The organism is Xenorhabdus ishibashii (assembly GCF_002632755.1).
Classification (GTDB): Bacteria; Pseudomonadota; Gammaproteobacteria; order Enterobacterales; family Enterobacteriaceae; genus Xenorhabdus; species Xenorhabdus ishibashii.
In genome coordinates this window covers 146,542-204,212 of the sequence record NZ_NJAK01000002.1, presented here as the reverse complement: position 1 = coordinate 204,212, position 57,671 = coordinate 146,542, and the positions used below count along the sequence as shown (strand labels likewise).

Genomic DNA, 57,671 nt, shown 5'->3' with positions numbered 1-57,671 from the left:
ATATAATGGAACTGTAGCTTGGGCTGCTCAATATAAAGGTAACTAAAAATAACAAGTCAAGATTATTATGAAGGAATAAAAATAAATTAACCCTTTAGAAAAATCATTATCATAGTAATGTATCAGAATTGGAGAAATTATTTTTTTAGGAGAAATCATATAGTGTTTTGGTATATTTGAGGTATGTAGTTAATCCTCAAGATGCTTTTGTTAATATATGTAATATGCGCTACATTCAATATATGAATGTAGCGCATTACATTTCAATTCTTATAAAAAAACTCCATTCACAGAGTAACACCAGATACCCAAACGATTTTGATGGCCGAACAGAGATAATATTTTTTGGTCACACCAATTTTTTTGAACTGGGTCTAAGTAAAAGTTACATACCTATGACATCCTAGTTGATACTTTTGTAATATTGGATAAAAAATATTAAAAATCAATCAAATAAAATAAAACTTCGATCCACCCAGAATTTTGGGTAGTTAAGGAGACACATATATATGCAACGTCCTACTGTTTTGAAATTATCATTGCAACCGCACGAGAATGAAATTCATCATCAAGAAAGCTTCAGGATGAAGTGGTTTTATAATAATCAAGGTGTTTCTTTTGTTAGCTATAATAATGAACAAATGAAGTGGCTTAATGAGGCAATGGAAGAAATAGAATCATCGTTGACAGGCCGTCAGTTGCTTCAGCGTATCGACGCAGCATTAAGAAGTAAACAGCTCAAGTTATCTATTCATCTCAGTACCCAGGATACAGGCGTTAAAGCACATAAAGATCATTACGCTGACAGTTATCTGGGAACGGGATCTGATTTTTATTGCAATCTTAGACAAAATAATCAAATGCGAGAGAACGAAAGGATAAGAGAAAATGCATGTATTGTATTTCATGAGCTGCTTCATGCTCTTCATAATCTAGAAGGAAGACGTCTCAAAAACAACGAGTTAGATCAAGGTTTCCACCCTCTCCTGCTTGAGGAAGCAAAAACAGTTGGCTTAGGGAAATACTCTGCTGAAAACCTTTCAGAAAACGCATTCAGATATGAAAAGGGATATCCCCGCAGAACCTTTTATCAACATTATAATGATATTACTATAAATGACGATGGTACTGTAAGAAAAGGACCAAGCAATCATATATCCAAATTACCACCTCTTTACTTTAAAAAGTAGATATTTAATCTTTGAAAGGACTCATTATTATTTGGATATCCCGTTAATACGACAGAACTGCAATAAATACACCAACGCCTACATTTCAACTTCAATCAAGGAAAAGAGCTTCGAGTTATAACCCGAAGCTCTTAGGATTTTGAGGTGGTTTGAGTTATAAAGCCCGAAGGATGGATTCTACACTTTCTTTCGCATCACCAAACAACATTTGTGTATTGTCTTTAAAGAATAATGGATTTTGTACTCCGGCATATCCCGTATTCATCGAACGTTTAAATACGATGACATTTTGTGCTTTCCAAACCTCCAAAACAGGCATGCCAGCAATAGGGCTTGAAGGATCTTCCTGAGCGGCTGGGTTTACAGTGTCATTGGCTCCTATAACTAAAACCGTATCCGTTCCAGAAAAATCGTCATTAATTTCATCCATTTCCAAGACAATATCGTAAGGAACTTTAGCTTCAGCAAGTAATACGTTCATATGACCTGGCAACCGTCCCGCAACAGGGTGAATGCCAAAGCGAACATTTATGCCCTTCTCACGCAATTTCGCTGTAATGTCATGCACAGGATACTGCGCTTGAGCAACTGCCATACCGTAGCCTGGAGTAATGATAACGGAAGTGGAATTTTTCAACAGTTCAGCGACATCTTCCGCGATTGTTTCTCGGTATTCTCCCAGCTCTTGATCATCACTTGAAGAATGCCCATCTGTGCCGAAACCGCCAGCAATGACACTGATAAAGGAACGGTTCATCGCCTTACACATAATATAAGAAAGGATTGCCCCCGAAGAACCCACTAAAGCGCCTGTGACGATCAACAAGTCATTACTTAACATGAAACCGGCTGCCGCAGCCGCCCAGCCTGAATATGAGTTCAGCATGGAAATAACGACCGGCATATCTGCCCCGCCAATCGAGGCCACTAAATGCCAGCCAAAAGCGAGAGCGATAACTGTCATCACCAGTAAAGTGAAGACTTGCAAGCCAACACTTTCTGTTTTGATAAAGGTGAACATTAAGATCAAGGAGACAACCAATGCTGCCAGATTAAGTTTGTGCCGATGTGGCAGCATCAATGGCTTGGATGAGATTTTCCCACGTAATTTACCAAATGCGACAACCGAGCCAGTGAAAGTTACAGCACCAATAAATACCCCAAGGAAAACTTCTGTCAGATGAATGTTTTCCATAATGGAGCTGGCAAAATTATCATGGGTGATAAAACTATTGAACCCAACCAGAACCGCCGCCAATCCGACAAAACTGTGCAGGATAGCTACCAATTCTGGCATTTCAGTCATCTCCACTTTTTTGGCAAGACGAATACCAATAACTGCCCCGATGACCATTGCTAAAATAATCCAGCCAATTTTGCCAGTATCAGGCCCTAAGATTGTGGCAACCAGCGCAATCGCCATACCAACGATACCAAAAATGTTACCGCGTCTGGCGCTTTCATGACGGGAAAGTCCGGCAAGGCTGCAAATGAACAAAATGGCGGCAACAATATAGGCTGCTGTCACTATTCCGTGCGATATTACTCCGTTCGACATAAGTTTTACCCCTTATCCTTTACGAAACATTTTCAGCATACGTTGAGTGACAGTAAAGCCACCGAAAATATTAATGCTGGCAATTAACACGGCAATAAATGAGAAGAAACTTACCCATCCCCCTTCACCAATTTGCAGTACAGCACCAACTACAATTATCCCTGAAATAGCGTTGGTGACGGACATTAATGGCGTATGCAACGAATGGCTGACATTCCAGACAACGTAATATCCCACCACACAGGACAACGCAAAAACAGTAAAATGAGATAAGAATTCTTTCGGTGCAACATGTGCTAACCAGCCATACAAAATTATTACTAGCGCGAGCGCTCCATACTTCAGCCATGGAGATTTGGGCTTTTCTGCTGGTTTCTCCTCTTTTTTTACTGATGTCGGCTTGGTAGTTATTGATTGCGCTGAAACCTGGATAGGTGGAGCTGGCCATGTGATTTCACCTTGTTTAATGACTGTGACGCCACGTACAACAACATCATCAAAATCAATGATGATTTCTCCATTTTTTTCTTTGCACAGTAGTTTCAGCAAATTGACTAAGTTTGATCCATAGAGTTGTGATGATTGGGTGGGCAATCGGCTGGGCAGATCGGTATAGCCAATAATTTTCACCCCATTTGCTGTAACGACAAGCTTATCGGCTTGCGTATATTCACAGTTACCGCCATTTTGGGCAGCCAAATCGACAATCACGCTACCAGGTTTCATGGAATCAACCATCTCTTTTGTGATAAGTCGTGGTGCCGGCTTCCCCGGAATCAATGCTGTTGTAACGATAATGTCTACTTCTTTTGCTTGTGCAGCAAACAGTTCCATTTCTGCTTTGATAAAAGCTTCTGACATTACTTTTGCATAACCGTCACCACTGCCTGCTTCTTCTTTAAAATTCAATTCTAAGAATTCAGCTCCCATGCTTTGAACTTGTTCTTTGACTTCCGGTCGTGTATCAAAAGCACGGACAATCGCACCCAAGCTACCGGCAGCGCCAATTGCCGCTAATCCGGCAACCCCCGCGCCAATAATCATGACCTTAGCTGGTGGTATTTTGCCTGCCGCTGTAATTTGCCCTGTGAAAAAACGACCAAATTCATGGGCGGATTCGACAATAGCGCGATAACCAGCAATATTTGCCATTGAACTGAGAGCATCTAAAGATTGTGCGCGGGAAATTCGTGGAACTGCGTCCATAGCAAGAACAGTTACCTTGCGTTCTGCTAATTTTTCTATTAATGCCGGATTTTGTGCTGGCCAAATAAAACTAATTAGTGTGGCACCTTCTTTCATTAAAGCAATTTCATCATCTTCAGGGGCGTTTACCTTTAAAATGATATCTGATTGCCAGACTTGGTGGATTTCCGCTATATCAGCTCCTGCTTTTTGATAAGCAACATCATCAAAACTAGCAAGTTGCCCTGCTCCTGTTTCAACTGTGACGTCAAACCCCAATTTCTGCAATTGCTCCACCGTTGATGGTGTGGCAGCAACGCGAGCCTCATTGGAAAGTCGCTCTTTTGGTACACCAATACGCATAATGTTTCCTTCTTTAAGAATGAAATATTGCTGATTATTACCTTGTTGAAGCCTATTTAACGATTAGATTGACTTTATTGCTGCTATCAGCAAAACCTATCAATAGAATACCAAATAGTAACTTTATGAAAATAATGTCAACGAATTATCATAAAATCAGAAAAACAAAATGACCTTTTAAGGTAAATAATTAGTTAAATTGTATAAATTACTACAATTAGTGAAATTCTTAGTGTCATATATTAAAAGCTAGTAACTGTTTCTTTAGAAGGCATAATTTATTGCGACAATTAGCATTATTACATGTAATAATTACGTTCTATGTGATGCATAACAATGTTCAGCACGTTATAAATATTTTAGTGCGCAAGGCGAAAGGATTTTTTATGAAGCTGAAGACAACGATCATCGCTACCGCGATGTTCTCATTAACCACGATAACCACTGCACATGCAGCTAAAGAATTAACTCCAGAGCAAGCGGCTGAGCTTAAACCCTTTGAGCGAATTTCAGTTACTGGTCGTTTTAATGCAATTTATGAAGCTGCGGATGCGGTTTCTCGTCAGGCAGATAAAAAAGGCGCTGACAGTTTTTACATTCAGAGTCTTGATGATCTTAATGGACGTGGTAATTTGCGTGTTGTCGCCGATTTATACCACAAAGATGCGGAAAAAGCAGATAAAACTCCTAACTATCGCATCTATCATGGCATCAAAGAGTTACCTAAAACTGAAGCCACTACTTTAGAGCCTTTCGATACTGTAACTGTTAATGGTTATTTCCCGACTGACCCTGACCTGAAAGAAGCTATCGCCAAAGCGGCTAAAAAGAAAAATGCGGCATCATTCTTCATTGTCCGTGATATTGCACCGAATAATGGTGGAAACCAAATAGTCACTGCATATGTTTATAAAGAGGATGCGCCGAAACGTAAAGTTCAGTCTAACGAAGCTGTGATCCCAGCCGATTCTGAAGCAGGACGTCAGGCTCTGGCACAAGGTGGAGAGGAAGCTAAGAAAGTCGAAATTCCAGGTGTTGCTTCTTCAACTTCAACAAGCAATGTGGTTGGTCGATTTTTTGAAACCCAGTCATCAAAAAGCGGTCGTTACACTGTAACTTTACCTGATGGCACAAAAATTCAAGAGTTGAATAAAGCATCCGCCGCTCTGATGGCTCCATTCGATTCCGTCACCTTTTCAGGTTATTACACTACCGCCCCTGAAGTTTCTTATCAGGTTGCTAAGCGTGCAGCAGAGAAAGGCGCAAAATACTACCATATCACACGGGAATGGCAGTCTAATGGTGGTAACGTTACCATCAGTGCAGATTTATTCAAATAATCATACATTATAGTTCAGCTATTCTTGGAAAAGGCACAAAGAATACTTGTGCCTTTTATGCATAAAATTTATATTTTTTTGCATAATAAACCATTGCATACAATCCTTTCACTCCGTAGAATCGCCCTGTTTTTGGATTTATCGACTAAAACGGTTCTGCAATCCATCGCATGGATGCAATCAATATCCAATATTGTTCGATATTCAGAACTAATGTTCTGGCTAATCGTGTCGATTATATTTTTTTAGGAACGTATCTTTGGAAAAGAAATTAGGCCTTACGTCTCTGACCGCACTGGTACTCAGTTCTATGGTCGGTGCCGGCGTATTCAGTTTGCCGCAAAACATGGCGCAAGTAGGCAGTCCCGCTGCATTAATAATTGGTTGGGGAATAACAGGCATAGGTATTCTCTTTTTAGCCACTTCCTTACTTTTACTTTCACGATTGCGTCCTGATTTGGATAGCGGTATTTTTACTTACGCAAGAGAGGGTTTTGGGGAGTTAGTTGGATTTTGTTCTGCATGGGGATACTGGTTCTGTGCCATTATTGCCAATGTTTCTTACCTAGTTATTGTCTTTGCCGCGTTAAGTTTTTTCACTGATACCGAACACTCAATAATTTTTGGTGATGGCAATACTTGGCAATCGTTAATCGGTGAGTCTATTTTACTTTGGTTTGTTCATTGGCTGGTATTGCGTGGTGTGCAAACGGCTGCGGGAATTAATTTACTAGCGACAATGGCAAAATTATTACCATTGGCCCTATTTATTATCTTAGCTGTCATCGCTTTCAAAACGGATGTGTTTTCTTTTGATTTCAGCGGCATTGAGATGGGCGTTCCTGTTTGGCAGCAAGTTAAAGATACGATGCTAATTACACTGTGGGTTTTTATCGGTGTTGAAGGTGCAGTTGTTGTTTCAGCCAGAGCCAGAAGACGCAAGGATATTGGTATCGCAACTGTACTGGCTGTGATTTCAGCATTAGGGGTATATGTGATGGTCACCCTGCTTTCATTAGGGTTAGTCACCAGACCTGAATTAGCGGTTATGCGTAATCCTTCTATGGCAACTTTAATGGTCGGGTTAATGGGTTCAGCGGGTGAAATTGTGATTGTTGCTGGTTTGATCATCTCTGTTTGTGGTGCTTACCTAAGCTGGACAATCATGGCAGCAGAAGTGCCATTTATCGCTTCCTTACATGGTTCATTCCCTAAAGTCTTCAAAAAACAAAACAGTAAACAAGCACCTGAATCATCACTTTGGATCACAAATGGTGCTATTCAACTCTCTTTGGTCTTAATTTGGTTAAGCAGCAGTAATTACAACACGTTACTTTCTATTGCTTCTGAGATGATCCTTGTCCCCTACTTTCTTGTCGGTGCATTTTTAGTGAAAGTTGCCTTTCAACGTGGTAGCCGTGCTTTACTCTTTATTGCTCTGGGTTCTTGTACCTATGGGTTATGGCTACTTTATGCTTCGGGACTCATGAACCTTTTACTTTCGGTAGTACTATACGTTCCTGGATTGCTGGTTTTTTTGTACGCACGCAGACAAAATCAGGAAAGAACGCCATTAACTATTAGAGAAAAATCAACTATTGTGGTTTTGTTTTTAATAGCGCTCCCGTCTACATGGCAATTAATGCACTAATTAGCTGTATCTTAAAAAGTTAAACTATTCCAAAGAATCCGGCCTTTGTGCCGGTTTTTTAATGTTCCATTGTTTGTTGACCTTTGGTGTGAAGACAGTCATCGCTTTTCCGGCGAAAATCATGGCTTAAAAAATATTGATTTGATATTTTAATTGTGGGAGTATGAGGCCGCTAAGTATAGCTACATATCAAACCAAACTGTCCAACAGAGCATCAGAATCCACTCTTATCCTTTATAAACCACTAACTTAAAATATTTGCTATAACTACTCCCTATTGCCTGTTACCTATTTATAAAAACAGGGAATTTGAGATTGAGAGAAAATTTATATTCTTTTGGAAGGATAATATTATGAAAAGAATAATTTTAATCTTATCAATAACTTTAGCTATCTTTTCTAGTTTCAGTGTAGGTATTGCAAATGCACAAGAAGCAAACATTGGATTCTTAAATCCCAATATTATCTACGCTTACGCTTGTGAAGGTAATACAGATTGCATAAAAAATTGTACAGATAAATTATGGTGGTCGCTTTTCCTGTTAGGTATGTGTATTTAATAAAATAATTTCAATAAATCTAGAAAGCATATAAGGCCCTACATAGTTGTATCTATGTGGGGCTTTGTTTGAATGTGGTAATAGTTTGACCGTTTCTTTTGCGTGTTATTCATTCTTGGTGGAATTTATTTTAGTGTTTTGGTTGCGTTTTTCAGATTGTTTTTTTGTTTGCAATTAAGTATGTTGTAACTAAAAAAGGATAAAAACAGATCATTTAAAAGCCAATCCATAAGAATTAATTCTGTTTTTACATCGAAATATTCTTCAAACATATAGAATCCGAACTATGTCAGGGTATTAGTCATAAAGATTTTATCAATTAAAAGTTAACTTTACGCAAATGTAATTCATTTTCATTTACCTTAAAAATAGATATAACATCTTACATAATCACAATAATTAGGTATAAAAATTAAAAGATAGATTTTGCGTTACAAATAAATAATAAATACATAATGTTTGGTTAAATTTTTAACAAATAAGCAAAATTAAAACGTATTATGTGTTTTGCATCATTTTTATTTTTACAAAATGTCAGTAATTAATAATTAATTTTATAAAACAGAATAAAAGCTCATTGAAGTTCAGAAAAAAAACTATGTTATGCATAACAATTCTATTAATCTTTTTCTAATAGCTGAAAACTTCAAATTATGAGATTAGTTAAGTTATTATTTTGATCTTTGTTAATTAATCGCTACTATATTTTTCACCTTATCTATTGATGAGGGAATATGAAAAGTTGTGTTTCGTTGTTTATCAGAAGTAAACCGTTTCGTTGCCGTATTTATGTACGGCATTAACATTAACCCAACAATCTGTTTCTCTGTCGAATAAGTTCGTCAGAAGTAGGATGAATTAAGAAATGAAAACCAAGTTAATTATTTCAACTTTATTTGTTTCATCTGTATTTATGTCCGCTACCCATGCTAATGATGGGAAAATTAAATTTACAGGCAAGATTACTGCTACTGCGTGTAAAATTGATTCAAATTCGGCTAACCAAACCGTAAATATGGGCACTATCAATTCAAGTTCATTAAATGGGTTAAATAGTACTTCTGCTGCTATCAGTTTTAGTATTAAATTGACTGACTGCCCGAAAGATTATAAACAAGCTCAGGTCAGATTTGACGGCCAACCGGACAAAAACAACAGCGGACTTTTAGCGTTAAACGGTAATGGAGGAGAGGATGCTGCCAAAGGTGTCGCAATTGCACTTTATGAAGATGACAGTCATACCCCAATCGATCTAGCAAAAAATTCACGTCCTCAATATTTCTCACAGAGAAAAGCAGAAGAATTGAAATTCATTGCCAAATACATGGCAACGGCTGATTCTGTGACTCCAGGTGCAGGTGACGCAGTCGCTAATTTCACTATTATCTATAACTAAAGGAAATTATGGCAGGGAAGCCAAAACAATATCACTCTGGTCTAAATATTGTTTGGAGCAACCACTTTGAAATATTTTCGCATTTTAATTTTTATCTGTATTTTCAATACGAACATCTCTTTTGCTGGCGTCGTCATTGGCGGCACACGGGTTGTTTATATTAGTGACCAGAAAGAAGCCTCTATTTCCATAGACAATCCAGAAACCGACATTTCTTACCTTATTCAATCGTGGATTCAAGGTGAGAATGATGAAATGAAAGCACCTTTTATTATCACTCCCCCACTTTTCAAATTAACAGCCGAGAATGAAAATGTTTTACGGATTGTTAAAATTGGTAATGCATTACCTGATGATAAAGAATCTTTGTTCTGGCTCAATATCAAGTCTATTCCTGCTACAAGCAAATCAGAACAGAATCAATTGCAAATCACGGTAAAATCACGGTTCAAGCTATTCTATCGTCCTGCTAACTTAGCAGACAATGCCGGTATTGCTTATAAGTCTCTAAAATTCAAAACCGATGGAGATAAACTCATTGCGGAAAATCCAACGCCCTACTATATCTCTTTTTCTGAGTTGACCACTGGCAATAATGTAGAAAACTACGAGATTAAATCTGCGGGAATGCTCCCTCCTTTTCAACAAATGACTTGGAATATTCCTATAAAAAATATCAGCCAAGTGACTTGGAAAACAATTAATGATTTTGGTGGCGTAACACCAGAAGAAAGACGCAAGTTGTAATTAAAAACTGATTGTAATGAAAAACTATATACCCAATAAACTTCAAGGGACAACCTGGAGAATAGCGGGTATATCAAAATAGAAATTTATTATGGATAACCATCGTCATTATCTTCAAAAAAATAATCCTGATAATTGGCCGTTATTTATCAGGCCAGGCTTGCATTGCCTATATTTTAGGGTGCCCCTCTGTGCATTGTTAACCACATCTCTTTTGATGTATAACAATAAGGCTCATTCGGAAGAGTATTTCAACATCAATGCGTTGGAAATCCATTCCGGTTTTGAAGATATTGATCTGTCTATCTTTACTCAAGATGATCAGCAACCTCCCGGACGCTATTGGGTCGATATCTATCTGAATCGGGAAAAAGTAGATACGAGAAATGTCGATTTTATTATCGTCAATAACAAGCTATCTCCCAAAATTAAGTTACAGCAACTCAGGAAAATTGGAGTAAATATTGAATCATTTCCCGCACTGCTTACTTTGCCACAAGAAACAGAACTTACTGATCTTGGAAAATATATTCCATCCGCATCGACATCTTTCGATTTCAAACATCAGCGACTGGACATCAGTATTCCCCAAGCAGCCTTAAATAGGCAGTCGAAAGATTATGTACCACCTCATTTGTGGGATCAGGGATTAACTTCCCTGTTGGTCAACTATAGCTATAGTGGCTCTATGGCTTGGCAGGATGATCAAGTAGGTTCAACAAAAAACCATTTTTTCAACCTCAGAACGGGTCTTAATTGGCAAGCCTGGCGTTTGCGAAATTATTCTACTTACAGTAGTCAAGACAGAAAATGGCAGAATATCAATACATACCTTCAGCGAGATATTCATGCACTGAAAAGCCAATTAATATTTGGTGACAGTTATACCCCCTCATTTGTTTTTGATGGCTTTCAGTTTCGCGGCATGCAACTGTCTTCCGATGACAATATGTTACCCGATAGTTTAAAAGGGTTTGCGCCGATAATTAGAGGAATTGCTCAAAGCAATGCCCAAGTAATCATCAAACAAAATGGTTATATTATTTATGAATCTTACGTTTCTCCTGGGCCTTTTATCATTAATGATCTCTATCCGACAACATCAACAGGAGATATAGAAGTCATTGTCAAAGAAGCTGATGGGAAAGAACATCGTTCTGTGCAAAATTTTTCCGCTGTACCGATTATGTTACGAGAAAATAGCCTGCGACATTCCCTGACGTTGGGAAAATACCAATCTAATTCTCATCGTGGAAAAGAACCTTATTTCATGCAAGGTACGGTGATTTATGGTATTTCCAATCGTGTCACTGCCTATGGTGGAGCCACGATTGCAAAAAATTATCAATCCATCGCCTTGGGTGCGGGCTATAGTCTCTCCAATTGGGGTTCCCTTTCCTTCGATGTGACTTCTGCCAAAACCAATTTAATGTCGAACGCCAACCATTATGGTCAATCCTATCGTTTCCAATATGCCAAAGATCTATCTCAGACAGGCACTAACCTCACTTTCTCCGGTTATCGTTACTCGACACGAAATTTTTACGATTTTAAAGAAGCGAATGAGTTGAATACTACAATCGATGGAAGGAGCAGTAATAAACGCAGTAAATTGCAGTTACATATTAATCAGTCCCTTGGGGATTGGGGAACCATTTATTTATCTGCTTTTCAACAAGACTATTGGCATCAGAAAGGCTACGAAAGAAATCTCAGTGCGGGTTATAACACAAGTTACAATTCAATTAATTATAGCTTAAATTATTCTCACAGCGCTCTCCCCGGTTCAAATCGCAATGAGCAAATTTTTTCGTTCAGTGTGCAAGTTCCTTTTGATCGGTGGCTGAAAAATAGCTGGGTAAGCTATAACATGACCAGCAACAAAAACAGTGATACGTCTCATCAAGTTAGTTTAAATGGTACAGCTTTTGAAGATAACAATCTGATTTATAGCATTCAGCAAAATTATACTGATCGTAATCAGAGTGTTGGCGGAAATATCAACGCAGAATATAAGGGAGCATATGGACAAGTCAGTGCTGGTTACAATTACGACAAATACTCCAGACAACTCACTTATGGTTTAAATGGTGGGATTGTTGCCCATCCATATGGCATCACCCTTTCCCAATCGTTGGGAGATACATCGGTATTAGTCCGTGCCAATGGTGCTTCAAACGTCAAAGTGCAAAATTACACTGGCATCAAAACTGACTGGCAAGGCTATGCCATTGTACCTTATGTCAGCAGCTATCGGAGAAACCGTATTGCACTGGATACTTATTCATTAGGCAACAACATTGATATTGATATCAATACGCAAGCTATTATTCCCACTCAAGGTTCACTGACACTGGCCAATTTCCAGACTCGCATTGGTTATCGTGTTTTGCTGACACTTTCCCATCAAGGTAAAGAGCTCCCATTTGGTGCAATTGCGACACTAGAAAAACAATCTGACATCGATGACACCAACAGCGTCATTGTTAGTAATGATGGACAAGTTTATTTCAGTGGCATTCCGAAATCAGGTCGGATATGGGTTAGATGGGGACACAAAACAGTACAAGAGTGTCGTGTCAATTATCGACTACCTGATGAAGAACCCATCTCAGGTTTGTATATGATTGAAGCTTCTTGCGAATAATCTCTTACAAATAGCAATGTCGACATATTTATTTGATATAAAACTAAAAAATAGTAGGTATTATTCTATGGTCAACAAATTAAAATTGTTATTGGTAAGTATATTATTCCTCATCGGCACGATGAGCAGTTTAGCGTATTCTTGCCAATATTCTGCAGGTTTTGTGGCCGGTATGACTCCGGTTTCTTTTGGTAAGATTACGGTTCCCAGAAATCATCCTATCGGGACAACTATCAAAGAAATACGTCTGGATCAGGTGGATGAGAAAGGTAATATCGCCCTCTGCGATACCTACCAGCCCACAAAATGGGAAAAACCTGATCTTACACCTGCGAACTACAACTCTGATGCCATTTATGAATCCGGTGTTCCGGGGGTTGGTATCCGCATTAACACGTGGGGAGCAGGTTATGGTATTGATTGGCTACCCAGAACAGCGACCTATCCATTTACTTGCCCTTCACCGCAACACTTGCAATGGAAAACACAATATTGCGGAAGATCATGGGGTTATTTAACAGTGCAATTGATAAAGATTGCACCAACAACCGGTTCAGGAGCTGTCAATTCGGCTAAACTGACTCGTGCTATGTTAGGTTACAATACCCATATTCATACTTTCTATTTGTCGAATACTTATATCATGACCAAAGGCTGTTCTCTCAATCGAAAGATGATTTCAGTCAATATGGGAGAGGTTAAAAAAAGTGATTTTCGAGGTATTAACAGTACCGCGGGAATGCAACATTTTGATATCGATATAAATTGTGATGCGAATGTGAATGTCGGACTGACGTTGGATGGAAGGTCTGCAAGCTGGAATACCCAAGATATCTGGGCATTGGATTATAGTGACAACGTCACGGCAAAAGGGGTTGGTTTACAGATACTATATCAAAATCGCCCCGTAACGATGCGTACTCCAGTTGTATCTGGCTCCACTCAGTCAGGTGGAAATATAACTATTCCATTGTATGCCCGTTATATCCAGACAGAATCAGATGTCAAACCGGGCAGAGCAGATGCCACAGTGACAATTACTTTTGTATACCAATAAATGAAGTCTATTCCCCTGCTTAGCATTTAGTGAGATTGTTGTTAAGTGGGGGTATTGGTTGTTTAAGTTTATAAGTATGTTGTAACTATAAAAAGGTTGTGGAATTTTTAGGTGCAAAGTAACGAAATTACGGGCAGCATAAACCATAACTGCCCCTACATATCACGATGCGATATTTTCCATCGCCTGTAATATACGCTTATCTGATATTGGATACGCAGTACCCAATTGTTGGGCAAACAGGCTGATCCGAAGTTCTTCTATCATCCAACGAACTTCTTTCACTTCCGGTAACGATTTTTGCTGGGCGGATAGTTTTGCCAACCATTGTTGCCATTGACGTTGGATATGCTCAATCCTGCTCATATGCGCCCTATCCTTGTTAGGATCTACCGCCAATTTTTCCAATCGACGTTCTATGCCATTCAAATAGCGCAAAACATCAGCCAGACGTTTCCAACCGTGGGAAGTCACAAAACCATTAAAGACCAGGCCAGAAATTTGTTCTTTGATATCGGATAGAGCCAGTGCGAGAGAGATATCCACCCGCCCTTTCAGGCGCTTGTTGATATTAAAGACTGCTGTCAGGATCTGCTCCACTTGTTTGGCAATATCCACCACTGCGTCATTCAAATTGGCACGAATTTTATCATGCAAACTAGAAAATGCCTGTTCATTCCAGACTGGCCCGCCATTTTCTGCGATCAATTTATCAACGCCACAGGAAATACAATCATCAATCAAATCCAATACTTTTCCATAGGGGTTGAAATACAGCCCCAGTTTAGATTTGTTCGGTAATTTTTCATGCAAATATTTAATCGGTGACGGAATATTCAGCAACAACAGACGACGCGTTCCTTCCCACATTGCATTTTGCTGTTCTGATTCGGTTTCGAACAATTTTATGCCGATACTGTCCTTTTCATCCACTAATGCCGGAAATGCCTTAACAGAATAGCCTCCGCGTTTCTGCTCATAACATTCAGGCAATGTACCAAAGCTCCAGATATGCAATCCATTTTGTTCTATGCCATCATCTGCAACCGCCGATAGCGTTTCCTGAACTTTTTCTTTCAATTTCAGTTTCAGTGCTGACAGATCTTTGCTTTCCGCTAACGGTTTATTTTTTTCACCCGTTTTCTTTTCCCCAATAATGCGGAATGTGATCTTTAAGTGATCAGGGACTTGTTCCAACTGCCAGTCATCACGTGACACTGTCACCCCAGTCATGCGACGTAACTCTTTCTCAAGGCTATCCAGTAAAGGAGCCTGAGGTTGTGTCACACGCTCCAGAAATGCCTGTGCATAGTTAGGTGCCGGAACAAAATTACGGCGGATTGGTTTTGGCAATGATTTAATCAACGCAACAACCAATTCATGACGAATTCCCGGAATTTGCCAATCAAATCCTTCATCTTTGACTTGATTCAACACCGGTAAAGGAATATGCACTGTTACGCCATCGGCATCAGTTCCTGGTTCAAATTGATAACTCAAACGGAATTTCAAGTTACCTTGAAACCAGTAATTTGGATAATCCAACGCACTGACTTTATTTGCATCCCCCTTGATTAGCATACTTTTTTCAAAGTTGAGCAATTCCGGCTGCTCGTTACTGGCAACTTTCCACCAGCGGTCAAAATGACGTGATGAAACAACGTCTTTGCCAATACGCTGATCGTAGAAACTGAACAAGGTTTCATCATCCACCAGAATATCCCGTCGCCGAGATTTATGTTCTAGTTCTTCAACTTCTTCACGCAATTTCAAATTAGCGCGGAAAAATGAATGACGGGTTTGCCAATCACCTTCTACCAATGCATGACGGATGAATAACTCGCGGCACAACATGGGATCGATTCGGCTGTAATTTACCAGACGACCTGTCACAATCGGTAAACCATACAAGGTGACTTTTTCCATAGCCATTACCGCTCCTTGAGACTTCTGCCAGTGTGGTTCACTATAGTGCTTTTTGATTAAATGGGTAGCCAATGGCTCTACCCATTCTGGCTCGATGCGCGCGGCAATACGTCCCCACAAACGGCTGGTTTCCACCAATTCAGCCACCATCGCCCATTTTGGTGGTTTTTTAAATAACCCAGAGCCAGGAAAAACAGAAAAACGGGCATTACGCGCCCCAGTATATTCTTGTTTATCCGTGTCCTTCTGCCCAATGTGAGATAACAACCCTGCCAACAAGGCAATATGAATGCTGCGATAATCTGCTTCCTGACTATTAATCGGCAAACCAATTTCTTTCACAACTTGCCGTAACTGGGTATAAATATCCTGCCATTCCCTAACACGAAGATAATTCAGATAATCTTGCCGACAAAGTTTGCGGAATTGGGAACTGGAAAGCGCTGTTTGCTGTTCCATCAGAAAGTCCCATAACCTCAGGAAGGCGATGAAATCTGAATCCTTATCCGCAAAACGACGATGTTTTTCATCAGAAGCCTGCTGCTTTTCCAACGGTCTTTCCCGTGGATCTTGAATCGACAATGCGGAAGCAATGACCATCACTTCACGCACGCAGCCATGAGCCTTGGCTTCCAGCACCATACGCGCCAAACGGGGATCAATAGGCAACTGAGCCAATTGCCTCCCTATTGGGGTTAACCGATAAGCTCCCTCTGACAATGACTCCGGATCGATAGCGCCTAACTCTTCCAACAGGCGAACCCCATCCTGGATATTACGTTTATCCGGGGCTTCAACAAATGGGAACGCACTGACATCTCCCAAACCAATGGCTGTCATTTGCAAAATAACGGAAGCCAGATTGGTACGCAAAATTTCAGGATCAGTGAATTCTGGACGTGACAAAAAATCCTCTTCCGCATAAAGACGAATACAAATGCCGTCCGAAACACGGCCACAACGCCCTTTTCGTTGATTAGCAGATGCCTGCGATATCGGTTCTATCGGCAGGCGCTGTACTTTGGTGCGATAGCTGTATCGGCTAATACGTGCAAAACCTGTATCGATCACGTATTTTATGCCTGGTACAGTCAGCGACGTTTCTGCCACATTGGTTGACAAAATAATTCGGCGACCAACATGAGGCTGAAAAATTCTGTTCTGCTCGCTGTTAGACAACCGAGCAAAAAGTGGCAAAATCTCAGTATGTGGGAAATTTTGCTTATCGAGAGCATCCGCCGTATCACGAATTTCTCGTTCACCGCTCATGAATACCAATATGTCACCAGAGCTTTCACGCCCTAATTCATCCACTGCATCAATAATTGCTTCAAGCTGATCGCGATCACTGTCATTATCACCACCAGCCACGGGACGATAACGCACTTCTACCGGATAAGTACGTCCAGATACTTCAATAATCGGGGCTTTATTAAAATGACGGGAAAAGCGTTCAGGATCTATGGTTGCAGAGGTAATAATAACTTTCAAATCTGGTCGTTTTGGCAGCAATTGACGCAGATAGCCGAGGATAAAATCGATATTCAAGCTACGTTCATGGGCTTCATCGATAATTAACGTATCATATTGCAATAACAAACGATCTTGCTGCAATTCTGCCAATAAAATACCGTCAGTCATCAATTTGACCAGCGTATTTTCACTGACCTGATCATTAAAACGAACTTTATAACCGACCGTCGAGCCAAGCGGCGTTTCCAGTTCATCTGCAATGCGGTTAGCAACCGAACGCGCTGCCAAACGACGGGGTTGGGTATGGCCAATTAGCCCTTTGATTCCCCTTCCCAATTCAAGGCAAATTTTAGGGATCTGAGTTGTTTTACCTGAACCGGTTTCCCCGGCAATGATAACAACCTGATTATCCCGAATGGCTTTATAGATATCATCTTTCTTTTGGCTAACCGGCAGGTTTGCAGGATATTGAATCGAAGGACATGCAGCCTGGCGATTGATGACTGTCTGTTTTGCAGTCGCTATATCCGCAGCGATAGACTGTACTACAGCCTGCAAGGAGACTTGATTCTTAATTTTTGCTGCTCCATGCAAACGCTTTTTTAAACGGAACTGATCACGCAGCGGGGTGTGATCAAGTTCAGAGAATAATTCAGCAAATGGTACTGTCAAAGGTGATTCCACGTGATAAATCCTTGTGACGTTTTTTAACTAAGTAGCGCTGTCTTTGCAGGCTCAGAGGATTATTTTTTATGACATAACGATATTAGAAGTGTAACATATCTTGTGCAACCCTATGTACTCCATATATATCCCCCTCCCGAAAACTGCTACATACTAATGATAATTGTTACCCGTATTGATTCAATGAATTTGAATGAATATATCAAAATATTGAGCTATTGATTGAACAATCCCCGATATAAAATATGCCACACAATCAATATTATCAACGAAGTTGTTAATATCTCAGATAACTTAAGTTGTAGATAACTGAGGAAATAAAGAATGAGTAAAGTACTGGTTCTGAAATCCAGCATCCTGGCGCAATATTCCCAAAGCAATAAACTGGTCGACTACTTTGTTGAAAGGTGGTTGACTCATCATTCAGAGAACAACATTACCACACGTGATCTGGCTGAAAATCCGGTTCCAGTACTAGATGGAGAGTTAGTCAGTGCCTTGCGTCCGAACGATGCTGGATTGACAGAACGTCAAAAAACAGTATTGGCTTTGTCAGATGAATTGATTACAGAGTTAAAAACACACGATGTTATTGTCATCACTGCGCCAATGTATAACTTCGCTATTCCTACTCAGCTAAAAGCCTATTTCGACCTGATTGCCCGTGCTGGCGTGACTTTCCAATACACTGAAAAAGGCCCAGAAGGATTACTGGAAGGCAAGCGCGCTGTTATTTTGACCAGTCGTGGTGGTATTCATAAAAACAACCCAACAGATTTGGTGACTCCGTACTTACGTACCTTCCTCGGATTTATCGGTATCACGGATGTAGAATTTGTATTTGCTGAAGGCTTAGCTATGGGTGAAGAATCCGCTAACCAGACACATCAAGATGCTCGTAACGCGATAGATGATATCATAGCGAAAATGGGACAGAAGCAATCTGAAAAAATCGTTGCTTAATATTGTTCAATAAAATGTCACGTAATTATAAAGATAGCGCGCCAAATGGCGCGCTAAAATTATAGAAATGAATTGGAATATCGGAGGGCAGAACCACCTCCACAGGAGGTGGTTTTCAGTTAAGAATAAATAATAATTACAAATCTGCATCTTGAAGTTAAATTGATATATATGTAAATTCGATAGAGTATGAAACCAATCTATCCGCACTTTCCTTAATAACACTATAGTAAAAATTAACCTTTTCTTTATTTTCGTTGAAAACACTATAAGGTAACGTTATAAAAGGTGTTCCAAGATGATCTGGATCCAACAAAAGGTGAGGATTATCAATCATTTTCCCATTAATAAAGAAAAATATTGTATCACCCCCATCGGCATTATCATAAGGTGGTATGTTAACAGAAAAGCCAAAAGAGCTACCATCGTTATGTAAAACGTTATTATTGACTTCAGCAATAATCGGAGCTGATAATGAATCCATTGAATTGACATTCTTTTGATCACTATCCAGAATGTATAGCGTTTTATCGGCTGAAATTTCGCCTGTCGCACCAAATATCTGTGAATAAAGCGTCAGAACAACAGAACTTTCCTGTTTGGCATAAATATAAAAATTTAATTTACCATGGGAATCTGTGTTAATAATAAAACCTCTTTTACTGCCAATCTTCCTGATAGGGATTTTAGTGTATTTATCATCTTGATAAAAATCCACTTTATCAAAACTTCTGTCAGGCGTATCAAGTATATTCACAGGTGTACCGGATAACTTGGTTGTATTATCCTTGTTTGTGATTGCGGTTTTTACTGTACCCACTTTCACAAAATATCGTCCACCTGGTGGGTCATTAATTTCAGTTGTCATATCTAAATAATCAGCACCGACAGCCAATTGTACTGACGTGATGTCAACCGTTTGGGCATAATAAAAGACACTGGTTTTTTCAAACCCTGTTGCGGCTGAATTTGGCTGAATATCTAATTGCATTTTATGGTTTTCAACGACATTATTATCAACACGTAATTCAACAGAAATCGTTCCCTTTTTATTATTATCAGACAACACGATTGGAGGAATATTTCTATGTAACCCTATACCGCCATAAGGTATCAGTTCAACACTTGCGTCACTCGAAATAGGTGAGTCAGACGTTAAAATGATATCAAGAATAAATAATCCCCCTATGACTAAATCTGAACCCGATTCTACAGAAGTCGTAATTTTATTAGATGCCATTATTTTTCACTCCATAAAATTTCATAATAATTAATATATAAAAGATGAGCTGAGTCCATTTCTGTCACTTCTATTAGTCACCGACAGTTTCTATTTGGCTATAATAATAATGACTGTATTGCCTCACACCTTCATTATCAATGTAATATTCAAACTTAACTACCGCCGACTAAAGTCTGTGGGTTAGCGCAGCCAGGACTGACGACTGAAAGTCGTCAAACTGTTCTGTGCGCACATACGTCAAAACATTTACTTTCAAGGTCATCGTCTAAAGATGGTTGTTTTAACCTTTCATTTGGAAAATAAAGTAAGCTTGTGGTTAATTACCAGTACTGGCTGAAAGTCACGTCAAAGTAAAGCTGCTGACCATAGATTAAAGTGGTATCAGGCGGTACTGATAACTTCACGTCTACAGTGTGAATATATAAATATTATCTATAAACTCTGCTATATTAAGCAAAATTTCAAATTAAATGTATAATGAAAAATGATTATCGGATGATAACAAAAAGTTATTGTTCGATTTTTTCACCATAAGGCATTTAGGAGGATGGTTTCTGATCTAACTTATTTAATAATATTAATGAACTCACGCCGAAGAATAGATGACCCATTAATTAATATAAATGCAATATAGATTAACACTCAATATCAGAGTGTAATTGTTACCTATTAATATTGGGTTTGATGGTGTCACTATCATTGACATCTGTTCCGATTTGAAATCTACCGCCTGTTTTGTCTGAATCGGTTTTTGGTTTCCAACCGTGAGTGAAACGATATCCACTGAACGTGGTTAATGGTAGCATTTTTTATCGGTGCACCATTGACCGTATCAAAGGTAATCACAGGGTTAAACGTATAATCATCTTTTTTATCGCCCGTTGCCGACAATAGCCCCGCAGGAGTAAAGTAAGCTGCTCCTGGCGTATCCAACGATCGTTTCCGGTAACGACAATTGCGCAATCAGTTTTTTCTGGTGCTCAAGCACGATATAGTTATTTCTTTCTACCATCCATGTTATTTTTTTGTTCTGTACTATGTAAGTATTTCTCTTCCGTTTTCATATTATGAACAGCACCAGCCCCCCTCAATGACGATGGCAGCGATACATATCATTCTCTTTCATTTGATAAGTACAATAAGTGACAACTAATTATATAGCACATAAAATTAGGATTTTAATATCTTATTGATAAAAATTTTTAATGTTACAATCAAGCCAAACCAATCATTACCCCTATTTCTGCACCCAATTGCCATTAATACCGAGCACATATTCTCCAGAAGCGGCACGGTTTACCAATTTTTCTCCCGCCATTTTGGCAACCTGCTCAGTCGTCATGTTGTTTTGAGCCGCTATCTCAGCATATTTTTTTTGCCGCTCATCATTGACTCTTTTAACTACCGATTGGGCATTTGGGGTATTTTTTACCGGTGCCAGATAGCCACTGAATGTTTCTCCCACCAATCCTTGTTGTTTTGCCTCATTCAACGTCATACCCACAGCAGAAAAACTGAATATCAGGCTCAACAGAAGTACCACTCCTACTTTTTTCATTTTCTAGTCCTTAGAATAAGTCAGAGTTATTTTTGAGCATATCTTCAATTTGTCTGTCAACCTTAATATGAATTTCATGCTCAATTTTCACATTCATATTGATGTTAATGGGTTTATCCGGCGTCGCCACTTCCAGCCTGACACACCCCACCAACGCCATACTCAGTAAAACCATGTTGACTAATAGCACACCCATTCTGATTCTGGGTAACTTGAATCCAATATTCGTTATCATTTATCACTCCTGCCCATTACAGATATATTTTTCTGCAACCATTCTTCCAAGTCACTACCAAAACGAAGACTACGCCATAACTGAAAAATATTTTCCTCATGGTGATAGTTAAGCCTGACTTCACGTTTTCTATCCACTACAGGATTCACACCACTAATCTCTGAATGCAATGTTAAAATCCCCAAATTATCGAGCGTAACATAAGCTTTTGAACGGTTAATTTCTAGATAGCGCAGCCAATCCATTGCCATACCGGCCGATAGATCATTTTTCCCTATGGAATCAACGGTATCTTTATCCAATCTCAACGTCAGATAATCCTCATTAGATATCCATCCCCGTTGAATAATCCAACGTTCATGATTTAATAATACGGGCAATTCACCGCTAATCTTTCCTGACATCGCCATTTGTTTGACTTTTAATATACCAACTAATTTGCTCAGATTTAGCTTGTCAAATCGTAATACCGCTGCTTCTTTTTGTGGGATCTGTAATTGTTCCATTGCCAATTTACCATCCAACATATCTACGTTCACATTGGTCAACATCAATGGCTGCTCATCCGTTGCTGGATAGTAACCCAGCAGATCGGCTGTTACATTTTGCATATCAAACAACCCCTTAATTGCGTTGATCCGCAACTGGACGGGAGATCCCAGCCCTAACTGCCACGTGTGCTCCTGTAAACGCCACGGCAAAACAAAATCCAGGCCATTAACTTCCCCATTTTTCAGCCACATACCCGCATTGTTGACCACCCAATGACCGCCTGCAAGCAATCCCTGTTCCTTTGCGGCAGAAAAAGCAGCCTGGGCATAAATAGTTCCACCAAACACGGTAATACCCAAATCTGACGGAATTAAAGATTGAAAGGCTAATAAAGATTGCTTTGGCCAGCGGGCTTCTCCCCTCAATCGCTCTCCATCCCAACGGCTATAAAAGGGAATTGGGCCAATCCCTTTGGAGTATAGTTCACCATTTAACATAAAATCATCAGGGGATTTTCCTGCAAGCGTAGCTTTAAAATCAAAGGCCGGCAAAAAACCACCAGAACGAAATTCTATTTTTTGGGCAGATAGCTGCAAATCTCCCGTTAAATTGGGACTATCTGCCGCACGCTCCCAAATTAACGAATTAGTCAGTTTTAAGCGTGGTGCTTGCATCTTCACAAGACCATATTGGATAAAATCAAAGCCCGTATTTAATGCATCTACCGTTATCTTCGATTGATTCCAGTTTCCTCTGCCAGCAATATCCCATTTAGCTTGTAACGGTGGCAAATTCCCGCTCCCCCAATAACGCCAATGCCAACTTCCCTGATCAGGAATAAAATCTTTTGCATAACCATCCAGATGTAACTTGAATCTCCCCCAATAGCTATCTTGCGCCGTCACAATGGCTTGAAGGCGACCGGTAAAACCATCACGTGTCAAATATGTGCCAGCCAAAGGTAATCTGGCTTCTTTGACAGTAAAGGTTTCACTGACCTTTCCCCATGCCCGAAACAAAGCGCCTGAACGAAAAGTTATTTTTGGATCAATCAATGGCCCTGTAATAACAGCAGGTAATGACATAGACATAACCATCCGGTCACTATTCATCTGTCCCGTTAGCTGAAATGGAATATAAGCATGGGTTATACTAATGGGTGTTGACTCCACAGAAAGAACAACATTGCCTTTCCCCCGCTCATTTTGCGTAACCAGATTTATCCGCCCACTGACAGACATGCCTGACAGGCCTTTTTTCCATTGTTCAAGCGTAACATTCACCCTTCCAGATAACGCCTGATTGCTCGCCAACCATTGCCATTTCCCATTAATTATCCGAAAGTGGGATTCGTCAAGTAACCAGGGTAATTCTGCCAATACCTGCTGATTTTTTTCTTCAAACACAGTAAGCTGCCCGCGCTGTCCCTGCCATTGCAATGTCAGTCGCAGCGGATCAGGGTATTGGTTCAACGATAAATGAGCTATGATTTGGCCTTGTTCTGGTAGTGTTGCAGTATTCAAGGGTAGTACGATGTTTCCATTCAGGGAAATGACCTGCTCAGGTAGTTTCACAAAAAAACGCTGAACAATAAGATCCTGTTTATCTTCAATATGTGCATTAAATTTTAATTTTTCGCCTTGATAAGACAATCTTTGTCCCTGAGATGATGAACTAAATTGAAGTTTGCCAGCAAACGCCTGCCAAGGCATCACAGCCAGACGATCAACGGTGAGATTAACCGAAGGTATTGCAGATAATATTTTTTGAACAGATATCGGGGCTGGTTGCTCTTCTCCTGTAGGGAGCTGCATCAAGCACTGGCTATAGCTGTCAATACTGGCAGCATGAATATCCCAGTGGTTATCTTCACGCTTTTCCTTAGATAAATACGTCACAGATAGTTCTGAAACTTTGATCCACTCACACCCTTTTGCCTGCAATGACAATTCATCTAACCATAATGCATTGTTTGTCCATCGAGGTTGGCTCAAAGAAAAAGTGACGCCCTGTGGTAACCAATAACTGGTGATCAATGGTAACCAACGTGGAAGGGTATACCATCCCACCGTTATCAATAACGCCAGCAATACCACCATCACTGCAAACACTTTGAATATTTTTGCCATTAAATCCTTATCTCTTCTTTTCAACCTGAGGAAAACTTCCTGTTATGATAGTCTCATATCAGGCTCTAAGCCGATGTATTATGCAAGCTATCACGATGAATAGCTTATCAGGCGATGATTCGAGTATAGCGAAAGATAACACTTAGAACCTTCAAGAGACGTCATTATTGCAGGCAGTTTGCAGGCTCGAATGATTCAATAGTTACTGTATAGTGGAGATGTCGTTATGAAACTGGTTGTTTACAGTACAAAGCAGTATGACCGTAAGCATTTTGAAATGCTCAACCAAAAACTTGGCTTTGATTATCATATCGAGTTTTTTGATTTTCCTTTAAGTCCACAAACTGCCAAAAATGCCGTTGGTGCAGATGCCATCTGCATTTTCGTCAATGATGATGGTGGGAGGGAAGTACTGCAAGAATTGGCAGAGATGGACATCAAAATTCTGGCACTACGCTGCGCCGGATTTAACAATGTCGATCTGGATGCAGCGCAGGAATTAGGTATCCAGGTTGTTAGAGTACCGGCTTATTCTCCTGAATCCGTTGCCGAACATACGGTTGGATTAATGTTATGTCTTAATCGACGTATCCACCGCGCCTACCAGCGTACCCGCGATGCCAATTTTTCCCTGGAAGGGTTAACTGGTTTTAACATGTATAAACGCACTGCCGGCATTATCGGAACAGGAAAAATCGGTATTGCTACTTTGCGAATTTTGAAAGGCTTTGGTATGCGTTTACTGGCACATGACCCCTATCCCAATCCTGAGGCCTTAAATATGGGTGTGGAATATGTGGATTTGGATACTTTATATGCGAAATCGGATGTAATCTCCCTGCATTGCCCCATGACACCGGAAAACCACCATTTATTGGATGAAACAGCGTTCAACAAAATGAAAAATGGCGTGATGATTGTCAATACCAGCCGAGGTGCCTTAATTGATTCTGTGGCTGCTATTAATGCACTGAAACAACAAAAAATTGGCGCATTGGGTATGGATGTCTATGAAAATGAAAGAGATTTATTCTTTGAAGATAAATCAAATGACGTTATTCAAGACGATATCTTCCGCCGCTTATCTTCTTGCCATAATGTGCTATTCACCGGCCATCAGGCATTCTTAACCGAAGAAGCCTTAACCAGTATCAGTGAAACAACTTTGCAAAATATTCAGCAATTAGTTTCTGGACAGGCTTGTCCAAATCTTGTTGAATAATTTTCAATAATCACTCACAACCGCTTCTACGGTTATGATTACTCAATATTAACTGGGTAATTCTTTTAACCAAAATACCATGCTACAAATCTCGCGAACAGAAAACACAAGGTATCCTGTTCGTGAGTCTTTTATGATAAAATTAATTGCCTGCATTGTTTTCAAAATTCATTTGCCACTTGATTACCCGGAGCCCAACACGGGACAAGTTTTTTGTTCTCTTCATATGAAAGACTGCTTTCATAGAGGTAACATTTATAGTCCAGACGCTTTCTCTCGTTGGCACACCGTTAATCCAGGTAAACACGGTTCTTCTGTTATCCTCAATAAAAATACTGGCATACAAAAATTCTTTATAATAGGTGTTGAATATATAATACTGATCATTGTTCTTGGATTCACATATTGCATTTAATGGATTTTCCCACATATGCCATACTCCAAGCATCTAATGCATGATATAAAATCCCTTTTATATCAAACAAAAGATAATTACATGGGTTTATTAAGGATATGTTCTTCCCAATCCACCACATCCACTTCACGCACAGCAATATGCCTGACAGAAATACGCTCCGCATGCATGGCCGATTTTGAACCACTGACCAATGGGTGCCACGGAAGGAGTCTTTGCCCCTCACCAATCAGACGATAAGCACACGTCTTTGGCAGCCATTCAAAGGTGTTCATATTCTCACGGGTCAATTTGATACAGTCAGGCTCGTATCTGAAACGATCTTCATAATTCTTGCACTGGCAGGTTTTAATATTCAGTTGATTGCAAGCAACATTGGTGAAATAAATTTCATCCGTATCCTCATCCATCAACTTATGCAGGCAGCACTGACCGCAACCATCACATAGTGCTTCCCACTCTTGATCTGTCATTTGTTCTAAGGTTTTCACCTGCCAGAAAGGTTGAGACATAATTTCTGTCATTCCTCGTAGTTAAATCACTCTGGTTGTCAAAACGTGCTCATTGAGAGAAACATCTAACACATCACCAGATTGCAATGGCCCTACGCCTTCAGGCGTTCCCGTCAAGATAATATCGCCCGGACGTAAGGTAAAAAAACGCGACATGTAGCTAATCAACGGGATAATAGGCGTACGCATGTCACTCGTATTGCCGTTTTGGCGCAATTCGCCATTTACGGTCAAAGAAAGTTCGGCATTTTGTGGATCACCAAAAGCATTGACAGGAATAAACCCCGATATCGGGCACGACCTATCAAATGCCTTACTTTTTTCCCACGGTTGCCCCGATTGTTTAAATTCACGCTGCAAATCACGTAATGTCAAATCCAGCGCAACTGCAAAGCCTGCAATCGCCTGACTGACTCGCTCTTCATTGGTATTCTTAAGTGTCGAACCAATCAAAACAGCCAATTCTATTTCATGGTGCACGGCTCCTAATTCCCGTGGGATAAAAACAGGCTGACGTAGATCACACAACGCTGTTTCAGGTTTGATGAATATCACCGGCTCTTCTGTGGATTGGGAGCCCATCTCTTTCATATGTTTGTCGTAATTACTGCCGACACAAACAACCTTATTAGCAGGAAAATCCAACAATACACCCTGCCAATCCTGATGCTGGTACATAACATTGTTCCTTTATCTTGTTTTCAGGATCTGATTTTCAGCGAGTGAGAAAATGAGTACGTTGCATAATACCATCCGCCATCATACCAACACTGAGAGCAAAATAATAAGAACGATTCCAGTGCATGATAGTGCGGAAATTTTGTGTCACCCAAAATGCCCGTTGGGCTGAATCATCAGGGATGACAATCCAACCTTTAGTATTTGCAGGCAACTTAGCAAAATGTGGAGATGAAATCCCCAATGCCTGCCATTCGGCAATGGTTTTCCCCTGTTCGGGTTTAATGCCTTCTAAGGCGATATCAAAGCCTATAGGTAACGAAATGGCATACCCCCAAGGTAAGCCCTGTCTCCACCCTTCCTTATGCAGATAATTAGCAGTCGAGGCAAAAACATCTTCTTTATTGTGCCAAATATCAATTTTTCCATCACCATCGCCATCAGCACCATATGTTAAGTAAGAGGTTGGCATAAATTGATTTTGCCCCATTGCCCCCGCCCAGGAACCTTTTAGCGCCTGATCTTCATCAATATATTGATTTTCAATTATTTCTAACGCTGCCAGTAACTGTTTGATAAAAAATACTTCTCGGCGCCCTTCAAAGGCCATCGTAGATAAAGCCGAAATGACATCTTCTTTTCCCTGAAATTTACCAAAACCGCTTTCTAAGCCCCACAAAGCAACAATATAGGCTTTGGGTACACCGTATTTGCGGCTGATCCTTGCTAACTGGAGCTTATTATCTTCATATGCCTTAACACCCTGTCCAATCTTCCAGGCTGGCAAGACGCGGTTCAGGTAATCATCCAGAGTCACTTTTTTTTCTGGCTGGTTACGATCGGCTTTAATGACGCGCGGAATAAAATGGATATTGGCAAATGCCCGATCCAATGTTTTTTCACTGATCCCTTGCTCTCTCGCTTGCTGTTTCAGCAAAACCACATAAGCGGAAAACTGTGATGGCTCACGGGCGTTCAATGGAAAATCTTGCTCTAATGCTCTGGCCTCAGTTTGGGAGCGTGGAGTCAACACCGATGGATTGTACAATTGTTTACCATTTGATGTACTGCACCCTGCCAGCAGAGCTGTTGTCAATAAAGTTAGCCCAGTGATTAATTTCATAAATCGGCTCCTCCTCAATTCAGGATCAGGCAGTTGCCAGCGATTTTTATTGCTTAAGTGGCTTATTTGATACCAGATATTCATTGAGCAAACTTTCCACGGGAGGTGGTACTTGCAGGTAAAAACCTTGCTCATTCAACGCGGTTTTTACTTTTTCAATATCAGCATTAGCCAGTTTTTTTCTTTCAGATAATGAAATCATCATTGAATATTGAGGTTCACCAAATGTTCTTAACAAATCTTCAGGAACGCGCGAAAAATCTCCTCTTTTTTCAATATACAGATATGTTTGGTCACGTTTTGGGCTTCTGTAGATTACACAAATCATTGTTATAAACTCTTTTAAATTAACGCTGTGACTTGCTTGAATAATTCACTAACTATAACATGCTTATTATATTTAAGAATATCGTCTCCCAAAGGCTGGTTTAGGAAAATGTTTGTGTAAACTACCTTAGGAAACTTAACATTGCTGAGTCAGAATATCGATGTCACAGTCGCCAATTGAGCTAAAAGGCAGTAATTTTACGCTTTCGGTCGTTCATTTATACGATGGCCAGCCGGAAGTTATTCATAAAGCTATGCAGGAAAAAATGGAGCAAGCGCCCGAATTCCTGAAAAATGCTCCCGTTGTTATCAATATATCCGCTCTCCCTGTTGATGCAGATCTCCTCGCACTCCACCAAGCCGTTGAGTCAGTTGGGTTGCGCATCGTTGGTATCAGCGGTTGTCAAAACGAAAAGCAACGAGAAATTGTTCTAAAATCTGAACTTCCTTTATTGAAAGAAGGTAAAAGTCAGAAAGTTCTTACTCAAGAAAATAAACCGGCTGAACCTATTTTCAAAAAAACTCGTATAATTAATACACCTGTTCGTTCAGGACAAAGAATTTATGCACCAAATAGTGATCTAATTGTGACAAATAATGTGAGCGCTGGTGCAGAATTAATCGCTGATGGAAATATTCATATATATGGTGTGCTGCGTGGACGCGTATTGGCAGGCGCATCTGGTGATCAAGAAAGCCAGATTTTCTGCACCCATTTAAACGCTGAGCTTACCTCTATTGCAGGGCAATATTGGCTCAGCGAAAAAATTCCAGAAAATTTTGTTGGCAAGGCAGCAAAATTACGCCTGGTGAACAATGAATTAACTATTGAAACTTTAGTCTAGCCCTTATAACAAGGAATCGCTTCATGGCACGCATTATTGTTGTTACATCTGGTAAAGGTGGCGTTGGCAAAACCACTTCAAGCGCGGCCATTGCTACCGGTCTCGCCCAAAGAGGAAAAAAAACCGCCGTTATCGATTTTGATATCGGTTTACGGAACCTCGACCTAATTATGGGCTGTGAACGCCGCGTGGTTTTTGACTTCGTGAACGTCATTCAAGGTGACGCCAGCTTGAATCAAGCGCTTATCAAAGATAAGCGCACAGATAATCTATATATTCTGCCCGCTTCCCAAACCCGTGATAAGGAAGCTCTCACCAGAGATGGTGTTGAGAAGATTTTGAACGAATTGGATCAACAGGGATTTGACTTCATTGTCTGTGATTCACCTGCTGGCATTGAAAGTGGTGCATTGATGGCGCTCTACTTTGCCGATGAAGCAATTATTACAACAAACCCGGAAGTTTCTTCTGTCCGTGACTCTGATCGTATTTTAGGTATTTTGGCATCCAAATCACGCCGTGCAGAACAAGGTGACGAACCTATCAAAGAGCACCTTCTGCTAACTCGCTATAATCCAGGGCGTGTGAACCGCGGCGACATGCTGAGTATGGAAGATGTACTGGAAATTCTGTGCATTCCTTTGCTCGGTGTCATCCCAGAAGACCAGTCTGTTCTCCGTTCATCCAACCAAGGAGAGCCCGTCATTTTGGACAAAGACTCTGACGCGGGTAAAGCATACGAAGATACTGTTTTACGTTTACTTGGTGAAGAACGGCCTTTCCGTTTCATCGAAGAAGAAAAAAAGAGCTTTTTAAAACGCCTGTTTGGGGGGTAACGCATGGCTTTGTTAGATTTCTTTCTGTCGAGAAAAAAACCGACAGCCAATATTGCCAAGGAACGGCTACAAATCATCGTGGCCGAGCGGCGCCGTGGTGACTCTGAGCCTGCCTATTTGCCCGATATGAAACGGGATATTCTGGCTGTAATTTGTAAGTATGTACAAATCGATCCAGACATGCTTTCTGTACAATTTGAGCAAAAAAATGATGACATCTCTGTATTGGAACTTAATGTAACATTACCTGAGGCTGAGGAATCGTCAAAATAGCAGTATCAAACGACGCTATTTAATTTAAAGCGATGATTTTTGCAAAAACATTTCCTCTTTAAATAATAGGTAGGAAATAAAGGCAATTCTCCCTGCCTATATATCAGGCAGGGAATGAAATTGACATCTCTTAAATAAAGACGATGGTTTTTATTAAATTAACGTTACTACTCCGAATAATTTGCCAATATTTCAGCAATAGGTTCAGCCAGCAACTTGCCTCGCCAACCTCTGATTAACTCAGGTTGATACTCCGATAATTTCAATTTCCAATGCCAACAAAGTAATTGATTAATTTGACGGCGGGAAGCCAGTAATTCGGCACTGAAATGATGGGATTCCCCCACCTGAGTGACCAAAGATTTAATTTCTTTAAACGCCTTACGATAACCAGGATAATCAACCAAATTCACAATTTGAGTTGGACATTCTTCTTCTGGAATATTTCTACTCTCCGCAACCATCGCCAACAATCGACGACCATGGCAACGAATTTCTTGCCCACTCAATCCCAAAGCGTCCAATTCTGCCAAAGAAGTTGGCATATAACGGGCCACCTGCCATAAATTTTCTTCTCGAATCACAAAATTGACTGCCAAATCACGCTCACGAGCTTGATTTAAACGCCATGCAGCCAGTTTTTTCAAACAGGCCAATTGCCTTGGACGCAATTGCCATGCGTTACCAATACTCTTATAGGCATATTCCGGCATTAACACTTCTTTACGGCGTTGGGCGATCAGATTACTTTCATCTTTTGCCGCATCCAGATATCCCGCCTGTTCTGCTTTTTCCATCAAGATATCGGCGAGGGGTAATAAATAATAAACATCTGCCGCAGCATATTGACACTGCTTTTCGCTCAGTGGCCTCGCCAGCCAATCAGTGCGGGATTCACTCTTATCCAATTCGATATGCAGATATTCAGCAACCAATGCCGCAAATCCACAAGACATAGGATGACCAATAAATGCAGCCAGTACCTGAGTATCAATCATGGGTTCAGGCAAACACTGGAAACTATTACTAAAAACCTCTAAATCTTCACTACCTGCGTGGATAAATTTTAATACGTTAGGATCAGTCAATAACTCCCTAAAGGGCTGCCATTGCGAAATTTCGAGGGGATCAATCAGAGAAAGCTGTTCACCATCAAACAGTTGTATCAAACCTAATTGGGGATAATACGTCCGTATACGTACAAATTCAGTATCTAGTGCAATTTTTGCTTGTTTTTTTACCTGCTCACAAATTGACTGCAATTGGGCATCGGTGGTAATCAACTGATAATTCAAAACATCATTCTCTTATCTATTCATACGACGTGCACAATAACGCCGGTAAAGACCGGCGTTATTGTGCAATGGGGTATAGCAATAACCATGATCAATGTGTAGCAGCATTATCCGCTTTTGCCAATTCTTCATTGCGAAGTTCTCTACGAAGAATTTTACCTACATTAGATTTTGGTAACTCATCACGGAATTCAACGATCTTCGGCACTTTATACCCTGTCAGGTAACGACGGCAATGCATTTTAAGTTCATCCTCAGTCAAACTGGGATCTTTGCGTACCACAAATACTTTGACAATTTCTCCTGAGTTTTCACTCGGAACACCCACTACTGCGGACTCTAACACTTTAGGGTGGGAAGAAACGATATCTTCGATTTCATTTGGATAGACATTAAACCCGGAAACCAGAATCATGTCTTTTTTCCGATCCACAATGCGGAAAAAACCTTTTTCATCTACGCTGGCAATATCGCCAGTTGCCAACCAGCCATCTTTCAACACCTCATCCGTCGCATCAAGGCGATTCCAGTAACCTTTCATTACCTGTGGTCCACGCACCCACATTTCACCTACTTCGCCCGGTGAAACTTCATTACCATCATCCCCGACCAACTTGATGTCTGTTGACGCAACAGGAAACCCAATACTGCCACTATAAGAAGTTAAATTGTGTGGATTAGCTGAAACCAAAGGAGAACATTCCGTCAATCCATAACCTTCCAGTAGATGACGACCTGTCAGGTTTTGCCACTTTTCAGCTACCACTCGTTGTACGGCCATGCCGCCACCAACAGATAAACGTAATGAGGAGAAATTAATCTTCTGGAATTCAGAATTATTCAACCAGGCATTGAATAACGTGTTAACCCCCGATAGTGCCGTGAAACGATAACGCGATAGTTCCTTGACCGTGCCGTTTACATCGCGAGGGTTGGTAATCAACAAATTTTGTCCGCCCAATTCAATAAAGAACAGGCAATTTATCGTCAAAGCAAAGATATGGTACAACGGCAATGCAGTTACCACTAATTCTTGCCCAGGTTTCAATAACGGGGAATAACAAGCTCTGGCCTGTTCGAGGTTTGCCAACATATTACGATGAGTCAGCATTGCCCCCTTCGCAACCCCTGTAGTGCCTCCCGTATATTGCAGAAAAGCCAAATCCTCGTTTTTCACATCCGGTTTGACATACTGCATACGGTAGCCTTTATGGATCGCACTACGAAACGAAATGGCATCCGGTAAGTGATATTTAGGCACGAGCCGCTTAACGTATTTAACGACGAAATCAACAAGAGTCCCTTTCGGTCGTGAAAGTTGGTCACCCATGCGTGTTAAAATAACGTTCTTGATTTGCGTATTAAAGACAATCTTTTCTAGGGTATGTGCAAAGTTAGAAACGATAACAATGGCAGATGTGCCACTGTCATTAAGCTGGTGTTCCAATTCACGCGGGGTGTAGAGCGGATTCACATTTACAACCACCATACCTGCACGCAGAATACCAAATAGTGCCACGGGGTATTGCAGTAAATTGGGCATCATCAATGCCACACGATCCCCTTGTTTCAGCCCCAGGCCATTCTGTAAGTAGGCAGCAAAGGCACGGCTACGCTCTTCCAATTTACGGAAAGTCATTACCTCGCCCATATTGATAAATGCGACCTGATCGGCATAACGCACTACAGCATTTTCAAACATTTCAATCAGCGACGAATAACGGTCGGGATCGATTTCTGCCGGAACATCTGCCGGATAATGTTTTAGCCAAACTTTTTCCAAGTTGAATACTCCTGAAATCTAATTGCGATGTAACCACTGACCATAAAAAAACCGACTTGTACATTTAACAAATTATTAACTCAGCGTACCAGTTTGCAAAGCAACAATGTTCAGGTTGGCGATACACATCACTAATTTAATCCTATCAATTACTGCCAAAAAATAAGGCAGCTTTTGCCGCCTATGTATTTTTTATTATTTATCAAATAATTAGTTAAATTATTAGCACTTGGATTTATAATTCGCTAATTATACACTGGTTTACTAATTTTTGGCTTAATGTCTTATCGTTATTCCAAATAGTTATAATAAACTCATTTAAGTTAAATAATATTTATTATAAATTAATATTACAAAACGGCGGGAAGTTTATTCAGTTAAAATTGTTTCAACTGATACAGATTGAAATGGCGAATAACCGCGCCAAAATGGATCATAAGGATTGCCATAATAGCTCCACGGATCAATTCCTACAGCAGGAGAAAAAAACATTCTGTGAGATTCATACCAACGTTTCACTCCCGTAGCGTTCATCACAATATAATTATATGGGCTATTGCCTACCTTCCCTTTTTTAAGACCAGTAATCAAACCGACAACAGTCACATAATGATCTTTAAAGTCACTGGGTTCTAAAAAAGTATTCACGTAAGCATAAACGCGTCCCAAAGATGGTGCATCCAAACGTGGGGCTGCATTGCTTGCCAGTGGCATGGCGGATATTTCTAATCGAGTCTGGTTTTTTTCATTCAAGACACTAAGTACTTTGCCACCAAATCTACCTTCATGACCAATATATAACTCTGGCATATTTTTGACAGAAAGCAGATTTTCCACCGGTGCTTTAGTTGTTCCTTTAATAACATCAGGAACTGACACACAGCCCGCAAGTATCAGGGATCCCAATAGTGTCATCGCTTGCAGTATGCTTCGATAGTGTGTTCCGTTAAGCATAACGCCTCCAACGCAGAAAAATCTTATTAGGCTAACCATCAATCTGGTTAGCCATACTCTAGTCCTTTATACTCATGGACATCGCTTTTTACCACAAGTTACATGAATTTTATTACACCAGACAGAAGCGCCTTAACGACCCGGCAATTTTTTCCATGTCACTTCATTGCGTAAGTAAACGGGTTCAGCATATTCAACTGCTATCGCTTCCCCTGCTTCCCACATCTGGATTGCCAGAGGCAGCATGTCTTCCGCATGGGGTAAAGTAATGTCACTTGCTGTCAGAGCTAACTGGCTGTCTAATAATTGAGGATAAGCTTCCCATCCTGTTCCAGCAATTACCCATTCGCCTGACAAGGAGCTCATAATCTCTTGCACTTGTTCAGGTTTCAAAACCGCTTCCGTTTCATCGCCCAGCCATTCACCTTGTGAATTACGGGTATATTGTCCCCAATAAACTTCCCCCATCCGCGCATCAATAGCAACCAAAACGTTTGTTGCTCCTTTTAGACGAAAAGCCCCTTGCGCCATTGTTTTCAGGGAAGAAACTCCTATCATCGGCAATTCAGCACCCAATGCCAACCCTTGGGCGATGCCAATACCAATCCGTACACCGGTAAAACTGCCTGGTCCACGACCAAACGCTAACGCATCTAATTGTTGCAGACTCACACCATCCTTTGATAAAACCGCTTGAATCATTGGTAAAATACGTTGGGTATGCTCTCGTGGGGAAATTTCAAATTGTGCCTCAATAGCACCTTCATTCCAAAGCGCAACAGAACAGGCTTCAGTTGCAGTATCAATAGCTAAAATTCGCGTGGACATGCCTTAACTCCGGCAAGATATAGGGTTCAAAACAAAGAGCTATACTACCATAGCCCCAACATCATCGCCCCGACATTTTATTACCCAGAGCGCGGTGGGCGTGAGTTCAGAAACGCAATTGCTTTTGATAAATCACGGGTACGGGAAGCGGGCGGCAAGCTATTTAGAAAAACCTCACCGTATGGACGCAATACTAATCGATTATCACAGATAACCACAACGCCATAGTCGTCGATATCACGGATCAGGCGACCTACACCTTGCTTCAAATCAATCACGGCATCGGGAAGCTGGACTTCGAGAAAAGCATCCCCACCTTTAAGTTGGCAATCCTCGATGCGTGCCTTAAGCAAGGGATCATCCGGTGCAGTAAATGGCAATTTATCAATAATAACACAGGATAATGCATCACCTCGAACATCCACTCCTTCCCAAAAGCTACCGGTTGCCACCAGCAATGCATTACCCGCAGAGATAAATTGTGCCAGCAATTGTGTCTTACTTGTTTCACCCTGCACCAAGACCGGTAATGTCATACTGGCACGAAACTCTTCTGCCAAACTGCGCATCATTTGGTGAGAAGTACAGAGAAAAAAACAACGCCCTTTATTGCTTTCAATCAAAGGCTTCAACATACGAGCCAGCCATTTTGCACCGCCATTTTGGTTAGGTGATGGTAAATGACGCGGAACACATAATAACATTTGACGTTGATAATCAAATGGACTTGGCAGGAGTAATGTTTGGGCTTGTTTCAACCCTAAACGTTCAGTGAAATGATTTAACTGTTCATTGACCGACAATGTTGCCGATGTAAAAATCCAGCTACCCGATTGTTCACAGATCATCTCACTGAATTTGTCGGCGACAGATAACGGTGTTAGTGCCAGCAAAAAATGCCGCCCATAACTTTCGAACCAATAGCTGTAATTGGGGATGCTGACATCAATCAGACGCTTAAGGCGATTGCGGTAAACCGTTGCCCGTTCAAAAGCCGCATCTAACATGGCTGAACGCCCCAAAGAGAGTTTCATCACGTCATAACAAAGCTCAAGGGCATCATCCAACCGCACTAGTGAACGCTGAACTTGCGGCTGTTGCAAGGCTTCACGAAGATTACCTCGATAGCTGTTTTCACCTAATGACAAACGAAAATCTTGTGCACTTTGACTGAGACGATCTGCACTTTTTTGCAATTGTGCCTGATCCCGCACTTCAGTACGGTAAGCCATGATGATATCCCGCGATAAATCCATCAATTGACGGCTACTTAATTGCTGACCAAAATATTGGCTGGCAATATCAGGGATCTGGTGAGCCTCATCGAAAATCACTACATCAGCTTGCGGGATTAATTCACCAAATCCGGTATCCTTAACTACCATATCGGCCATAAATAGGTGATGGTTAACAATCACCACATCGGCTTCCATAGCTTTTCGACGGGCTTTCAGAACGAAACATTCCTGATAACGTGGGCAATCACTGCCAAGACAATTGTCATTAGTACTCGTGATCAATGGCCAAACAGCGCTATCTTCCGCCACTTGATGACAAGTGCTGATATCCCCCTCTTTTGTATGGTCTGACCAATGCTTCAATTTAATGACTTCCGTCAGGATTTCAGCTTCCATCTGGGAATTGCCGATTGACTGCTGCTCAAGACGTTCAAGGCATAAATAATTTGAGCGCCCTTTTAATAGCGCAAGATTACCTGTAAAACCTAACGCCTCAACAATAGTGGGTAGATCTCGATTGTAGAGCTGATCTTGCAATGCCTTAGAACCAGTAGAAATAATCACTTTTTTGCCGGAACGCAAAGCAGGTACCAGATAAGCAAATGTTTTACCCGTTCCCGTTCCTGCTTCCACGACCAATTGTTGCTGTTTTTTAATCGCAACTGTAATAGCCGAGGACATTTCCCGCTGGGCATCGCGTGGTTTGAAACCCTGTATGGCTTTGGCTAATATGCCATTTTTTGCAAAATCGTCTGACACAAACAGTCTCTTTTAATAAAAAATGTGGCAGAATTATGCCAATACTAAGTTGTAATAACTACCCAATTCAGCAAAAAACTGGATAAATTAACAGGAGATTTAATGACTATTAAACGCATTGATCCAGATACCCGTTGGTCAGAAGCGGTCGTTCACAATGGCACTATCTATTATACCAGCGTACCAGAACAACTGGATGGTGATATTACAGAGCAAACCGCCAATACTCTGGCAGCCATTGATACCCTGCTACACCGTCTTGGTTCAGATAAGAGCAAGATCTTGGACGCTACAATTTTTCTGGCGGACAAGGCCGATTTTGCAGGTATGAACACTGCCTGGGATGCATGGGTTGTTGCTGGAAGTGCTCCAGTCCGTTGTACTGTTCAAGCGGCATTGATGGATCCTAAGTATAAAGTAGAAATCAAAATTATCGCCGCTTTATAATCTGCACTTGTCAAACAAACATGGTATTGAATGAAGCTATTGCTCATTCAATACCATGTTTAGAGATGAATTTACCAAATGAAATTTAAGGAATGGAGAGTAAAAAATTAAGCCATTTTAATAATAACCATGCCAATTAATAGCAGCAAAATACCACTCCATCCCTTAAAATTCAGTCGTTGATTAAACATTATCCAGCCAGCCGCCACTGTAGCAATAATACCGAATGCACCCCATAAGGCATAAGCAACGGAAAGTTCTATTCCTTTCACTGCCTGCGCCAACGCACTAAATGCGCCTAAAACAGCAACCAGAGATAAAATACCGATCCAAAGGCGCTGAAAGCCATTAGATAGTTTTAATAAAATATTTGCCGCAATTTCCAAAACAACAGCCAGAACCAGAAACGCCCCATGCCACCATTCAAATTGAGTTAGCATATCATGCCTCCCTGATTTGTTTATTCGAAACATTATTTAATGCTCTTGATGGATTATTTTTAACTGCATGGTTTTTTGTTGTATTGTTTGAAGCTTGGCCTTGGTTCTTTTTCTCTCCCATTTTGATCAAAGCAATTCCGGCTATCAACAATGCTAATCCACTAATTTTCATCAATGACAGTGATTCGTTGAACCACACCACACTAAAAGTGGTAATAAACAAGATCCCAATACCTTCCCACAGTGCATAAGCCACGCCCAATGCCACTTTTTTCACAGCAACTGCCAGTAAAATATAAGAAGCGGTGATCATGGTGTACATCACGATCATGCCTGTAAAATCGCCCGAAACGCTGGCCTGTTTCATTGACAGAGTACCAATCACTTCTGTCATAATTGCCAATATAAGAAACACCCAATAAATCATTTTTTCTCTCCTGAACATACTGATAAGCATGCCAAGATATCAAGCTATAAATGCCAACAAAGTCGGCTACAACTGCAATGACGCAATATCAGAATCAAACTGAATTTTTAGCGAAATATTTTGGCGAATGAAAATTGCCGGTGAAGAACCGGTTAACAGGAGAAGACCCTAAAGGGCGCCGCACCAATAGTGCTCACTAGATAAGATAGTTGAGAGGAAAAAAACATGAGTACAACGTTGGATTTTATTACTATGTTGAATGTTGACGCTTTTGGCGCTATTCATGATGTTTTATTCTTTCATCACACGACAACCGTATAACTATCGCATGATATACTACGAACCCTCATATTAGTAAGTGAATGGCGTATTTCTATCATAGCTCACAATAAAAAGCAATGATTTAATAAAAGACAATGATTTATATTTGGTTAATTAAACTCCACTAAATAACTTTTCATAATTATGAAAAGTTATTTAGCTGGTGTAAATATTACTGCATGAAGGAGGCAGATAAAGACTGTGGCGCGAACGCGAAATGTTTTCGTAGTGTATATAAATAATGTATGGATATTTCTGCTGCTCAAGGAAGGTGGAATCGTTGAAAAACACCGGTTATATCGGCAGGTAGGTTTAATTCCCGCAGGTGACACTTTAACGGGATAACATTATATTATAGTTCCTTTAAATTTATTCTGTTTTCGACTTTACGTACCAGATTGTTAAATTTGTCAATTAGCTGAACATCAGCCGAATATTAGCTTCGGCTGATGTTTTATCAATAATTCGCTTAATATGAGCTAAATAACACGCAGATTATTCAAACTCATTCCATGAACGGCCATCGCGGGTGATCATAGCGATAGAAGCCACCGGTCCCCAAGTACCCGCTTGATAAGGTTTCGGTGGTTCATTATCCGCCGCCCATGCATCCATAACGGAATCCACCCATTTCCAGGCTTCTTCCACTTCATCACGACGGACAAACAATGCCTGAATGCCGCGCATCGCCTCCAATAATAACCTTTCATAAGCATCAGCAAGATGCGTCTGATTAAATGTTTCAGAGAAACTCAGATCCAGTTTGGTCGTTTGCAAACGGTGTTTATGTTCCAGTCCTGGCGCTTTATTCAGCACTTCAATATCAATACCTTCATCTGGCTGCAAGCGGATTGTCAATTTGTTTTGCGGCAATTGCTGGTAGGATTCAGCAAACAGATTCAAAGAAGGCTCTTTGAAATAGACGACAACTTCAGAACACTTAGCTGGCAATCGCTTTCCGGTTCTCAGATAGAAAGGCACACCAGACCAGCGCCAGTCATCAATATCGACACGAATCGATACAAAAGTTTCCGTTTTACTGGCTTTATTCGCTCCCTCTTCTTCCAGATAACCAGGAACTTTCTTACCATGCACAAAACCTGTAGTATATTGCCCGCGAACGGTTTTTTCCCTGATGTTAGTCTGATCAATCCGACGCAGTGAACGCAACACTTTTACTTTTTCATCGCGGATGCGATCTGCGGTCAGATCAGCCGGTGGTGACATGGCAATCATAGTCAGAATTTGCAAAAGATGATTCTGGATCATGTCACGCATCTGCCCTGCCTGATCGAAGTATCCCCATCGCCCTTCAATACCTACTTCCTCAGCAACAGTGATTTGCACATGATCGATCGTGCGATGATCCCAATTATTGACAAAAAGTGAGTTGGCAAAACGCAGCGCTAACAAATTCAATACTGTTTCTTTTCCCAAGTAATGATCAATTCGGTATATTTGCCTTTCATTGAAATACTTTGCAACTTCATCATTAATTGCCCTGGAAGAGGCAAGATCTGTTCCCAGTGGTTTTTCCATCACAACACGGTTGGGTTCCGTATTCAGTCCCGCAGCACCTAATCCATGGCATACTGCCCCAAATGTACTTGGTGGCATAGCAAAATAGTGAATAGCGGGTAAACCATCTTTATTCAGGACTTTTGCCAATTCGGTAAAATGTCCTGTTTCATTTACGTCCAAATTACAAAATTCCAGGCGTGAACTGAGTTTCTTCCACAATTCTGAATCTAATTTTTCGGACATAAATGTAACCAATGCTTCTTCAACAACTTTGGTATAGGCTTCTTTATCCCAGTCAGCTCGACCGACTCCGATAATTCGGGTATCAGGATGGATATAACCCGCTTTTTCTAACTGGTAAAGGGAAGGCATTAATTTCCGTCGTGCTAAGTCTCCTTTCGCCCCAAAAATTACCAAATTACAAGCCTGAGCTGTAGACGTCACCGCCATGTTGCATCTCCTCAATTACGGGATATTGTAATTTTTTTACAGAATCTGTGGGTAATGTACTCTTTTGGTTATATGCAGTAAACACTGATTATTCATTATCGTATTCACTAACAATATGAGCAGAATTTATACCAAATAGAAATTATCAAATGAAAATTTACAACGGTTAAGAAGTAATCTTAACGCGATGCTCGACTTTAACACCCTATAACCTTGGCTTGTTGGAGCCAGTCGCGTTGATTTTTTCCTTGTTTAAAATTGGCAAAAATACCCAACGTGTGAGAAAGCAGTTTTCTGGCTATTCGATTACTCAAGTGCCACAAGTCCCGTGCCCAGCACTTTTCGATAGCAAATTGCCCGGCGAGTTGGCCAATGACGGTTTCAATTAAACGTCGCCTGGCATTAATGCGCTTTCTCGTCTCTCTGGGGACAGGGTCATCCATATTGGCACGCACCGGGGTTATCATTTCAATGCCTTCTTTTTTCATTTCTTGTTTAAATTCAGTACCTAAATACCCTTTATCACCCAGCAAATAGCCTTTTATCGGGCCGATTACATCCCAGGTTGCTTCACGCTCACTGACATTGGCGGGTGTCAGCGTAAACCCCGTTACCACGCCGGTTTCATCTATCATAAGATGCCCTTTAAAGCCGTAGTAAGTTTCGTTTTTGGCGGCGCAGTACCCATAATCGGCTTGTCCTTTAAAGTTGGCACTGCCTTTTGCTCTTTTGAATCCACAGACGGACAGCGGAAATCCGTCGATAATATGTACCGGCTTGTCGAACGCGCCCAATAATCTCGCCAGCTTTTCTTGCAGTTTTTGTTTGACAACCCAAAGATTAGAGGCTTGTTTGGCAAAGTTAGCGCGTGAACCTAACCCCGGAAACCATGCGCGCCAGTGGGTACAAAAATACGTCCAAATGCCTTTATCTGTTGAAAATCCTAAGAATTCACCAATCACTTCCATCGCGATGACTTCCGCATCACTCAACTTAGGTGGGATCCCCCGGCTCCTCAATCGTGTGCCTTGCTGTAACGCTGTTAAATTATCGTCTACCCAACAAAACACCCAAATGATAAAATCTTGCTGTGACATAGCCCTTGTTCCTTTATTTCTCTCAGTTTGGCGACTTAAAGTTATAAAGGAGTGGCTATGTCATTTCAACTCACCTCGAAAGTCGAGCATCGCGTTAATCTTACCAAGTTGAAAGTTAGACACTTGTCATATTTTCATGAAAAACCCTAATTTATCCGGTTATTACCACTGCCAGCCTTCAATAACAAGTAGTATATTTTCATGAAAATGATATAGATTTCTCCTGTTAATGAAATCGTTAAAACCGAGGTTGAACTTCGCTTTATGAATACACTGGAACGGCTCCAAAATAGTCTTGATGTTTTGAGTAAGTCAGAGAAAAAGGTTGCGCAGGTCATCCTTGCTTCGCCACAGACTGCCATCCATTCAAGCATTGCCACTCTGGCTAAAATGGCGAATGTAAGTGAACCGACAGTTAATCGTTTTTGTCGTCGCCTCAACACCAAAGGATTTCCCGACTTTAAATTGCAACTGGCACAGAGTCTTGCCAATGGTACACCTTATGTGAACCGCAATGTGGAAGAAAGTGACAGCGTCACTTCTTATACAAATAAAATCTTTGAATCGGTAATGGCAAATCTAGAAACGGTCAAAAGTAACCTAGATATTACAGCAATTAACCGAGCTGTCGATCTTCTGACACAAGCCAGAAAGCTCTCTTTTTTCGGTTTAGGGGCATCAGCCGCTGTGGCTCATGATGCCATGAACAAATTTTTTCGCTTCAATATTCCAGTGACCTATTTTGACGATATTGTGATGCAACGAATGAGCTGCATAAACAGTACTGAAGGAGATGTTGTCGTATTAATTTCCCATACAGGAAGAACGAAAAGCCTTGTTGAAATTGCTAAACTGGCTCGCGAGAACGATGCAACGGTGATCGCCATCACCTCAACAAGCTCTCCTTTAGCACACGAAGCTACCCTCCCCATTCTGTTGGATGTACCCGAAGATACCGATATTTATATGCCGATGGTTTCAAGAATTGCCCAATTAACCATCATTGATGTATTGGCCACTGGTTTCACACTGCGCCGAGGCTCAAAATTTAGGGATAATTTGAAAAAGGTCAAAGAAGCGTTGCGCAATTCACGGTTTGATAAGCATGAATAAATCAGAAAATAGACTGTGTTTTTGTTCACTATTTATCAACTCTCCAGACTGATAGCATATGTAGACTGTTCCCCATCTGCATATTCGCAGTATGAGGTTAATAATCAACAAATTAAATGATTACCCTACAGTAATCGAAAACTCATATACCTGATGAATTTCGAATTTGAAAGACAAAGGGTATACTTCATAGGTCAACGGAGTAATACATGTCCAGACGGCTCAGAAGAACAAAAATCGTCACTACACTTGGCCCAGCTACAGATCGTGACGACAATCTAGAAAAAGTTATCCAAGCGGGAGCCAACGTCGTCCGCCTTAATTTCTCTCATGGCACTGCGGAAGATCATATCCAACGTGCTAATAAAGTGCGTGAAATCGCTGCCCGTTTAGGTTGTCATGTTGCCATTCTCGGTGATCTTCAAGGACCCAAAATACGCATATCCACCTTTAAAGAAGGAAAAGTATTCCTGAATGTTGGGGATAAATTCCTGCTGGATGCCAATCTGGGTAAGGGAGAAGGAGATAAAGAAAAAGTCGGTATTGACTATAAGGGCTTGCCGTCTGATGTAATGGCTAGTGATATCCTGCTATTAGATGATGGGCGTGTTCAATTGAAAGTCCTGAATGTTCAGGGAATGAAAGTCTCCACGGAAGTGACCGTAGGAGGCCCACTTTCCAACAATAAGGGCATCAATAAATTAGGTGGCGGGTTATCAGCCGAAGCCCTGACGGCAAAAGATAAGGAAGATATCATTACAGCAGCCAAAATTGGTGTTGATTATCTTGCTGTTTCTTTCCCTCGCTCAGGTGAAGACTTGAATTATGCGCGCCGTCTCGCACGAGATGCAGGCTGTGAAACCCAAATCGTCGCAAAAGTTGAGCGAGCAGAAGCGGTTAGCAGTGACGAAGTTATCGATGAAATTATTCTGGCATCAGATGTTGTTATGGTCGCTCGTGGTGATCTCGGTGTTGAAATTGGTGATCCTGAACTGGTTGGTGTACAGAAAAAATTGATCCGCCGTGCTCGCCAACTGAATCGTGTCGTGATTACTGCCACGCAAATGATGGAATCCATGATCACCAACCCAATGCCAACGCGTGCCGAAGTCATGGATGTTGCCAATGCGGTACTGGATGGTACTGATGCTGTTATGCTCTCTGCTGAAACAGCGGCAGGTCAATATCCTGCGGAAACCGTTGCCGCCATGGCACAGGTCTGTCTTGGCGCGGAAAAAATGCCAAGTATCAATGTTTCCAAACATCGCCTGGATATTACATTTGACAGCATTGAAGAAGCGATTTCAATGTCTACTATGTATGCAGCCAACCATCTAAAAGGTGTCAAAGCAATTATTGCCATGACTGAATCTGGCCGCACAGCTCGCATGATGTCTCGCATTAGTTCTGGCCTGCCTATTTTCTCCATGTCTCGCCATGAATCGACCTTAAACCGTACCGCCCTTTATCGTGGAGTTACACCTGTTTATTGCAGCTCGCATACTGATGGGATTGCTGCGGCAAATGAAGCAGTGAACCGCCTGCGCGATAAGGGCTATCTCATCTCTGGGGATTTGGTACTCGTGACCCAAGGTGATCAGATGGGAACTATTGGCAGTACCAATACCTGTCGCGTACTTGAAGTAGAATAATCAATTACTCATAAAAAATGATAAGGGGCAGTATACTGCCCCTTATTTTTAAGTTCTCAATAAGGCCACGCTTTGTCCATTAAGTGAACAAACAAGGATACCTAAAGATCTTCTCTTTTATAAGGTTCAATATCCCCTTCTTTCCGTGTCTTAAGCAATTTTAAAATCCAAGTGTATTGTTCAGGATTCGGCTTAACCAACTCCTCCAGTTCCTCATTCATCCGGCGAGCAATATAAGCATCATCCTGTCCTGCAAGATCATTCATGGGTGGACGAATATAAATATCCAATTGATGGGTTTGGCAATTATAAACCGGAAATAACGGAACAATGGCCGCACGGCAAACTTTCATTAAGCGCCCAAGTGCAGGCAGTGTAGCCTTATAAGTGGCAAAAAATTCGACAAATTCGCTATGTTCTTCACCATGATCCTGATCAGGCAAGTAATATCCCCAAAAGCCTTCACGCACTGTAGAGATAAAGGGTTTGATTCCCGCATCACGGGAATGCAAGCGACCACCAAAGTGGCAACGCACTTTGTTCCATAAGTAATCAGCCACAGGATTGTTTTGATGGTTAAACATCGCTGATATTTTTTGGCCACGCGCAGCCAATAACATCGCGGGAATATCAATAGACCAACCATGTGGAACCATAAAAATCACATTCACGCCTTGTGTCTCTAAGGTTTGAATAATGTCTTCGCCATGCCATTGGGTTCGTTCAAGTGTCGATTTTGCTCCCCTGAGGTAAATCTCCGCCAGCATAACAAATGATTGAGGTGCGGTGGCAAACATGCGATCAATCAGCTCTTCGTGCTGTTGTTCCGTTAGTTCAGGAAAGCAGTAAATTAAATTGATTTTTGCCCTGCGACGAGCACTTTTCGCCTTTCTGCCCACCCAAACACCTATCTTGGCTAGAAATAGATCACGCCATTTTACAGGGACATAAGACAATCCTGCTAATATTCCGACACCAGCCCAAAGCCCCCAATAACGGGGATGTAAATAAGCTCGATGAAACCTGGGGATATATCCCAATTTACTATCTGTATCTTTTTCTTTATTCATGAGCTAACTCTGATGATCCCAACATTTGCTTTCAAGGCACAAGTTTACAACAAAAATAATATAAAAGCGGATGATAGTAATCATCCGCTTTTATATCTGTCAATAATCGGAAGTTGATGCACTTAATCCAGCAACAACTGAGGTTTAATCTCTTGAACCATTGCTACATATTCTGTACGTTCTTTGCCACTCAGACCACCAGAACGTGGTAGTTTCGCAGTGAGCGGATTCACCGGCCGCTGGTTATCCCAGAATTCAAAGTGCAAGTGTGGGCCAGTTGAGCGCCCTGTATTCCCAGATAGCGCAATACGCTCACCCCGTTTCACTTTCTGACCTGGTTTTACCAATATTTTCCTCAAATGCATGTATCGCGTTGTATATTGACGTCCATGCCGAATAGCGATGAAATTACCGGCCGCACCATCAAATTTGGCGACAACGACTTCACCATCACCTACTGCCAGAACGGGAGTTCCTACTGGCATGGCAAAATCAACTCCTTTGTGCGCTGTAATTCTGCCCGTTACCGGATTTAAGCGATGTGGGTTGAAAGAGGAAGATACTCTGAATTGTTTAGTTGTAGGGAAACGTAAGAAGCCACGCTCAAGACCGGAAGCATTACTGTCGTAAAAACGTCCATCATCAGCCCTGAAAGCATAGTAATCATTACCACCGCTTTGTAAACGAACACCCAATAACTGGCTCTGTTCACTTTTTCCATCAAGCATTTCACGGGACATCAGCACAGAAAAACGATCACCTTTACGTAATTTGCGGAAATCTATCTGCCATTGCAGTGCTTTTGTCACTTCTCTGGCTTCACTGCTTGTTAGTCCGGCAATCAGGGCACTACCATTAAAACTACCATCAACTGTACCTGTGATAACACTGTTCTTCCACTCTCCTTTCTGAAACTCTTGCTTTTCGTTAAATGTATCCCCTTCTCGGGTATAAACGCGAGTTTCACGACGTGATATATCCCATGTCAGCGTTTTTAAATTTCCATTATCGTCAGTAGTCCACGATAATGACTGACCAATACCTAAATTACGCAAGACCTTATATTGATTTGCTAATAAAGCAACATCAGAAGAATCAATTCCGAACTGAGTTAAAATCGAACTCAGGGTATCACCATTAGAGACAACATATTGGTGCGGAACATTGGCCGCTGTATCAACAGAACTGCCATCATCATCCTCAATACCTTCATTGGGGAGTTGTTCATCAGCATCCCCAGCAACATCAACATCATCCGTTGCATCTGGAACGCTATCGGGAGTACTGAGAATAATGCTACCTGTTCGTTCTTCTCGTTCATGGTAAGCAACAGGCCGCCATATTGCGATAGCCAGAGTGACTAGCGTTAAAGATCCAAGCATGATCTTGTGTGGTTTGGGCAGGTTGTTGTATACCAGAACGATAGTTTTAGCTATCTGCTGCACTAATAAAATTCCTTATTGTACTAATTCAGGCAGCTCGCGTATTGTTTTGATAGTTGAGTTATAAATTTCATGTAGCTATCTTTATCCAATGCGATACCACTTCCTAAAGGGTCAAGTATTCCAATACGTACATCAGTACCTTTTGCTACGGCATGAATAACGGCTGGCCTGAATTGTGGTTCAGCAAAAATACACTTTGCTTTCTGCTCAACCAATTGTGTTCGTATTTTGTGTAATCTCTGCGCTCCAGGTTGTATTTCAGGATTAACCGTGAAAACACCTAGCGGAGCCAATTGGTAATGTTTTTCAAAATAGCCATATGCGTCATGAAAAACAAAATAACCCTGCTTTTTTATGGGCTTTAAAAGATGAGTAATATTCTTATCAGTTTGTGCAAGCTGTCCATTGAATTTACGTAGGTTTACTTCTAATTGCTGTTTTTGTTGAGGATATTGTTCAATAAGCTGATCATATATTGCCTGAGCGGCTTTTTCCGCAATCTCTGGAGAAAGCCAAATATGCATATTATATTCACCGTGATGATGGTGTTCATGATCTTCCTCGTGTTTATGCTGATATGATTCAGCGCCAGAACCATTACCAACTTCACTATCTTTCAATTCTTCACTATTTTTCAATAATAATGGCTTAATGGTAGATAATTCAGCCAGTGACAATTGTTTATTCCGTTCAATTTTAGCTATTGGTTTCGCCAAAAAGGTTTCCATATCTGGGCCAATCCACACAACCAAATCGGCTTGATTAATTTTTCGTACATCCAAAGGTCGTAACGCATAATCATGTGGGGAAGCACCATCAGGCAGAAGTACTTGAGTATTTGTCACACCATCAGCAATGGCAGCAGCAATAAAACCCAATGGACGAATGGATGTAACAACATCTGCCTGCGCCGAGCAATTCATTCCTGCCGCTAACACAGCAGCTAATGCGATTTTATGAAAAAATTTATGCGCGTATTTCTGTGAGTTGTGTAACATAATATGAATATTCCATGCAGAAAATCGAGTAATGTTATATTATAACATCTCAATGATTCTGCAATACACTTTTAACTCGCCAACTATGATTACCCTAAAAAACATTACGGTTGAATTTGGTAACCGCAAGGTATTAAACAATATTTCATTCAATCTCAAGCAAGGGAAAATCCTGACGCTGATCGGCCCAAACGGTGCGGGAAAATCGACTCTGGTTCGCATCGTTCTTGGTTTAGTCCAACCCACTTCGGGCACTGTCGAACAGAGTCCCGCGTTGAGAATTGGTTATGTTCCGCAAAAACTTAACCTTGATCCCACCCTGCCCTTGACTGTTAAGCGTTTCATGATGCTAAGGCCCAATGTGAAACCAGCAGATATCATACCGGTATTAAATCGAGTCAAGGCTGCTCATTTACTGGAACAACCTATGCAAAAGCTGTCTGGTGGAGAAACTCAGCGAGTGTTACTCGCCAGAGCCCTGCTTAACCATCCTCAGCTTTTGGTCCTCGATGAACCAACACAAGGCGTTGATGTCAATGGTCAACTGGCGCTGTATGATTTAATCAATCAAATCAGGACAGAGCTTAATTGCGCCGTACTTATGGTATCTCATGACCTGCATTTAGTAATGGCGAAAACAGACGAAGTTTTATGCCTTAATCAACATATTTGCTGCTCTGGTACACCAGAAGTGGTGTCAATGCACCCAGAGTTTATCGCAATGTTTGGGCATCATGGAGCAGAACAACTGGCCGTCTACCGCCACCATCACAATCATCATCATGATCTGAAAGGGAAAATTATTTTGAAAAATAGTGGGAGAACAGGTCAATGATTGAATTACTGCTTCCCGGCTGGCTCGCCGGTGTTTTTTTGGCAATTGCCGCAGGGCCTCTTGGTTCTTTTGTCGTTTGGCGCAGAATGTCCTATTTCGGCGATACACTGGCTCATGCATCACTACTTGGTGTTGCATTCGGTTTCTTACTGAATGTCAATCCATTTTATGCGGTTATTGCAGTTACACTTATCCTGGCCACTCTTTTAGTTTGGCTGGAAAAACGCCCACAATTAGCAGTTGATACATTATTAGGCATTCTGGCTCACAGTGCCCTGTCGCTGGGTTTAGTCGTCGTTAGTTTTATGACCAGTGTAAGGGTCGATCTAATGGCTTATTTATTTGGCGATTTATTGTCTGTGACTTATGAAGATCTCTGGCTGATTGCAACCGGTGTCGCGATTGTTACTGGATTACTGACATGGCAATGGCGCGCCCTGCTATCAATGACCGTTAGCCAAGATTTGGCTTTTGTCGATGGCATTAAAATTCAACGTCTGCGTATCCTGCTGATGTTAGTGACAGCATTAACTATTGGGCTGGCAATGAAATTCGTCGGGGCGTTAATTATCACCTCCCTGCTGATTATCCCTGCTGCTACCTCCCGTCGTTTCTCCCGCACACCTGAACAAATGGCAGTTTTTGCCATTATTGTCGGTATGCTTTCTGTTACGGCCGGATTAACGTTATCGGCGTTTTATAACACCCCAGCAGGGCCTTCCGTTGTACTTTGTTCGGCAGTGTTATTTGCATTGAGTTTAACAGGCAAAGCAAGAAGCTGATATTTATCCCCCTTCGCCTTTCAATTTACTGCCTTTTAGCAGCAACTCAAATAAAACTCACAAAGGTTATAATTTAGTTAAGTTATAACCTTTGTTTCATGGTGAAAGATGTCACATATCTTCCTTGCTCAATCCAAAATGTCGATAAGCATGATTGGTTGCAATACGCCCGCGTGGCGTTCGTTGAATAAATCCTTGCTGGATAAGGAAAGGTTCCAGCACATCTTCGATAGTTTCTCGTTCTTCACCAATCGCCGCTGCCAAGTTATCCAAGCCAACGGGGCCACCCATAAATTTATCAATAATGGCAATCAGCAATTTACGATCAAGATAATCAAATCCGGCCGAATCGACATTCAGCATATCCAGAGCCTGGGATGCAATATTACTATCAACCGTGCCATCACCTTTCACCTGAGCAAAATCACGTACACGACGCAATAATCGATTGGTAATACGGGGAGTACCACGGGAACGCATTGCGATTTGCCTTGCACCATCATCTGAAATATCTAATCCCATATAACGTGCACTGCGAGAAACGATGCTCTGCAAATCATCAACATTATAAAATTCAAGACGCTGTACGATACCGAACCGATCACGCAATGGTGAAGTTAAAGAGCCTGCACGTGTAGTCGCGCCAATCAAAGTAAACGGGGGGAGATCAATCTTGATGGAGCGGGCGGCTGGCCCTTCACCAATCATAATATCCAGTTGATAATCTTCCATTGCCGGATAAAGAATTTCTTCCACAACCGGCGATAAACGGTGGATTTCATCAATAAACAGCACATCATGGGGTTCCAGATTAGTGAGCATAGCGGCAAGATCCCCTGCCTTTTCCAATACTGGGCCCGATGTGGTACGCAGGTTAACTCCCATTTCATTTGCAACAATATTTGCCAGTGTGGTCTTACCTAGCCCAGGGGGACCAAAAATTAATAAGTGATCCAATGCATCACCACGCTGACGTGCCGCCTGGATAAAAATTTCCATCTGCTCACAAACATGGGGTTGCCCAACATATTCAGACAGGAATTTCGGCCGGATAGCACGATCAATGGCTTCATCATCTTGCAGAACCTCTGCTGAAACCAGACGGTCAGCTTCAATCATCACTTAACTCCTGTGATTACAGAGCCGCACGAAGCGCTTCTCGAATAAGGGTTTCACAATCTGCACCCGACTTAGCGATCTTACTTACCATCCGACTGGCTTCCTGTGGTTTATACCCCAAAGAAACCAGAGCCGCTGCCGCTTCTGCCTCAATATCGGCAGCGGAATTCGTTTGTTTGGTGGCCGCAGGCAAGTTGATATCGCTATTTTGACTAAACAGATCGCCATTCAGCCCCTTAAAACGATCCTTCATCTCTACGACTAATCTTTCAGCCGTTTTTTTACCAACACCTGGTAATTTGACCAGTGAAGTGATGGCTTCCTGCTCTATCGCTGTAACGAATTGCTGGGCAGACATACCCGAAAGGATTGCCAACGCTAATTTAGGCCCAACACCATTGACCTTAATCAGCTCACGGAAAAGCGCCCGTTCTTGTTTATCATTAAAACCGTATAATAACTGAGCATCTTCACGTACAATAAATTGGGTAAATAAGATAGCTTCCTGACCAATTTCAGGCAGTTCATAAAAACAGGTCATTGGCATATGAACTTCATAACCGACACCGTGCGTTTCCAATAAAACCAACGGTGGTTGTTTTTCCAACACAGTTCCTCTCAAACGCCCTATCACTGTTTACCCCCTGAAAATAAAATAAATCGTTCCGCTAGCTTATAACACAAAAAAGGCTGGACGTATATCCAGCATAAACTATTTCAGGCGACCTCGCGTTAAATTTAACCGCGCATCACCTACCCGAAGCAGGTTTTGGCTGAGATGACAATGGGTAATAGCAATCGCCAAAGCATCAGCGGCATCGGCCTGCGGATTGGCAGACAATTTTAGCATCGAACGTACCATGTGCTGAACCTGGCTTTTTTCAGCCGCACCCGTACCGACCACGGTCTGTTTAACCTGACGGGCGGCATATTCAAATACCGGTATGGATTGGTTAGAGGCCGCGACAATGGCCACACCACGCGCCTGCCCTAATTTCAAGGCTGAATCCGCATTTTTCGCCATAAAAACTTGCTCTATTGCAAAAACGCTGGGCTGGAATTGGGTGATGATTTCAGTAATTCCGGCGTAGATCTTCTGCAAACGACTGGGTAAGTCATCTACTTTTGTTCGAATACAACCGCTACCGAGATAGATAAGTTGCCGTCCCTGCTGGCGAATAACGCCATATCCCGTGACTCTGGAGCCAGGGTCAATACCAAGAATAATCGCCATATCGAATTGTTCGCTTAAATTTCGCCGCAATTGGCTCGTCTGTGATATGGGATAAAAACGTTAGAGAAAGTGCCCTGATCGAAAGAACACTTTCTCTACGCTGTGAACCCTAATGCTAGTTACAGCAGTGCTGCAACCTCATCAGAGATTTCACCATTATGATAAACCTCTTGCACGTCGTCAGAATCTTCAAGCATATCGATCAGACGAAGTAATTTAGGCGCAGTTTCTGCATCCAGTTCCGCTTTCGTAGATGGGATCATAGAAACTTCTGCGGAATCTGCCTTAAAGCCTGCTGCATCCAATGCATCTTTAACACTCCCGAAAGACTCTGGAGTAGTATAGACGTCAATTGCGCCATCATCATACGTTTCAACATCGTCAGCACCTGCTTCCAATGCGGCTTCCATCACCGCATCTTCGTCCAGACCTGGTGCGTAAGAAATAACCCCTTTCTTGGTGAACAGATAAGAAACAGAGCCATCCGTTCCCAGGTTACCACCTGTTTTGGTGAACGCATGACGAACTTCAGAAACAGTACGGTTACGGTTATCACTCAAGCACTCTACCATCACCGCTGTACCACCAGGACCATAGCCTTCATAAATGATGGTTTCCATGTTATCTGATTCGTCGTTACCAACACCACGGGCAATTGCGCGATTCAACGTATCACGCGTCATGTTGTTGGATAGCGCTTTATCGACGGCAGCGCGCAAACGTGGGTTGGAATCTGGCTCACCACCACCCAATCGCGCAGCCGTGACCAATTCACGGATAATTTTAGTAAAGATCTTACCGCGTTTGGCATCCTGTGCCGCTTTGCGGTGTTTCGTATTGGCCCATTTACTATGACCTGCCATGAAAATATCTCCGATAAAACGTCTTGTAGACTAAAAGACTAAATTACAAACTCTTCAATTGCTTGCCGATTGCTCCATGACTTCGTCAATTTGGCCGCTTCTTCCGCCGCCAACCATTGATAAGCCAGATGCTCAGTCAGCAAAATCGCTCGCTCCTCAGGTAATGCGAGAGAGAACCAATGCTCTTTATTCCGCGTGACCCCTGGAGCATATCGATGTCGCAAGTGTGAGAAAATCTCATAATAAAGACAGCGTTGACAATCTTTCAGTTCAAGATTTTCATTGATAATATCAATGCCTACCTCTTCCTGTACTTCACGTAACGCCGCCTCCCGCGGTTTTTCGTCCTTTTCAAGGCTACCTGTCACAGATTGCCAAAATTCAGGATCGTCCCGTCGCTGTAGCATCAGCACCCTTTTGCTGTTAACGGCATAAATCATAACCAATACAGATTCAGGGCGCTTATAAGCCATTATGCGTTCTCTTTTTTAACGACTGAAATAGCCAGTTCTTCCAACGCCGCTGAATTCGCCGGACTTGGTGCATCAGTCATTAAACAAGCCGCTGCCGTTGTTTTCGGGAAAGCGATCACATCACGAATATTATCGGTATCAGTCAGCAACATGACGAGGCGATCCAAACCGAAAGCCAATCCCGCATGTGGCGGTGTACCGTATTTCAGAGCATTCAGCAAGAAACCAAATTTCTCCTGCTGTTCTTGTTCATTGATACCCAAAATGCGGAATACAGCCTGCTGCATTTCATTACGATGAATACGGACAGAACCACCACCCACTTCATAGCCATTGATAACCATGTCGTAAGCGTTCGCAATGGCGGATTCTGGATTGTTTTCCAACTCAACCGCCGACATATCACGCGGAGACGTAAATGGATGATGCATTGCCGTCAAACCACCTTCTCCGTTTTCTTCAAACATGGGGAAATCAATCACCCACAGCGGTTTCCAGCTTGCCAAATCGGTGATATTCAAGTCACGGCCGAGTTTCAGGCGCAGCGCTCCCATCGCATCAGTGACAATGTTTTTCTTATCAGCACCGAAGAACAGAATATCACCATCCTGGGCATTGGTACGGGACAACAAGCTCTCAACTACCTCCGCAGACAGGAACTTAGCAATCGGGCTTTGTACCCCTTCCAGGCCAGCAGCACGGTTATTAACTTTCATCCATGCCAAACCCTTCGCACCATAGATGCCAACAAATTTACCGTACTCATCAATTTGCTTACGGCTCAGCTCCGCTCCGCCCGGAACACAAATTACCGCTACACGGCCTTTAGGATTGTTTGCGGGTTCGGCAAAAACAGAGAATTCCACGTCTTTAACCAGATCGGCAATATCCACCAATTCCAGAGGGTTACGCAAATCTGGTTTATCTGAACCAAAGCGGCGCATGGCTTCTTCGAATGTCATAATTGGGAAGCTGCCCAACTCGATATCTTTCACATCCAGCCACAATTCACGGATCATTTTTTCCATGATTTCGCGAACTTGTTCAGCGGTCATAAACGAGGTTTCAACGTCGATCTGGGTGAATTCTGGCTGACGATCGGCACGTAAATCTTCATCGCGGAAGCATTTCACAATCTGGTAATAACGGTCAAAGCCAGACATCATCAACAACTGTTTGAAAAGCTGCGGGGACTGTGGCAGTGCATAAAATTCACCTTTATGCACACGGCTTGGTACTAAATAGTCACGCGCACCTTCTGGCGTTGCCTTGGTCAGCATTGGCGTTTCAACATCGATGAAACCCGCAGTATCCATAAAACGACGCACAAAACTGGTGATCTTTGCCCTGGTTTTCAGACGTTGCGACATCTCAGTGCGACGCAGATCAAGATAGCGGTATTTCAGGCGCTGCTCTTCGCTGTTATTCTGGTTGCTATCCAATGGCAACGGCTCCGAGCGATTGAAAACCATCAGGCTTTCTGCGAAAACTTCAATTTCGCCAGTTGCCATATCTTTATTAATTTGGTTATCAGGGCGCGCACGCACAATTCCCGTAATTTGAATACAAAATTCATTACGCAGTTCAGAAGCCTGAGCAAAGACCTCTTTCTGATCTGGGTCAAAAAAGACCTGAACGATACCTTCGCGATCTCGCATATCAATAAAGATCAAGCCACCTAAATCACGGCGACGATTTACCCACCCACAAAGAGTCACTTTCTGGCCTTCATCGGCCAGGTTCAACTGCCCACAATAATTAGTACGCATACAATATCCTTTTACTCAGCTCGTTATGCTTTCTGCTGCGGAAATTTTGGCATTGTTCTTTTAGGAAGAATAGCAAAAAAGGTTGCTATTATACTGGAAATTCTGACCGGAGATAAGGCCATAACACCGTTCTTGGCAAGACAATTTTTTGCTATCTGATAACATTCATAGAATTTATTATTAAATACGATGATTTATAGCGACAGTTTTCTTTTTGAGGTTTATCATCGTTCGGCCGTTTTTGGTTAGGCAATGGAGTTAAAAATGGTCAGCTCGCTTTATCTAGTACTGGGCGCACTACTGTTAATTAAACTGTCTCTGGATGTCGTCAAATTGAGAACGCAATATCGGGTAGCCTATGGCGATGGCGGTTTTTATGAATTGCAAACCGCCATACGGGTTCATGGTAATGCGGTTGAATACATTCCCATTTCAATATTGTTATTGGTTGTGATGGAGATGAATGGGGCACCCGTCTGGATGCTGCACATTTGTGGATTGGTATTACTCTCAGGCAGAGTATTCCACTATTTTGGCTTGCGTCATCGGGAAATACGCTGGCGGCGTATGGGAATGGCTGCAACCTATATCTCAATGATAATAATGGTTATCGCTAACATCTACTATTTACCGTGGGGGCAGATCTTTTCTCTCTATATATAATTTTTCTATACCCTATTATAGATAGCTCACCTATCTCTGTGCACTTTGCCTTACAGCCCCGATGGCAAAACTGTCGCTCTCTATAATCCTAAATGATTAGAGATAAACCCTCAGGTGACATACGCCGCCTGAGGGTTTATCTCTTGATTATCTCCCCTTTCTGCCTTTTCCTGCATTCTGTTAGAATAGCGGCTTCTTATTGTTTCCAACATCAATGCTGTTATGTCAAATCAAGAATCTCATAATCAACGGGACAGTCTGTTCTCTGCCCCCATTGCCAATTTAGGTGACTGGAGTTTCGATGAACGTGTTGCCGAAGTCTTTCCTGATATGGTGAAACGCTCCATTCCCGGTTATTCCAATATCATTGCCATGATAGGTATGCTGGCAGGACGTTTTGTCACACCCAATAGCCAAATTTATGATCTCGGCTGTTCCCTTGGCGCAGCCACGCTGTCAATCCGCCGCGCCATGGGTGCCGATGACAACAATACCACTTCCCGTACAGCGGGTTGCCGTATTATTGCTGTTGATAATTCACCCGCAATGATCGCACGCTGCCGCCGCCATATTGACGCTTTCAAGGCCAGCATCCCCGTTGAGGTCATCGAACAAAACATTCTTGATACCGACATTCAAAATGCATCAATGGTTGTTTTGAATTTCACATTACAGTTCCTGCACCCTGATGATCGCCAGAAAATGCTGGATAAAATCTATGCCGGTTTAAAGCCAGGAGGCGTTTTGGTGCTGTCTGAAAAATTCAACTTTGAAGATGAGCAAATTGGTGAGTTGCTATTTAACATGCACTATGATTTCAAGCGAGCCAATGGTTACAGCGAACTGGAGATCAGCCAAAAACGCAGTATGCTGGAAAATGTTATGCGGACAGATCCTGTTGAAACCCATAAATCGCGCCTCAAACAAGCCGGATTCCAACACGTTGAAGTCTGGTTCCAGTGTTTTAATTTTGGCTCACTATTGGCAATAAAAGGAGCTGACCAATGATTGATTTCAGTAATTTTTATCAACTGATCGCCAAAAATCACTTAAGTCACTGGTTAGAATGCCTGCCCGCACAATTAAGCCATTGGCAGAAAACTGCATTACATGGTCAATTCAGTTCATGGGTAAAAATTCTGGAGAGTCTGCCTGAGATTCATCCGACCCAACTTAACCTGAAAAATGGTGTCATTGCTAACCATGAACCAGAGCTATCAAACGGTGAACAAGCCTGCATTCAAAATATCCTGAAACTGTTGATGCCGTGGCGCAAAGGCCCTTTTTCTCTGTATGGCGTGGAAATTGATACAGAGTGGCGTTCTGACTGGAAATGGGATCGTGTCCTTCCCCATATTTCGCCTTTAGCAGGCAGAACTATACTTGATGTCGGCTGTGGCAGTGGTTACCACATGTGGCGTATGGTCGGTGAAGGGGCGCATCTGGTCGTGGGTATTGACCCAACCC

Annotated in this window: 51 protein-coding genes (2 of these 51 only partly in view); 22 read left to right on the top strand and 29 right to left on the bottom strand. The window is 41.6% G+C overall.

All coding sequences use genetic code 11. The features are described 5' to 3' along the window. Both Xish_RS16550 and Xish_RS16545 read left to right on the top strand, forming a co-directional pair. Nucleotides 1-46, top strand: the final stretch of a protein-coding gene (locus Xish_RS16550; RefSeq protein WP_099118927.1) for an LCI fold-containing protein. 236 nt of this gene lie to the left of the window's left edge; 46 of the gene's 282 nt are visible here — the last part of the coding sequence; its start codon lies off the left edge, out of view; the stop codon is at nucleotides 44-46. Between the two features lie 463 nt (nucleotides 47-509). Next, on the top strand, nucleotides 510-1,190 hold the full coding sequence (locus tag Xish_RS16545; RefSeq protein ID WP_099118926.1) for a M91 family zinc metallopeptidase: 681 nt from the start codon (nucleotides 510-512) through the stop codon (nucleotides 1,188-1,190). Between the two features lie 154 nt (nucleotides 1,191-1,344). Here the strand turns inward: Xish_RS16545 and pntB are convergent, their stop codons facing one another. Continuing rightward, entirely contained in the window at nucleotides 1,345-2,733 is a 1,389-nt protein-coding gene (gene pntB / locus Xish_RS16540; protein ID WP_099119127.1) for a Re/Si-specific NAD(P)(+) transhydrogenase subunit beta, read from the bottom strand. Nucleotides 2,734-2,760: 27 nt separating this feature from the next. Further along, complete coding sequence (gene pntA, locus Xish_RS16535) at nucleotides 2,761-4,296, bottom strand: Re/Si-specific NAD(P)(+) transhydrogenase subunit alpha (protein ID WP_099118925.1); 1,536 nt, start codon at nucleotides 4,294-4,296, stop codon at nucleotides 2,761-2,763. A gap of 386 nt (nucleotides 4,297-4,682) precedes the next feature. On the opposite strand from pntA, the gene ydgH reads away from it, so the two are divergent. From ydgH to Xish_RS16500, 7 genes are all read left to right on the top strand, one after another. Then, nucleotides 4,683-5,636, top strand: a complete 954-nt coding sequence (ydgH, locus tag Xish_RS16530) for a DUF1471 family protein YdgH (RefSeq protein ID WP_099118924.1) — start codon at nucleotides 4,683-4,685, stop codon at nucleotides 5,634-5,636. Between the two features lie 259 nt (nucleotides 5,637-5,895). Next, entirely contained in the window at nucleotides 5,896-7,287 is a 1,392-nt protein-coding gene (locus Xish_RS16525; protein ID WP_099118923.1) for a basic amino acid/polyamine antiporter, read from the top strand. Nucleotides 7,288-7,640: 353 nt separating this feature from the next. Then, nucleotides 7,641-7,847: a hypothetical protein gene (locus Xish_RS16520; protein WP_099118922.1), complete on the top strand. Its 207-nt coding sequence runs from the start codon at nucleotides 7,641-7,643 to the stop codon at nucleotides 7,845-7,847. Nucleotides 7,848-8,712: 865 nt separating this feature from the next. Next, a complete protein-coding gene (locus Xish_RS16515) occupies nucleotides 8,713-9,243 on the top strand; it encodes a fimbrial protein (protein WP_099118921.1) in 531 nt (176 codons plus the stop codon). A 48-nt stretch (nucleotides 9,244-9,291) separates the two neighbouring features. After that, nucleotides 9,292-9,990, top strand: coding sequence for a fimbrial biogenesis chaperone (locus tag Xish_RS16510; protein ID WP_244186188.1), 699 nt, complete (start codon nucleotides 9,292-9,294; stop codon nucleotides 9,988-9,990). A 91-nt stretch (nucleotides 9,991-10,081) separates the two neighbouring features. Further along, on the top strand, nucleotides 10,082-12,637 hold the full coding sequence (locus Xish_RS16505) for a fimbria/pilus outer membrane usher protein (RefSeq protein WP_099118920.1): 2,556 nt from the start codon (nucleotides 10,082-10,084) through the stop codon (nucleotides 12,635-12,637). 67 nt (nucleotides 12,638-12,704) lie between these two features. Next, the gene (locus tag Xish_RS16500) at nucleotides 12,705-13,694 is read left to right on the top strand and encodes a fimbrial protein (protein ID WP_244186186.1); all 990 of its coding nucleotides are present in this window, start codon (nucleotides 12,705-12,707) and stop codon (nucleotides 13,692-13,694) included. Nucleotides 13,695-13,856: 162 nt separating this feature from the next. Here the strand turns inward: Xish_RS16500 and hrpA are convergent, their stop codons facing one another. Next, nucleotides 13,857-17,777, bottom strand: a complete 3,921-nt coding sequence (gene hrpA / locus Xish_RS16495) for an ATP-dependent RNA helicase HrpA (protein ID WP_099118918.1) — start codon at nucleotides 17,775-17,777, stop codon at nucleotides 13,857-13,859. 324 nt (nucleotides 17,778-18,101) lie between these two features. Here hrpA and Xish_RS16490 point away from each other — a divergent pair, with 324 nt between their 5' ends. Continuing rightward, nucleotides 18,102-18,740: an FMN-dependent NADH-azoreductase gene (locus tag Xish_RS16490; protein WP_099118917.1), complete on the top strand. Its 639-nt coding sequence runs from the start codon at nucleotides 18,102-18,104 to the stop codon at nucleotides 18,738-18,740. 157 nt (nucleotides 18,741-18,897) lie between these two features. Here Xish_RS16490 and Xish_RS16485 read toward each other — a convergent pair whose 3' ends face one another. From Xish_RS16485 to Xish_RS16470, 4 genes are all read right to left on the bottom strand, one after another. Beyond that, the gene (locus Xish_RS16485) at nucleotides 18,898-19,980 is read right to left on the bottom strand and encodes a hypothetical protein (protein WP_099118916.1); all 1,083 of its coding nucleotides are present in this window, start codon (nucleotides 19,978-19,980) and stop codon (nucleotides 18,898-18,900) included. 1,240 nt (nucleotides 19,981-21,220) lie between these two features. Next, a complete protein-coding gene (locus tag Xish_RS16480; RefSeq protein WP_099118915.1) occupies nucleotides 21,221-21,541 on the bottom strand; it encodes a YdbL family probable chaperone protein in 321 nt (106 codons plus the stop codon). Nucleotides 21,542-21,551: 10 nt separating this feature from the next. Beyond that, nucleotides 21,552-21,737 (bottom strand): YnbE family lipoprotein, encoded by a 186-nt coding sequence (locus Xish_RS16475; protein ID WP_244186212.1) that lies wholly within the window; start codon nucleotides 21,735-21,737, stop codon nucleotides 21,552-21,554. 35 nt (nucleotides 21,738-21,772) lie between these two features. Further along, nucleotides 21,773-24,397, bottom strand: coding sequence for a YdbH family protein (locus Xish_RS16470; protein WP_099118913.1), 2,625 nt, complete (start codon nucleotides 24,395-24,397; stop codon nucleotides 21,773-21,775). A 226-nt stretch (nucleotides 24,398-24,623) separates the two neighbouring features. On the opposite strand from Xish_RS16470, the gene Xish_RS16465 reads away from it, so the two are divergent. Next, nucleotides 24,624-25,619 carry a 2-hydroxyacid dehydrogenase gene (locus Xish_RS16465; RefSeq protein WP_099118912.1) on the top strand — a complete coding sequence of 332 codons (996 nt, stop codon included), beginning with the start codon at nucleotides 24,624-24,626 and terminating at the stop codon, nucleotides 25,617-25,619. A gap of 492 nt (nucleotides 25,620-26,111) precedes the next feature. Here Xish_RS16465 and Xish_RS16455 read toward each other — a convergent pair whose 3' ends face one another. The 4 genes from Xish_RS16455 to Xish_RS16440 are packed head-to-tail and all read right to left on the bottom strand — an operon-like array spanning nucleotide 26,112 to nucleotide 28,675. Continuing rightward, nucleotides 26,112-26,549 carry a YcgN family cysteine cluster protein gene (locus Xish_RS16455; protein WP_208614866.1) on the bottom strand — a complete coding sequence of 146 codons (438 nt, stop codon included), beginning with the start codon at nucleotides 26,547-26,549 and terminating at the stop codon, nucleotides 26,112-26,114. 18 nt (nucleotides 26,550-26,567) lie between these two features. Continuing rightward, a complete protein-coding gene (locus Xish_RS16450) occupies nucleotides 26,568-27,224 on the bottom strand; it encodes a fumarylacetoacetate hydrolase family protein (RefSeq protein WP_099118909.1) in 657 nt (218 codons plus the stop codon). Between the two features lie 37 nt (nucleotides 27,225-27,261). Continuing rightward, nucleotides 27,262-28,347, bottom strand: coding sequence for a lytic murein transglycosylase (locus tag Xish_RS16445; RefSeq protein WP_099118908.1), 1,086 nt, complete (start codon nucleotides 28,345-28,347; stop codon nucleotides 27,262-27,264). A 46-nt stretch (nucleotides 28,348-28,393) separates the two neighbouring features. Then, nucleotides 28,394-28,675 (bottom strand): YcgL domain-containing protein, encoded by a 282-nt coding sequence (locus tag Xish_RS16440; protein ID WP_099118907.1) that lies wholly within the window; start codon nucleotides 28,673-28,675, stop codon nucleotides 28,394-28,396. A gap of 160 nt (nucleotides 28,676-28,835) precedes the next feature. Here Xish_RS16440 and minC point away from each other — a divergent pair, with 160 nt between their 5' ends. Genes minC through minE form a run of 3 tightly spaced genes read left to right on the top strand, consistent with a single transcriptional unit; the run spans nucleotide 28,836 to nucleotide 30,628 of the window. After that, nucleotides 28,836-29,519, top strand: coding sequence for a septum site-determining protein MinC (gene minC, locus Xish_RS16435; protein ID WP_099118906.1), 684 nt, complete (start codon nucleotides 28,836-28,838; stop codon nucleotides 29,517-29,519). 23 nt (nucleotides 29,520-29,542) lie between these two features. Next, the gene (gene minD / locus Xish_RS16430) at nucleotides 29,543-30,355 is read left to right on the top strand and encodes a septum site-determining protein MinD (RefSeq protein ID WP_099118905.1); all 813 of its coding nucleotides are present in this window, start codon (nucleotides 29,543-29,545) and stop codon (nucleotides 30,353-30,355) included. A gap of 3 nt (nucleotides 30,356-30,358) precedes the next feature. After that, complete coding sequence (gene minE, locus Xish_RS16425; protein ID WP_099118904.1) at nucleotides 30,359-30,628, top strand: cell division topological specificity factor MinE; 270 nt, start codon at nucleotides 30,359-30,361, stop codon at nucleotides 30,626-30,628. Nucleotides 30,629-30,795: 167 nt separating this feature from the next. Here the strand turns inward: minE and rnd are convergent, their stop codons facing one another. The 5 genes from rnd to yoaA form a co-directional block, all read right to left on the bottom strand. Continuing rightward, the gene (gene rnd, locus Xish_RS16420; protein ID WP_099118903.1) at nucleotides 30,796-31,923 is read right to left on the bottom strand and encodes a ribonuclease D; all 1,128 of its coding nucleotides are present in this window, start codon (nucleotides 31,921-31,923) and stop codon (nucleotides 30,796-30,798) included. Between the two features lie 91 nt (nucleotides 31,924-32,014). Further along, nucleotides 32,015-33,706, bottom strand: a complete 1,692-nt coding sequence (gene fadD, locus Xish_RS16415) for a long-chain-fatty-acid--CoA ligase FadD (protein ID WP_099118902.1) — start codon at nucleotides 33,704-33,706, stop codon at nucleotides 32,015-32,017. A gap of 369 nt (nucleotides 33,707-34,075) precedes the next feature. Continuing rightward, nucleotides 34,076-34,660 carry a Slp family lipoprotein gene (locus tag Xish_RS16410; RefSeq protein WP_099118901.1) on the bottom strand — a complete coding sequence of 195 codons (585 nt, stop codon included), beginning with the start codon at nucleotides 34,658-34,660 and terminating at the stop codon, nucleotides 34,076-34,078. 132 nt (nucleotides 34,661-34,792) lie between these two features. Continuing rightward, nucleotides 34,793-35,488 (bottom strand): tRNA (adenosine(37)-N6)-threonylcarbamoyltransferase complex dimerization subunit type 1 TsaB, encoded by a 696-nt coding sequence (gene tsaB, locus Xish_RS16405; protein WP_099118900.1) that lies wholly within the window; start codon nucleotides 35,486-35,488, stop codon nucleotides 34,793-34,795. An 80-nt stretch (nucleotides 35,489-35,568) separates the two neighbouring features. Then, nucleotides 35,569-37,485 carry a DNA repair helicase YoaA gene (gene yoaA, locus Xish_RS16400; RefSeq protein ID WP_099118899.1) on the bottom strand — a complete coding sequence of 639 codons (1,917 nt, stop codon included), beginning with the start codon at nucleotides 37,483-37,485 and terminating at the stop codon, nucleotides 35,569-35,571. A gap of 102 nt (nucleotides 37,486-37,587) precedes the next feature. On the opposite strand from yoaA, the gene Xish_RS16395 reads away from it, so the two are divergent. After that, complete coding sequence (locus tag Xish_RS16395) at nucleotides 37,588-37,932, top strand: RidA family protein (RefSeq protein WP_099118898.1); 345 nt, start codon at nucleotides 37,588-37,590, stop codon at nucleotides 37,930-37,932. 107 nt (nucleotides 37,933-38,039) lie between these two features. Here the strand turns inward: Xish_RS16395 and mdtI are convergent, their stop codons facing one another. The 4 genes from mdtI to Xish_RS16375 all read right to left on the bottom strand — a co-directional run bounded on the left by mdtI (nucleotide 38,040) and on the right by Xish_RS16375 (nucleotide 42,188). Then, entirely contained in the window at nucleotides 38,040-38,372 is a 333-nt protein-coding gene (mdtI, locus tag Xish_RS16390; protein ID WP_099118897.1) for a multidrug/spermidine efflux SMR transporter subunit MdtI, read from the bottom strand. Between the two features lies 1 nt (nucleotide 38,373). Then, on the bottom strand, nucleotides 38,374-38,799 hold the full coding sequence (gene mdtJ, locus Xish_RS16385; RefSeq protein ID WP_099118896.1) for a multidrug/spermidine efflux SMR transporter subunit MdtJ: 426 nt from the start codon (nucleotides 38,797-38,799) through the stop codon (nucleotides 38,374-38,376). A gap of 816 nt (nucleotides 38,800-39,615) precedes the next feature. Then, complete coding sequence (gene zwf / locus Xish_RS16380; RefSeq protein ID WP_099118895.1) at nucleotides 39,616-41,091, bottom strand: glucose-6-phosphate dehydrogenase; 1,476 nt, start codon at nucleotides 41,089-41,091, stop codon at nucleotides 39,616-39,618. 197 nt (nucleotides 41,092-41,288) lie between these two features. Beyond that, nucleotides 41,289-42,188, bottom strand: a complete 900-nt coding sequence (locus Xish_RS16375) for an IS982 family transposase (protein ID WP_099116351.1) — start codon at nucleotides 42,186-42,188, stop codon at nucleotides 41,289-41,291. Nucleotides 42,189-42,452: 264 nt separating this feature from the next. Between Xish_RS16375 and Xish_RS16370 the strand changes: the two genes are divergently transcribed. Both Xish_RS16370 and pyk read left to right on the top strand, forming a co-directional pair. Next, on the top strand, nucleotides 42,453-43,301 hold the full coding sequence (locus Xish_RS16370) for a MurR/RpiR family transcriptional regulator (protein ID WP_099118894.1): 849 nt from the start codon (nucleotides 42,453-42,455) through the stop codon (nucleotides 43,299-43,301). Nucleotides 43,302-43,510: 209 nt separating this feature from the next. Next, on the top strand, nucleotides 43,511-44,953 hold the full coding sequence (gene pyk, locus Xish_RS16365) for a pyruvate kinase (protein ID WP_099118893.1): 1,443 nt from the start codon (nucleotides 43,511-43,513) through the stop codon (nucleotides 44,951-44,953). A gap of 101 nt (nucleotides 44,954-45,054) precedes the next feature. Here pyk and lpxM read toward each other — a convergent pair whose 3' ends face one another. The 3 genes from lpxM to znuA all read right to left on the bottom strand — a co-directional run bounded on the left by lpxM (nucleotide 45,055) and on the right by znuA (nucleotide 48,466). Next, nucleotides 45,055-46,023: a lauroyl-Kdo(2)-lipid IV(A) myristoyltransferase gene (gene lpxM / locus Xish_RS16360; RefSeq protein WP_099118892.1), complete on the bottom strand. Its 969-nt coding sequence runs from the start codon at nucleotides 46,021-46,023 to the stop codon at nucleotides 45,055-45,057. 122 nt (nucleotides 46,024-46,145) lie between these two features. After that, nucleotides 46,146-47,468 (bottom strand): murein DD-endopeptidase MepM, encoded by a 1,323-nt coding sequence (gene mepM, locus Xish_RS16355; RefSeq protein WP_099118891.1) that lies wholly within the window; start codon nucleotides 47,466-47,468, stop codon nucleotides 46,146-46,148. A gap of 20 nt (nucleotides 47,469-47,488) precedes the next feature. Next, on the bottom strand, nucleotides 47,489-48,466 hold the full coding sequence (gene znuA, locus Xish_RS16350) for a zinc ABC transporter substrate-binding protein ZnuA (RefSeq protein ID WP_099118890.1): 978 nt from the start codon (nucleotides 48,464-48,466) through the stop codon (nucleotides 47,489-47,491). Between the two features lie 52 nt (nucleotides 48,467-48,518). On the opposite strand from znuA, the gene znuC reads away from it, so the two are divergent. Next, complete coding sequence (gene znuC / locus Xish_RS16345) at nucleotides 48,519-49,301, top strand: zinc ABC transporter ATP-binding protein ZnuC (RefSeq protein ID WP_099119125.1); 783 nt, start codon at nucleotides 48,519-48,521, stop codon at nucleotides 49,299-49,301. After that, nucleotides 49,298-50,083, top strand: a complete 786-nt coding sequence (gene znuB, locus Xish_RS16340; protein ID WP_099118889.1) for a zinc ABC transporter permease subunit ZnuB — start codon at nucleotides 49,298-49,300, stop codon at nucleotides 50,081-50,083. The genes znuC and znuB overlap by 4 nt, the downstream gene beginning before the upstream one ends. A gap of 111 nt (nucleotides 50,084-50,194) precedes the next feature. On the opposite strand, the gene ruvB is transcribed toward znuB, so the two are convergent. The 6 genes from ruvB to aspS form a co-directional block, all read right to left on the bottom strand. Beyond that, nucleotides 50,195-51,202 (bottom strand): Holliday junction branch migration DNA helicase RuvB, encoded by a 1,008-nt coding sequence (gene ruvB, locus Xish_RS16335; protein ID WP_099118888.1) that lies wholly within the window; start codon nucleotides 51,200-51,202, stop codon nucleotides 50,195-50,197. A gap of 16 nt (nucleotides 51,203-51,218) precedes the next feature. Further along, entirely contained in the window at nucleotides 51,219-51,836 is a 618-nt protein-coding gene (ruvA, locus tag Xish_RS16330) for a Holliday junction branch migration protein RuvA (RefSeq protein ID WP_099118887.1), read from the bottom strand. Between the two features lie 78 nt (nucleotides 51,837-51,914). Beyond that, nucleotides 51,915-52,436 carry a crossover junction endodeoxyribonuclease RuvC gene (ruvC, locus tag Xish_RS16325; RefSeq protein ID WP_099118886.1) on the bottom strand — a complete coding sequence of 174 codons (522 nt, stop codon included), beginning with the start codon at nucleotides 52,434-52,436 and terminating at the stop codon, nucleotides 51,915-51,917. Between the two features lie 119 nt (nucleotides 52,437-52,555). Beyond that, nucleotides 52,556-53,299 carry a YebC/PmpR family DNA-binding transcriptional regulator gene (locus Xish_RS16320; protein ID WP_099118885.1) on the bottom strand — a complete coding sequence of 248 codons (744 nt, stop codon included), beginning with the start codon at nucleotides 53,297-53,299 and terminating at the stop codon, nucleotides 52,556-52,558. Between the two features lie 38 nt (nucleotides 53,300-53,337). Continuing rightward, nucleotides 53,338-53,772, bottom strand: a complete 435-nt coding sequence (nudB, locus tag Xish_RS16315; protein WP_099118884.1) for a dihydroneopterin triphosphate diphosphatase — start codon at nucleotides 53,770-53,772, stop codon at nucleotides 53,338-53,340. Beyond that, nucleotides 53,772-55,541, bottom strand: a complete 1,770-nt coding sequence (aspS, locus tag Xish_RS16310) for an aspartate--tRNA ligase (protein WP_099118883.1) — start codon at nucleotides 55,539-55,541, stop codon at nucleotides 53,772-53,774. Before aspS ends, nudB begins: the two co-directional genes overlap by 1 nt. 264 nt (nucleotides 55,542-55,805) lie before the next feature. Between aspS and Xish_RS16305 the strand changes: the two genes are divergently transcribed. From Xish_RS16305 to cmoB, 3 genes are all read left to right on the top strand, one after another. Beyond that, nucleotides 55,806-56,204 (top strand): MAPEG family protein, encoded by a 399-nt coding sequence (locus Xish_RS16305; RefSeq protein ID WP_099118882.1) that lies wholly within the window; start codon nucleotides 55,806-55,808, stop codon nucleotides 56,202-56,204. Nucleotides 56,205-56,426: 222 nt separating this feature from the next. After that, a complete protein-coding gene (gene cmoA / locus Xish_RS16300; RefSeq protein WP_099118881.1) occupies nucleotides 56,427-57,212 on the top strand; it encodes a carboxy-S-adenosyl-L-methionine synthase CmoA in 786 nt (261 codons plus the stop codon). Continuing rightward, a protein-coding gene (gene cmoB / locus Xish_RS16295; protein ID WP_099118880.1) for a tRNA 5-methoxyuridine(34)/uridine 5-oxyacetic acid(34) synthase CmoB crosses the window boundary here: on the top strand, nucleotides 57,209-57,671 show its beginning. It continues 518 nt past the right edge of the window; the window shows 463 of its 981 coding nt (coding positions 1-463); its start codon is at nucleotides 57,209-57,211; its stop codon lies beyond the right edge, outside the window. Before cmoA ends, cmoB begins: the two co-directional genes overlap by 4 nt.

Coding starts and splice junctions, on each gene's coding strand:
- Xish_RS16520 (WP_099118922.1), top strand. CDS start 7,641: ATGAAAAGAATAATTTTAATCTTATCAATAACTTTAGCTATCTTTTCT.
- nudB (WP_099118884.1), bottom strand. CDS start 53,772: ATGGCTTATAAGCGCCCTGAATCTGTATTGGTTATGATTTATGCCGTT.
- Xish_RS16545 (WP_099118926.1), top strand. CDS start 510: ATGCAACGTCCTACTGTTTTGAAATTATCATTGCAACCGCACGAGAAT.
- Xish_RS16305 (WP_099118882.1), top strand. CDS start 55,806: ATGGTCAGCTCGCTTTATCTAGTACTGGGCGCACTACTGTTAATTAAA.
- Xish_RS16505 (WP_099118920.1), top strand. CDS start 10,082: ATGGATAACCATCGTCATTATCTTCAAAAAAATAATCCTGATAATTGG.
- pntA (WP_099118925.1), bottom strand. CDS start 4,296: ATGCGTATTGGTGTACCAAAAGAGCGACTTTCCAATGAGGCTCGCGTT.
- ydgH (WP_099118924.1), top strand. CDS start 4,683: ATGAAGCTGAAGACAACGATCATCGCTACCGCGATGTTCTCATTAACC.
- lpxM (WP_099118892.1), bottom strand. CDS start 46,023: ATGAATAAAGAAAAAGATACAGATAGTAAATTGGGATATATCCCCAGG.
- tsaB (WP_099118900.1), bottom strand. CDS start 35,488: ATGTCCACGCGAATTTTAGCTATTGATACTGCAACTGAAGCCTGTTCT.
- Xish_RS16395 (WP_099118898.1), top strand. CDS start 37,588: ATGACTATTAAACGCATTGATCCAGATACCCGTTGGTCAGAAGCGGTC.
- pyk (WP_099118893.1), top strand. CDS start 43,511: ATGTCCAGACGGCTCAGAAGAACAAAAATCGTCACTACACTTGGCCCA.
- Xish_RS16320 (WP_099118885.1), bottom strand. CDS start 53,299: ATGGCAGGTCATAGTAAATGGGCCAATACGAAACACCGCAAAGCGGCA.
- Xish_RS16370 (WP_099118894.1), top strand. CDS start 42,453: ATGAATACACTGGAACGGCTCCAAAATAGTCTTGATGTTTTGAGTAAG.
- znuA (WP_099118890.1), bottom strand. CDS start 48,466: ATGTTACACAACTCACAGAAATACGCGCATAAATTTTTTCATAAAATC.
- Xish_RS16480 (WP_099118915.1), bottom strand. CDS start 21,541: ATGAAAAAAGTAGGAGTGGTACTTCTGTTGAGCCTGATATTCAGTTTT.
- Xish_RS16410 (WP_099118901.1), bottom strand. CDS start 34,660: ATGCTTAACGGAACACACTATCGAAGCATACTGCAAGCGATGACACTA.
- Xish_RS16465 (WP_099118912.1), top strand. CDS start 24,624: ATGAAACTGGTTGTTTACAGTACAAAGCAGTATGACCGTAAGCATTTT.
- Xish_RS16515 (WP_099118921.1), top strand. CDS start 8,713: ATGAAAACCAAGTTAATTATTTCAACTTTATTTGTTTCATCTGTATTT.
- znuB (WP_099118889.1), top strand. CDS start 49,298: ATGATTGAATTACTGCTTCCCGGCTGGCTCGCCGGTGTTTTTTTGGCA.
- Xish_RS16445 (WP_099118908.1), bottom strand. CDS start 28,347: ATGAAATTAATCACTGGGCTAACTTTATTGACAACAGCTCTGCTGGCA.
- Xish_RS16475 (WP_244186212.1), bottom strand. CDS start 21,737: ATGGGTGTGCTATTAGTCAACATGGTTTTACTGAGTATGGCGTTGGTG.
- Xish_RS16500 (WP_244186186.1), top strand. CDS start 12,705: ATGGTCAACAAATTAAAATTGTTATTGGTAAGTATATTATTCCTCATC.
- Xish_RS16485 (WP_099118916.1), bottom strand. CDS start 19,980: ATGGCATCTAATAAAATTACGACTTCTGTAGAATCGGGTTCAGATTTA.
- minD (WP_099118905.1), top strand. CDS start 29,543: ATGGCACGCATTATTGTTGTTACATCTGGTAAAGGTGGCGTTGGCAAA.
- mdtI (WP_099118897.1), bottom strand. CDS start 38,372: ATGCTAACTCAATTTGAATGGTGGCATGGGGCGTTTCTGGTTCTGGCT.
- aspS (WP_099118883.1), bottom strand. CDS start 55,541: ATGCGTACTAATTATTGTGGGCAGTTGAACCTGGCCGATGAAGGCCAG.
- minE (WP_099118904.1), top strand. CDS start 30,359: ATGGCTTTGTTAGATTTCTTTCTGTCGAGAAAAAAACCGACAGCCAAT.
- mdtJ (WP_099118896.1), bottom strand. CDS start 38,799: ATGATTTATTGGGTGTTTCTTATATTGGCAATTATGACAGAAGTGATT.
- ruvB (WP_099118888.1), bottom strand. CDS start 51,202: ATGATTGAAGCTGACCGTCTGGTTTCAGCAGAGGTTCTGCAAGATGAT.
- zwf (WP_099118895.1), bottom strand. CDS start 41,091: ATGGCGGTGACGTCTACAGCTCAGGCTTGTAATTTGGTAATTTTTGGG.
- ruvC (WP_099118886.1), bottom strand. CDS start 52,436: ATGGCGATTATTCTTGGTATTGACCCTGGCTCCAGAGTCACGGGATAT.
- minC (WP_099118906.1), top strand. CDS start 28,836: ATGTCACAGTCGCCAATTGAGCTAAAAGGCAGTAATTTTACGCTTTCG.
- Xish_RS16450 (WP_099118909.1), bottom strand. CDS start 27,224: ATGTACCAGCATCAGGATTGGCAGGGTGTATTGTTGGATTTTCCTGCT.
- cmoA (WP_099118881.1), top strand. CDS start 56,427: ATGTCAAATCAAGAATCTCATAATCAACGGGACAGTCTGTTCTCTGCC.
- znuC (WP_099119125.1), top strand. CDS start 48,519: ATGATTCTGCAATACACTTTTAACTCGCCAACTATGATTACCCTAAAA.
- Xish_RS16470 (WP_099118913.1), bottom strand. CDS start 24,397: ATGGCAAAAATATTCAAAGTGTTTGCAGTGATGGTGGTATTGCTGGCG.
- Xish_RS16440 (WP_099118907.1), bottom strand. CDS start 28,675: ATGATTTGTGTAATCTACAGAAGCCCAAAACGTGACCAAACATATCTG.
- Xish_RS16375 (WP_099116351.1), bottom strand. CDS start 42,188: ATGTCACAGCAAGATTTTATCATTTGGGTGTTTTGTTGGGTAGACGAT.
- Xish_RS16490 (WP_099118917.1), top strand. CDS start 18,102: ATGAGTAAAGTACTGGTTCTGAAATCCAGCATCCTGGCGCAATATTCC.